Annotated in this window: 47 protein-coding genes and 1 pseudogene; 30 read left to right on the top strand and 18 right to left on the bottom strand. The window is 37.4% G+C overall.

Annotated features, from left to right (window positions below; translation table 11 throughout):
• Nucleotides 1-25: 25 nt before the first annotated feature.
• The 4 genes from HMPREF9096_RS05110 to HMPREF9096_RS05125 all read right to left on the bottom strand — a co-directional run bounded on the left by HMPREF9096_RS05110 (nucleotide 26) and on the right by HMPREF9096_RS05125 (nucleotide 3,345).
• Nucleotides 26-412, bottom strand: a complete 387-nt coding sequence (locus HMPREF9096_RS05110; protein WP_009500318.1) for a tautomerase family protein — start codon at nucleotides 410-412, stop codon at nucleotides 26-28.
• A 48-nt stretch (nucleotides 413-460) separates the two neighbouring features.
• A complete protein-coding gene (locus HMPREF9096_RS05115; protein ID WP_009500317.1) occupies nucleotides 461-1,042 on the bottom strand; it encodes an aminodeoxychorismate/anthranilate synthase component II in 582 nt (193 codons plus the stop codon).
• 12 nt (nucleotides 1,043-1,054) lie between these two features.
• A complete protein-coding gene (gene trpE / locus HMPREF9096_RS05120) occupies nucleotides 1,055-2,605 on the bottom strand; it encodes an anthranilate synthase component I (protein ID WP_009500316.1) in 1,551 nt (516 codons plus the stop codon).
• Between the two features lie 257 nt (nucleotides 2,606-2,862).
• Nucleotides 2,863-3,345: a Dps family protein gene (locus HMPREF9096_RS05125; RefSeq protein WP_005638566.1), complete on the bottom strand. Its 483-nt coding sequence runs from the start codon at nucleotides 3,343-3,345 to the stop codon at nucleotides 2,863-2,865.
• A gap of 271 nt (nucleotides 3,346-3,616) precedes the next feature.
• Here HMPREF9096_RS05125 and cdd point away from each other — a divergent pair, with 271 nt between their 5' ends.
• Nucleotides 3,617-4,495 carry a cytidine deaminase gene (cdd, locus tag HMPREF9096_RS05130; protein ID WP_009500315.1) on the top strand — a complete coding sequence of 293 codons (879 nt, stop codon included), beginning with the start codon at nucleotides 3,617-3,619 and terminating at the stop codon, nucleotides 4,493-4,495.
• A 49-nt stretch (nucleotides 4,496-4,544) separates the two neighbouring features.
• On the opposite strand, the gene cmoB is transcribed toward cdd, so the two are convergent.
• The gene (gene cmoB, locus HMPREF9096_RS05135) at nucleotides 4,545-5,510 is read right to left on the bottom strand and encodes a tRNA 5-methoxyuridine(34)/uridine 5-oxyacetic acid(34) synthase CmoB (RefSeq protein WP_009500314.1); all 966 of its coding nucleotides are present in this window, start codon (nucleotides 5,508-5,510) and stop codon (nucleotides 4,545-4,547) included.
• The gene (putP, locus tag HMPREF9096_RS05140; RefSeq protein ID WP_009500313.1) at nucleotides 5,507-7,021 is read right to left on the bottom strand and encodes a sodium/proline symporter PutP; all 1,515 of its coding nucleotides are present in this window, start codon (nucleotides 7,019-7,021) and stop codon (nucleotides 5,507-5,509) included. Before putP ends, cmoB begins: the two co-directional genes overlap by 4 nt.
• 115 nt (nucleotides 7,022-7,136) lie before the next feature.
• On the opposite strand from putP, the gene rng reads away from it, so the two are divergent.
• The 3 genes from rng to HMPREF9096_RS09390 all read left to right on the top strand — a co-directional run bounded on the left by rng (nucleotide 7,137) and on the right by HMPREF9096_RS09390 (nucleotide 13,369).
• Nucleotides 7,137-8,612 carry a ribonuclease G gene (gene rng / locus HMPREF9096_RS05145; protein ID WP_009500312.1) on the top strand — a complete coding sequence of 492 codons (1,476 nt, stop codon included), beginning with the start codon at nucleotides 7,137-7,139 and terminating at the stop codon, nucleotides 8,610-8,612.
• A gap of 81 nt (nucleotides 8,613-8,693) precedes the next feature.
• Nucleotides 8,694-9,953 carry a glycine zipper domain-containing protein gene (locus HMPREF9096_RS05150; RefSeq protein WP_009500311.1) on the top strand — a complete coding sequence of 420 codons (1,260 nt, stop codon included), beginning with the start codon at nucleotides 8,694-8,696 and terminating at the stop codon, nucleotides 9,951-9,953.
• A gap of 20 nt (nucleotides 9,954-9,973) precedes the next feature.
• On the top strand, nucleotides 9,974-13,369 hold the full coding sequence (locus HMPREF9096_RS09390; RefSeq protein WP_009500310.1) for an AAA family ATPase: 3,396 nt from the start codon (nucleotides 9,974-9,976) through the stop codon (nucleotides 13,367-13,369).
• Between the two features lie 86 nt (nucleotides 13,370-13,455).
• Here the strand turns inward: HMPREF9096_RS09390 and HMPREF9096_RS05155 are convergent, their stop codons facing one another.
• A complete protein-coding gene (locus HMPREF9096_RS05155; RefSeq protein ID WP_032803353.1) occupies nucleotides 13,456-13,755 on the bottom strand; it encodes a hypothetical protein in 300 nt (99 codons plus the stop codon).
• Between the two features lie 111 nt (nucleotides 13,756-13,866).
• Between HMPREF9096_RS05155 and HMPREF9096_RS05160 the strand changes: the two genes are divergently transcribed.
• Nucleotides 13,867-14,412, top strand: coding sequence for a sigma-70 family RNA polymerase sigma factor (locus tag HMPREF9096_RS05160; RefSeq protein ID WP_009500308.1), 546 nt, complete (start codon nucleotides 13,867-13,869; stop codon nucleotides 14,410-14,412).
• A 9-nt stretch (nucleotides 14,413-14,421) separates the two neighbouring features.
• Entirely contained in the window at nucleotides 14,422-14,595 is a 174-nt protein-coding gene (locus tag HMPREF9096_RS05165) for a zf-HC2 domain-containing protein (RefSeq protein WP_009500307.1), read from the top strand.
• Nucleotides 14,596-14,691: 96 nt separating this feature from the next.
• On the opposite strand, the gene HMPREF9096_RS05170 is transcribed toward HMPREF9096_RS05165, so the two are convergent.
• Nucleotides 14,692-15,555: a DMT family transporter gene (locus tag HMPREF9096_RS05170; RefSeq protein WP_032803352.1), complete on the bottom strand. Its 864-nt coding sequence runs from the start codon at nucleotides 15,553-15,555 to the stop codon at nucleotides 14,692-14,694.
• Between the two features lie 177 nt (nucleotides 15,556-15,732).
• Here HMPREF9096_RS05170 and msrAB point away from each other — a divergent pair, with 177 nt between their 5' ends.
• The 4 genes from msrAB to HMPREF9096_RS09310 all read left to right on the top strand — a co-directional run bounded on the left by msrAB (nucleotide 15,733) and on the right by HMPREF9096_RS09310 (nucleotide 19,112).
• Nucleotides 15,733-16,791: a bifunctional peptide-methionine (S)-S-oxide reductase MsrA/peptide-methionine (R)-S-oxide reductase MsrB gene (msrAB, locus tag HMPREF9096_RS05175; RefSeq protein ID WP_009500305.1), complete on the top strand. Its 1,059-nt coding sequence runs from the start codon at nucleotides 15,733-15,735 to the stop codon at nucleotides 16,789-16,791.
• Nucleotides 16,792-16,802: 11 nt separating this feature from the next.
• Complete coding sequence (locus HMPREF9096_RS05180) at nucleotides 16,803-17,444, top strand: cytochrome c biogenesis protein CcdA (protein WP_005628783.1); 642 nt, start codon at nucleotides 16,803-16,805, stop codon at nucleotides 17,442-17,444.
• 42 nt (nucleotides 17,445-17,486) lie between these two features.
• The gene (locus HMPREF9096_RS05185) at nucleotides 17,487-17,957 is read left to right on the top strand and encodes a redoxin family protein (RefSeq protein ID WP_009500304.1); all 471 of its coding nucleotides are present in this window, start codon (nucleotides 17,487-17,489) and stop codon (nucleotides 17,955-17,957) included.
• 237 nt (nucleotides 17,958-18,194) lie between these two features.
• A complete protein-coding gene (locus HMPREF9096_RS09310; protein ID WP_009500303.1) occupies nucleotides 18,195-19,112 on the top strand; it encodes a lysine exporter LysO family protein in 918 nt (305 codons plus the stop codon).
• 67 nt (nucleotides 19,113-19,179) lie between these two features.
• Here HMPREF9096_RS09310 and HMPREF9096_RS05195 read toward each other — a convergent pair whose 3' ends face one another.
• The 3 genes from HMPREF9096_RS05195 to moeA form a co-directional block, all read right to left on the bottom strand.
• Entirely contained in the window at nucleotides 19,180-19,503 is a 324-nt protein-coding gene (locus HMPREF9096_RS05195; protein WP_009500302.1) for an HI1450 family dsDNA-mimic protein, read from the bottom strand.
• Between the two features lie 65 nt (nucleotides 19,504-19,568).
• The gene (gene moeB / locus HMPREF9096_RS05200; protein ID WP_009500301.1) at nucleotides 19,569-20,300 is read right to left on the bottom strand and encodes a molybdopterin-synthase adenylyltransferase MoeB; all 732 of its coding nucleotides are present in this window, start codon (nucleotides 20,298-20,300) and stop codon (nucleotides 19,569-19,571) included.
• A 3-nt stretch (nucleotides 20,301-20,303) separates the two neighbouring features.
• Nucleotides 20,304-21,518: a molybdopterin molybdotransferase MoeA gene (moeA, locus tag HMPREF9096_RS05205; RefSeq protein ID WP_009500300.1), complete on the bottom strand. Its 1,215-nt coding sequence runs from the start codon at nucleotides 21,516-21,518 to the stop codon at nucleotides 20,304-20,306.
• A 137-nt stretch (nucleotides 21,519-21,655) separates the two neighbouring features.
• On the opposite strand from moeA, the gene folE reads away from it, so the two are divergent.
• Nucleotides 21,656-22,312: a GTP cyclohydrolase I FolE gene (folE, locus tag HMPREF9096_RS05210; protein ID WP_005636037.1), complete on the top strand. Its 657-nt coding sequence runs from the start codon at nucleotides 21,656-21,658 to the stop codon at nucleotides 22,310-22,312.
• Between the two features lie 106 nt (nucleotides 22,313-22,418).
• Here folE and HMPREF9096_RS05215 read toward each other — a convergent pair whose 3' ends face one another.
• From HMPREF9096_RS05215 to potA, 4 genes are all read right to left on the bottom strand, one after another.
• Nucleotides 22,419-23,501: an extracellular solute-binding protein gene (locus HMPREF9096_RS05215; RefSeq protein ID WP_009500299.1), complete on the bottom strand. Its 1,083-nt coding sequence runs from the start codon at nucleotides 23,499-23,501 to the stop codon at nucleotides 22,419-22,421.
• A 128-nt stretch (nucleotides 23,502-23,629) separates the two neighbouring features.
• Nucleotides 23,630-24,400, bottom strand: coding sequence for a spermidine/putrescine ABC transporter permease PotC (potC, locus tag HMPREF9096_RS05220; RefSeq protein WP_005628794.1), 771 nt, complete (start codon nucleotides 24,398-24,400; stop codon nucleotides 23,630-23,632).
• Nucleotides 24,400-25,260 carry a spermidine/putrescine ABC transporter permease PotB gene (gene potB, locus HMPREF9096_RS05225; RefSeq protein ID WP_005638601.1) on the bottom strand — a complete coding sequence of 287 codons (861 nt, stop codon included), beginning with the start codon at nucleotides 25,258-25,260 and terminating at the stop codon, nucleotides 24,400-24,402. The genes potC and potB overlap by 1 nt, the downstream gene beginning before the upstream one ends.
• The gene (gene potA / locus HMPREF9096_RS05230; RefSeq protein ID WP_005645368.1) at nucleotides 25,244-26,362 is read right to left on the bottom strand and encodes a spermidine/putrescine ABC transporter ATP-binding protein PotA; all 1,119 of its coding nucleotides are present in this window, start codon (nucleotides 26,360-26,362) and stop codon (nucleotides 25,244-25,246) included. The genes potB and potA overlap by 17 nt, the downstream gene beginning before the upstream one ends.
• Before the next feature lie 296 nt (nucleotides 26,363-26,658).
• On the opposite strand from potA, the gene pepT reads away from it, so the two are divergent.
• Nucleotides 26,659-27,897 (top strand): peptidase T, encoded by a 1,239-nt coding sequence (gene pepT, locus HMPREF9096_RS05235; protein WP_009500298.1) that lies wholly within the window; start codon nucleotides 26,659-26,661, stop codon nucleotides 27,895-27,897.
• A gap of 159 nt (nucleotides 27,898-28,056) precedes the next feature.
• Here pepT and HMPREF9096_RS05240 read toward each other — a convergent pair whose 3' ends face one another.
• Nucleotides 28,057-28,686, bottom strand: coding sequence for a histidine phosphatase family protein (locus HMPREF9096_RS05240; RefSeq protein ID WP_009500296.1), 630 nt, complete (start codon nucleotides 28,684-28,686; stop codon nucleotides 28,057-28,059).
• A gap of 89 nt (nucleotides 28,687-28,775) precedes the next feature.
• Complete coding sequence (locus HMPREF9096_RS05245; protein ID WP_009500295.1) at nucleotides 28,776-30,143, bottom strand: efflux transporter outer membrane subunit; 1,368 nt, start codon at nucleotides 30,141-30,143, stop codon at nucleotides 28,776-28,778.
• A gap of 303 nt (nucleotides 30,144-30,446) precedes the next feature.
• On the opposite strand from HMPREF9096_RS05245, the gene glnS reads away from it, so the two are divergent.
• The 18 genes from glnS to HMPREF9096_RS09345 all read left to right on the top strand — a co-directional run bounded on the left by glnS (nucleotide 30,447) and on the right by HMPREF9096_RS09345 (nucleotide 57,140).
• A complete protein-coding gene (gene glnS / locus HMPREF9096_RS05250) occupies nucleotides 30,447-32,117 on the top strand; it encodes a glutamine--tRNA ligase (RefSeq protein WP_009500294.1) in 1,671 nt (556 codons plus the stop codon).
• A gap of 78 nt (nucleotides 32,118-32,195) precedes the next feature.
• A complete protein-coding gene (locus HMPREF9096_RS05255) occupies nucleotides 32,196-32,648 on the top strand; it encodes a YcgN family cysteine cluster protein (protein ID WP_032803351.1) in 453 nt (150 codons plus the stop codon).
• Nucleotides 32,649-32,718: 70 nt separating this feature from the next.
• A complete protein-coding gene (gene malQ / locus HMPREF9096_RS05260; protein WP_009500292.1) occupies nucleotides 32,719-34,809 on the top strand; it encodes a 4-alpha-glucanotransferase in 2,091 nt (696 codons plus the stop codon).
• A gap of 9 nt (nucleotides 34,810-34,818) precedes the next feature.
• Nucleotides 34,819-37,008: a 1,4-alpha-glucan branching protein GlgB gene (gene glgB / locus HMPREF9096_RS05265; RefSeq protein ID WP_009500291.1), complete on the top strand. Its 2,190-nt coding sequence runs from the start codon at nucleotides 34,819-34,821 to the stop codon at nucleotides 37,006-37,008.
• Nucleotides 37,009-37,011: 3 nt separating this feature from the next.
• Entirely contained in the window at nucleotides 37,012-38,988 is a 1,977-nt protein-coding gene (gene glgX / locus HMPREF9096_RS05270) for a glycogen debranching protein GlgX (protein WP_009500290.1), read from the top strand.
• Nucleotides 38,989-39,010: 22 nt separating this feature from the next.
• Entirely contained in the window at nucleotides 39,011-40,312 is a 1,302-nt protein-coding gene (gene glgC, locus HMPREF9096_RS05275; RefSeq protein WP_032803350.1) for a glucose-1-phosphate adenylyltransferase, read from the top strand.
• A gap of 197 nt (nucleotides 40,313-40,509) precedes the next feature.
• Nucleotides 40,510-41,940, top strand: a complete 1,431-nt coding sequence (glgA, locus tag HMPREF9096_RS05280; protein WP_009500288.1) for a glycogen synthase GlgA — start codon at nucleotides 40,510-40,512, stop codon at nucleotides 41,938-41,940.
• A gap of 239 nt (nucleotides 41,941-42,179) precedes the next feature.
• Complete coding sequence (locus HMPREF9096_RS05285; protein ID WP_009500287.1) at nucleotides 42,180-44,645, top strand: glycogen/starch/alpha-glucan phosphorylase; 2,466 nt, start codon at nucleotides 42,180-42,182, stop codon at nucleotides 44,643-44,645.
• Between the two features lie 181 nt (nucleotides 44,646-44,826).
• On the top strand, nucleotides 44,827-46,599 hold the full coding sequence (locus HMPREF9096_RS05290; RefSeq protein WP_009500286.1) for a ShlB/FhaC/HecB family hemolysin secretion/activation protein: 1,773 nt from the start codon (nucleotides 44,827-44,829) through the stop codon (nucleotides 46,597-46,599).
• A gap of 70 nt (nucleotides 46,600-46,669) precedes the next feature.
• Nucleotides 46,670-53,851, top strand: a complete 7,182-nt coding sequence (locus tag HMPREF9096_RS05295; protein WP_009500285.1) for a hemagglutinin repeat-containing protein — start codon at nucleotides 46,670-46,672, stop codon at nucleotides 53,849-53,851.
• Nucleotides 53,851-54,234, top strand: coding sequence for a hypothetical protein (locus HMPREF9096_RS05300; protein ID WP_009500284.1), 384 nt, complete (start codon nucleotides 53,851-53,853; stop codon nucleotides 54,232-54,234). The genes HMPREF9096_RS05295 and HMPREF9096_RS05300 overlap by 1 nt, the downstream gene beginning before the upstream one ends.
• A gap of 175 nt (nucleotides 54,235-54,409) precedes the next feature.
• Complete coding sequence (locus HMPREF9096_RS05305) at nucleotides 54,410-54,640, top strand: hypothetical protein (protein ID WP_009500283.1); 231 nt, start codon at nucleotides 54,410-54,412, stop codon at nucleotides 54,638-54,640.
• Between the two features lie 14 nt (nucleotides 54,641-54,654).
• Nucleotides 54,655-55,005, top strand: a complete 351-nt coding sequence (locus HMPREF9096_RS09305) for a hypothetical protein (RefSeq protein WP_009500282.1) — start codon at nucleotides 54,655-54,657, stop codon at nucleotides 55,003-55,005.
• A 116-nt stretch (nucleotides 55,006-55,121) separates the two neighbouring features.
• Nucleotides 55,122-55,367 (top strand): hypothetical protein, encoded by a 246-nt coding sequence (locus HMPREF9096_RS05315; protein ID WP_009500281.1) that lies wholly within the window; start codon nucleotides 55,122-55,124, stop codon nucleotides 55,365-55,367.
• Between the two features lie 374 nt (nucleotides 55,368-55,741).
• Nucleotides 55,742-55,969, top strand: a complete 228-nt coding sequence (locus HMPREF9096_RS05320; protein WP_009500279.1) for a hypothetical protein — start codon at nucleotides 55,742-55,744, stop codon at nucleotides 55,967-55,969.
• Between the two features lies 1 nt (nucleotide 55,970).
• Nucleotides 55,971-56,333 carry a hypothetical protein gene (locus HMPREF9096_RS09385; protein ID WP_009500278.1) on the top strand — a complete coding sequence of 121 codons (363 nt, stop codon included), beginning with the start codon at nucleotides 55,971-55,973 and terminating at the stop codon, nucleotides 56,331-56,333.
• A 28-nt stretch (nucleotides 56,334-56,361) separates the two neighbouring features.
• Complete coding sequence (locus HMPREF9096_RS05330; protein WP_009500277.1) at nucleotides 56,362-56,832, top strand: hypothetical protein; 471 nt, start codon at nucleotides 56,362-56,364, stop codon at nucleotides 56,830-56,832.
• Between the two features lie 131 nt (nucleotides 56,833-56,963).
• Entirely contained in the window at nucleotides 56,964-57,140 is a 177-nt protein-coding gene (locus HMPREF9096_RS09345) for a hypothetical protein (RefSeq protein WP_009500276.1), read from the top strand.
• 207 nt (nucleotides 57,141-57,347) lie between these two features.
• On the opposite strand, the pseudogene purT reads toward HMPREF9096_RS09345, so the two are convergent.
• A pseudogene (gene purT / locus HMPREF9096_RS05335) lies at nucleotides 57,348-57,473 on the bottom strand (phosphoribosylglycinamide formyltransferase 2); the annotation flags it as partial.
• Nucleotides 57,474-57,671 lie beyond the last annotated feature (198 nt).

Genomic DNA, 57,671 nt, shown 5'->3' with positions numbered 1-57,671 from the left:
GGATTTGTTAATTTTCTATATTTTATTAAACATAAATATCGTAATCTAAATCGCGCGCTTCATCGCCTGTCATTCCTCGGAAACCCCAGCAATGCGCAGGTTGTTCTTTAATCGTAATTTCCACATCGTGAGCACGGATGCCGAGCTTATACTCCAATTCGCTAAATAGCATTTTTATCAAGCGTTTTTTTGTGCCTTCCATACGACCAGCCATCAGGTTAATTTCGATGACCGTGTAATCATCGCTACGATCAAAAGGGTAGTAAAAATCGTCTTTTTCTAAACATAAAAAGCGAATTGCGTGTTTACCTTTTGGAATATCTAAGCCAAGATATAGGCTGTTATAAATGACTTCTGCCAGTTGTTCACGACGTGGTTCGAGTTTGGATTTAAGTCCGAATACGGTGATCATTTTTTCTCCTTTAAAGTGCGGTTAAAAATCACCGCACTTTTTGATGTCTTATCTATTTAACAACCATTCAATTGATTGTTGTAATAATTGCGAACCTTGCACAGTTAAAATACTTTCAGGGTGAAATTGGAATGCGCAAATGGGTAAATCGCGATGACGAATTGCCATGATAATGCCATTATATTCCGCATTGACGATAAATTCTTTTGGTAAATCTTGTCCCATTAAAGAATGATAACGCGCCACAGGCATTGGATTAGCAAGATATTTAAACATGGCTTCGTTATCATGGGTGATACGAGAAACTTTACCATGCAACACTTCGCCAGCGTGAACAACCTTACCACCAAAGGCTTGAATTAATGCTTGATGACCTAAACAAATTCCAATAATCGGAACATGATTTTTTAAGCGTTCGATCAATGGTAGTAGAATCCCTGCTTCTGATGGTGTTCCTGGTCCTGGAGAAAGTGCAAGAATGGTATCTGGTGTATTAAGTGCCGTTTCTACTAGTTTTTCTAAATCGCAATCATTGCGGTAAATTGTCACGTTGTGACCCAATACACGGAATTGATCCACAAGATTGTAAGTAAAGGAATCGAAGTTATCTAAAAATAAAATATTAGCCATAATAATTCTTCCTTATTTTGCTTGTGTATTAACTTGACGAATTGCTTTTAAGACAGCCGCGGCTTTGTGGCGTGTTTCATCGGCTTCCATTTGTGGATCTGAATCCAATACTTCACCGCAACCTGCCTGTACATGAGCTATCCCATTTTGTACGAAAGCAGAACGGATCACGATACAGGTATCAAAATGTCCATCGGACGTGAGATAACCCACCGCACCACCGTAACTATGGCGTTTTTGTTGCTCAAATTGATAAATAAGCTGCATCGCTTTAATTTTTGGCGCACCAGTTAATGTGCCCATATTCATACAGGCTTGATAGGCGTGAAGCGCATCTAACTCAGGGCGTAATTTACCCACTACACGAGATACCAAATGCATGATGTGAGAATAGCGATCCACTTGCATTAATTCTGCCACTTTACGGGTGCCGCTTTGGCAAACTCGAGCAATATCGTTACGCGCTAAATCAACCAACATTAAATGTTCCGCTTGTTCTTTGTGATCAAGGCGAAGTTCTAGTTCTAAACGAGCATCCAATTCAGGATCAATGTTGCCGTGAGCATCAAAACCACGAGGGCGTGAACCTGCGATTGGGTAAATTTCTAACTGACGATTTTCTGGCTCATATTTCAGCGCACTTTCTGGCGATGCACCAAATAAAATAAAGTCTTCATCATTCATATAGAACATATAAGGGCTTGGATTATTTTGTTTGAGTTGGGCGTAACTGGCTAATGTATTTGGGCAAGCCAAGGAGAAACGGCGAGAAGGCACAATTTGGAATACATCACCAATGTTAATATGGTGTTTTAAGGCTTTCACAATGCCAGTAAATTCAGGATCGTCAAAGTTTGTTTTAACTTCATCACTTGCCGCTTTAATAGAAAGAACGTTATCAATATTTTTTAGTTTTTGCGCAATAGAAAGCGAGGTCTTCGCAATATTGACTTGTTCTTCTTGAGCAAAACAGAAACTTTTGAGTGTCGCTTGTTGATTTTGATGATCGATAGTAATGAGGTGTTCGGCAAGATAGAAACTGTAATCAGGGCAGTTGATACCATCATGTTTTAATGTAATGCCATCCATTGGAATGAAATTTGCGACGAGATCGTAAGCAAATAATCCGCCTAAGAAAATAGGTGTTTGGCTATGTTGATAAAGAGTAGAAATAACACGCAGTCCGTCAAAAATAGTGGAAGATTGTAATTTACTATCTTCATCGAGTTGATTATCAAGTGGCGAAAATTGTACAGAAAATTCATCATCAAAATTGACCGCACTTATTTTTCCAAGTGCGGTTAATTTTGGATGAATTTCTTTTAAAACTTGTTTTCCATTCTCATTTAATGCTTTAAATGTGACGTCGTGACCTAAGCACGTTATTTTAACCGCAGAATTGACTAAGATAAGGCTTTGTAAACTGTTTTTACTCCCGATTTCGGCTGAGTCGAGTAGGAGAGAATTTGAATTAGGTTGGCAAAGTGTATTAAAAATAGCGGTGGTGTCAGCATAATAAGGAACGGGTTGAGCTGTCACCGCAATAAAGGCTTGAGTTTGCATATTGATATCCTTTTGGAAACTTTTGTACTATTAAACTAGTACATGAGAAATAAGTCAAGCCTAATTAATATTTTTTTAAGTGTTTTAAGAAAAATAACTAATTTATGTTAAAAATAGAGAGGAAATTTGGTTAAGTCTACTTAATTAAAAGGACCAAATTCTAGAACATAGAACTTAGTCCTTGTATTAATTTAGCCTAACTTTTTTAGAGTTAGATAGATTACAGGTTAGTTTTCGTTAGAGTTGAAATTTACCCATTAAGCATGGCAAGTTTGGCAAGCTGCTTGGAACATCCATACCAATTTTTCTTGTTCTTTAATGTAGTCACTCATTTGTGATGCGGTACCTTCGTCATCAGCATCGCCTGCAAGAGCAAGAATTTCACGTTGTTGTTCAAGTAATGTTTTTAAACCTTGTAATGTACCTGATAAACATTCTTGTGCGCCACTTACTGCGATATCTTCTTTAATACGAGATACTTTTAAGTATTGACTATATGCATTATTTGGTGTGTAACCTAAAGTTAAAATACGTTCAGCCACTTCATCAACTTTGGTGATTAAATCTGTGTAGATTTCTTCAAATTTTGCGTGTAATGCAAAGAAATTTACACCTTTAATGTTCCAGTGGTAACCACGAACGTTAGTATAGAATACTTGGTAGGTTGCAAGTAATTCGTTAAGTTTATTGGCTAATTCTGCTGATTGAACTTTGTCTAATCCGATAGATGTTTTTGACATAATAATTTCCTTTTTCTAGTTGAAAATAATAGAGCTAATGCCCTGCCTTTGATACGGGTATTATACGTTTCTAGAATTTGCTGTGAAATTGTTCTATTCAATAAAATTGATAGTTTATGACTATATGTTAATAAATTGTAATAAATTTAAGCTATCAAAATAAGTGATCAGGATCACAGTTATAAGGAATACTTTAGTAAAGGGTCGCGGCTAACAGTAAATTTTGCTTTAATAAGTGCAGTTATAATTTTTAATATTTTAAGGATGTCTTATGCAAGAACTTATTAAGCACGCATTGCCACAAGATGATGCACTCAATCAAGCTATTGTTGATGAAATTCGTTTGCAAAATTGGGCTGGTTTTTTAAATTGTTCCCAAGTGGAGCAGCTTTGTCGTGATTTTGAACTTACGCCATTAAAATTAGCTATGCATTTGTTGCCGATTGCGGCGAGTTATAGCCATACAGCTATTTCTCATTTTAATGTGGGGGCAATTGCTATTGGTGAACAAGGTAATTTTTATTTTGGTGCGAATCAAGAATTTTCTAATTCAGCCATTCAGCAAACGATTCATGCAGAGCAAAGTGCAATTTCTCACGCATGGTTGCGTAATGAACGTCGTATTTCAGACATGGTTGTTAATTACACGCCGTGCGGGCATTGTCGTCAATTTATGAATGAATTGCATGGCGCTGAAAAAATTTCAATTCATTTACCACATAGCCAAAATAATCCGTTACATTCTTATTTACCTGATGCTTTTGGACCGAATGATCTCGATATTGCGACTCATCTTTTAGCGGAAGAAAATCATGATTTAATTGCTGATCACCAAGATGATTTGGTTAATCAAGCTATTTTGGCGGCAAATCAATCTCATTGTCCTTATTCAAATAGCCCGCATGGCATTGCGATTTTATTTAAAAATGGTGATGTGGTGACAGGACGCTATGCAGAAAATGCCGCATTTAATCCGAGTTTGCCAGCGTTGCAAACTGCACTTAATTTTGCGTATTTAAATGATAAAAAATTGAGTGATATCGAGCGAATTGTGATGGTTGAAAAAGCATTAAAACTAAGTCATAAAATGATGGCTGAAGCGCTACTCTCTACATTAACATCGGTGAAATTAGAGTATCATTCATTGTAAGTATGAAAGAGTCTTGATTAAAAATAAAAAAGGGAATGATTTCCCTTTTTTATTTGTTCGCTAAAATGACCGCTCTTTTCGGTGCTTGATAACCTTCAATGGTTTTACTGTGGTTATTTGGATCTAAAAAATCAATCAGGCTTTCATTTTCTAACCAATCAGTTTTACGCTGTTCTTCGAATGTAGTTGTCGCCACATCCACACAACGTACGTTGGTAAAGCCAACTTTTTCTAGCCAGTTAATTAGTGCGGCGACAGAGGGGATAAAATAAACATTTTTCATTTTCGCATAGCGATCTGTCGGTACGAGTACAGTATTTACATCGCCATCCACCACTAACGTTTCTAATACCAATTCACCACCTTTTACCAATTGATTTTTCAACTGGCTTAAGTGATCTAATGGGGATTTACGATGATAGAGTACGCCCATGGAAAATACAGTGTCAAATGCCGCTAATGGTTGCATTTGCTCAATACCAAGCGGGATAAGATTTGCTCGACGATCATTATTAAGCAGCTTGCGTACGGCTTCAAATTGGCAAAGGAAAAGCTCGGTAGGATCAATCCCGACGACCATTTTTGCGCCTTCGCCTATCATTCTCCACATATGATAACCGCTGCCACAACCTACATCTAAAATAGTGCGACCTTGCAGCGGTGCTAAATGAGGAAGAACACGATCCCATTTAAAATCTGAACGCCATTCACAATCTACATGAATACCGAAAAGATGATAAGGCCCCTTTCGCCATGGCATTAATTGTTTTAAATGATGGATAATTCGTTGTTTTTCACCTTCTGAAAGGGGAGAAGTGCGGTCAGATTTCACCGCACTTTTGAGATCGATTTCATCAGCATGTAAATCAGGTAGGAAATCAACAATTTTGCTCCATTTTGTATAATCGCTATGAGTTTGAGTTTCCCATTCTTTTAATTGGAGTGGTAAGGTCTCTAACCAGTCTGATAAATTTGTAGTCGCAATTTGTTGATAAAAAGGGCGAAAGTCGATCATTTTGCTTCCTTATAGGCCTTTTCTGCTTTGTCAAAGGTATCTAGAACATTTTGTTCAGGTTTGCTGGAAAGCAATGAGACAACAATAATTGCAAGGCTACCGAAAGCAAAACCTGGGATCATTTCATATACTTTAAACCAATCGGTATCAGCTGGAACAACTTCTTTCCAAGTAAATACAGTCACTGCGCCTACAAGCATACCTGCCATCGCGCCCGATGATGTCATTCGTTTCCAGAAAAGAGAGAAAAGTACAACGGGGCCAAATGCACTACCAAAACCAGCCCAAGCAAATTCGACAAGTTTTAATACTTTGCTGTTTTCATCTTGTGCGATCCAGATAGCAAGTGCGGCAATAACTAACACCATAATTCTTCCAAGCCATACGAGCTCTTTTTCAGATGCGTTAGGGCGAATAAAACCTTTGTAGAAATCTTCTGTGATTGAGCTAGAAGAAATTAACAATTGCGCACTTAATGTACTCATTACTGCAGCTAAAATAGCTGAAAGTAATATACCCGCGATCCAAGGATTAAACAAAAGTTTAGCGAGTTCAATAAATACTTGTTCCGGTTCATTATTGACTGTGCCTGCAATGTTTGGATTGGCAAAGAAATAAGGAATCGCGAAGAAGCCAATACCGATTGCTCCACCTAAGCAAAGCACCATCCATGTCATGCTAATGCGACGAGCTTTGATAAGTGATTTGACAGAATAAGCCGCCATAAAACGCGCTAAAATATGTGGTTGCCCAAAATATCCCAATCCCCAAGCAGCAAGGCTTAATAGACCAAGTGGCGTAGTGGCAGTAAATAAATCTGTAAAATCTTTATTGGCAGCCGCTTCAGCTTGCGCTAATACCGCGGAAAATTGAGCGGTATCACCAATGCTTAATAACACAAATATAGGCGTTAAAAGTAGCGCAAAAATCATAAGAGTTGCTTGAATGGTATCTGTCCAACTTACTGCTAAAAAACCACCGATAAAAGTGTAAAGAATGGTGGCTAATGCTCCGTACCAAAGTGCGGTGGAATATTCGACTGAAAATAAATTTTGGAATAATTTTGCACCTGCCACGACACCCGAAGCACAATAAATAGTAAAAAACACTAAAATAATGGTGGCAGAAACAAGTTTTAATAATTTGTGTGATGAACCAAAACGATTGTGAAAATATTCTGGAAGAGTGAGGGCATTATTATTTAATTCAGTATAAACACGTAAACGACCAGCCACCAGAAGCCAGTTAAAATAAGCGCCAAGCGTTAAGCCGATAGCAATCCAGCCTTCAACTAAGCCTGATAAATATACCGCACCAGGTAAGCCCATTAAAAGCCAACCAGACATATCTGAAGCACCAGCAGACATTGCCGTGACAAAGCTGCCTAAACGACGTCCACCGAGAATGTAATCTGATAAATTATTCGTGTAATAATAGGCGAGTACGCCAATCAGCAACATCCCGAAAATATAAATAGTAAAAGTAACAAGAGTTGGGTCGAATCCAAACATTTAATAAGTCCAAAATGGGTTGAAAATTTCAGAAAGGGTGCATTTTACCTTATTTCGGGCTATTATTCTATTTAGACTAAATATTTGATGAAATTTAAGAAATTAGGAATATAAAATGGATGCTGTAGAGTTATTGATGAACGTAACGCCTAACGAAACACGCATTGCGCTAGTAGAAACAGGAATGTTGCGCGAAGTGCATATTGAACGCCAAGCTAAACGAGGAATTGTCGGAAATATTTATAAAGGTCGTGTAACTCGAGTGCTACCTGGAATGCAGTCTGCTTTTGTTGATATTGGTTTGGAAAAAGCGGCTTTTTTACACGCTGCTGACATTGTATCCCACACAGAATGTGTAGATGAAAATGAACAAAAGCAATTTAAAGTTAAGAGCATTTCAGAACTAGTACGCGAAGGGCAGGATATTGTTGTACAAGTGGTAAAAGATCCCCTAGGTACAAAAGGCGCACGTCTAACAACAGACATCACATTGCCATCGCGTCATCTTGTTTTTATGCCAGAAAATAGCCACGTAGGCGTTTCACAACGCATTGAAAGCGAAGAGGAACGTGCCCGTTTAAAAGCATTAGTTGAACCTTTTTGTGATGCCCTCGGCGGTTTCATTATTCGCACCGCAACAGAAGGGGCAAGCGAAGAAGAATTACGTCAAGATGCTGAATTTTTAAAACGCTTATGGCGTAAAGTCTTAGAGCGTAAATCTAAATATCCAACCAAATCAAAAATTTACGGCGAGCCAGCGCTTCCACAACGTATTTTGCGTGATTTTATCGGCGCGAACTTAGAGAGAATTCGTATCGACTCTAAACTTTGCTTTGGCGAAGTGAAAGAATTTACCGATGAATTTATGCCTGAACTAAGCGATAAACTTGTTCTTTATTCTGGCAATCAACCTATCTTTGATGTGTATGGGGTTGAAAATGCGATCCAAACAGCGCTAGATAAACGTGTTAATCTAAAATCGGGTGGCTATTTGATTATCGAGCAAACAGAAGCGATGACCACTATTGATATTAATACTGGCGCATTTGTGGGGCATCGTAATCTAGAAGAAACCATCTTCAATACTAATATTGAAGCTACTAAAGCCATTGCTCAGCAACTCCAACTACGTAATCTTGGTGGCATTATCATTATTGATTTTATTGATATGCAAACAGATGAACACCGCAATCGAGTACTAGAATCTTTATGTGATGCGCTTTCTAAAGATCGCGTGAAAACCAATGTGAATGGCTTTACGCAATTAGGCCTTGTAGAAATGACCCGTAAGAGAACTCGTGAAAGCCTTGAGCATGTGCTATGTGATGAATGCCCAACTTGCCATGGACGCGGTCGGGTGAAAACTGTTGAGACAGTTTGCTACGAAATTATGCGTGAAATTATTCGGGTTTATCACTTATTCAGTAGTGAACAATTTGTTGTTTATGCCTCTCCAGCAGTTTCCGAATATCTTATTAATGAAGAATCTCACGGTTTGCTGCCAGAAGTGGAAATGTTTATTGGAAAACGAGTAAAAGTAAAAACAGAACAGTTTTATAACCAAGAACAGTTTGATGTGGTGGTGATGTAAACTCTGTTTCAATAAAGTGCGGTGAAAAATTTTTGAGATTTTCACCGCACTTTTATATAACTAAGAATTGAGGAAATAATTATGCAAGATCAACAAATCGATCAGCTTTTCAATAATCTTAAACAAGATAAAACACAAATGGCGTTGGCAGAACAAGCCGAAAATGCACTTTTTACGAATGATGAAGCGAAGAAAAATACCTTTCAAACTATTAATGCGTTCTTAGATGATTATCTGCTTAATGGTCGTCATCAGCCGATTGAACAATGGCTTACATTCCGTTTTGATCAATATCCAGATATTTGGGAAAGCGAGCAAGAAAAAATAGAGACAGCTAACACTATTATCAATACGATTGAACGTTTAACTGTAAATCAGGTGGAGTTAGAGAAACATCTCAATAAACGTAAAACTATTGAAAATTTTTATCAAAAGAAAATTGATACTTTAGCTGAAGAATATCAACTTAATTCAACTGAACTTGCTCAAGAAGTAGATAATGCATTATCTGATGCAAATCGTAATTACTTTGGCTTTTTGACTGGGCAAGAAATATCCTTACCTATGGAGGATGAAGCACTCAATCAGAAAACGATTAAACGAGCTAAATTAAATGCTCAATTAAATTTGATGGGCTGGGGATTAAAAAGTGTAGGTTCACGTTTAGTAAATTCTTTTTTAGGCAAGAAAAATTTGTCTCACGGAGAAGAATTACAAAAAATTATTAGTAGTGCTGTGGATACTGCTGAAAATAAAGGTGTACAAATTGCTGTTTCGGGCGGCGTGGTGGTTTCTGCTAAAAAAGGTTGGATTAAAGATGCTTTTGCAGGCTTAGATAAACTAGAAAAAGTTGTAGGCAAAGCAGGGAGTGTATTAAGTCGCGTGCAAGATTTAACTTTGAGTGTTGCTAATGGTTGGGATGACGTTCGCTTATTTGATCGGGTTGAGCGAGGTGTACTAAAGGCGACTGATGTGGCAGCAGAGAAAGCAAAATTTGTTGTTGCTCAAACGATTACTAATTTAGAACAGAAAGCCGACCTTTTCTTGCGTAAAAATGGAGCAAAATTAGGTGCTAAGATAGGAGCTACAGTCGGTTCATTAGCTGGTCCTGTTGGTACGGCTATCGGTAGCGTAGTTGGCGGTTTTCTTGGTGAAAAAGTTGGCGGTTGGGTCAGTGATAAAGTTGTTAAACCTGTGGCAGAAACAGCCAAGAAAGTAGCGGATAAAGTGATTGATACAGTGAAAGATACAGCAAAATCATTTGTTTCTTCGGTTTCTAGTGCAGCCGAAAGCGTAGTTAGTTCTATCGTAAGTGGAATCAGCAGTTTATTCAGTTGGTAATTTTCTTTAGAGTGAAAAATATGACAAAACAAAATTTAACACAACAAATTATTGATTATATACAAGCAGGATACACTGCCTTTTATTTAAAAACGACTGAATTAGCTCGTGTCGATAAATTAACGAGTGAAGTTGCTGAACAGCTTAATTTTAATGTTATCGAATATAATTTAGCTTATGGAAGAGTAAAGTTTGAAAACAAAGAAATTATTGATGACAGTCTAACGAGTTTTGAGAAGATTTTTAATCATCTTCGCCATGAAGATTTAGAAAATAACTTAATTTTAATTAAAGATGCCAAACTTGGTTTGGAAAATAACTCTGTGGCATTAGCTCGTTTAAAATACCTACTAGATCAGCTAAATTTTTATAAAGGCGAATGTGCGGTAATTTTACAATCTGCCGATGTGTATTTGCCTAATGAAATTGAACCTCTTGTGACCCTTTTAGAATTGCCATTACCAGACCAAAACCAAATACAAGCAGTGTTAAAACAAGAAAAAATTGCTAATGAATTAACAGATCGATTAACTACCGCACTTTCTGGTTTAAATGAATTAGATATTCAGCAATTATTAAATTTACTCAAAAATAAATATGGTGAATTAACCGTAGAAAATGAAAAAGTCATTCTTGCTGAAATTCAACAGCAAAAAGAGCAAATTATTGCGAAAAGTGGTGTGTTGGAAATGGTGAAAGTGAATGAAGAAATTGAGGATATCGGTGGTTTAGAAAAGCTCAAAGCGTGGTTGCAAGATCAAAGCTATATTGTCAAAAATCTTCAAGCTGCAAAAGAGTTTGGTGTGAAAGCTCCAAAAGGGACATTAATTGCAGGGATGCCAGGTTGCGGCAAATCATTGACCGCAAAAGCGGCTGCAGCATTATTCCAACAACCTTTGTTGCGTTTAGATATTGGCTCGTTGCTTGGTAAATATGTGGGTGAAAGTGAAACCAATATGCGAAAAGCGTTAGTAATGGCGGAGAGTATTAGCCCGTGCGTGTTATGGGTAGATGAACTCGAAAAAGCTTTTGTGGGAATGAGTGGCAACAACGCCTCCGAAGTCAGCTCTCGTCTATTGGGTTATTTCTTAACTTGGCTACAAGAGAAAACTGCACCAGTATTTATTATCGCCACTGCCAATGATATTACTGCACTTCCGCCAGAATTATTACGCAAAGGGCGTTTTGATGAAATTTTCTATGTTGGCTTTCCAACCAAAAAAGAGCGGAAGAAAATTATTGAAATTCATCTTGTCAAAGCAAAACAAGATGCAAGCCAATTTGATATTGAGGACTTAGCCAAAGAATGTCGAGACTATGCGGGTGCTGATATTGAAAATGCGATTTTTGAAGCGGTAAAAAAAGCCTTTATTCAGCAAGGGGAACTTACTCAAGAGTTATTATTAGAGGCGATTCGTAATACCACACCATTACGTAAAACATTAAAAGATAAAGTTGGTGAATATGAGAAAAAATTTGATGAATTGTATTTATCGCCAGCGTCTGAGAATGATGGGCTAAATATTGCTCAAATGGTAAAAATGGCAAAAGATCCGAATTATATGATTAGATTGAAAGTAGCCAATGATGAAAATGTAACGGAAGAAATTCTTGAAGAACTATCAACTGATGAAGTTTTTGAGGTTCGTGAAGCTGTTTTCAAAAATATAAATTGTTCAAAACAAGTATTAGATGCTCAATTATCTTCAAATTTAACTGATAATAAATTATTAAATGCTATATATTCTAATAAAAATGTATCGATTGCTTTAGCATTAGATAAATTGACCGAATATGATTCTACATTGTCTCGAGTTGATGATTTATTTAAAAATAATGATATGGATTTATTAGAAAATCAGCAAGCAGTGTTAAAACACGGTGGAGATTATGCAAGTCAATTATTAGCAGAGTACAAAAATATTTTACCAGAAATCTCTGAAAAATTAGCTGAGCATAATAATCTTAAAGTGAGAAGAGTTTTAGCTGATAATCAAAATATTTCAGGAAAAACAACAGAAATACTTTCTAAATACGATGATTGGGAAATTAAAAAGAGTGTAGCACAACACTTAAATATCTCCCCTAAAGCCTCTGAAAATTTGGCAAATGATGAATATTGGTATATTCGTTACTTATTAACTCAAAATTCTAATCTTGCGCAAGATGTTGCAATAAAATTAGCTAAAGATCAGACCATAGAGGTTAGAAAAGGATTAGCTCAAATTAAGCATATTTCAAATGATGTAGCTAATATTCTTGCTATAGATAGTGATGACAATGTTAGAATGATTTTAGCAGCTAATATAAGTATTTCGGAAACATGTAAAGTAACCTTGGCTAAAGATCCTAATTCGTCAGTAAAAGAAGAATTAATATTGAAACAATATCTTTTAAAGAATATTGAGGGACCTTTATCAGAAGATAGCAATTATCATGTAAGAATGAAGTTAGCTGCTAGTCCAAATGTTTCAACAGAAATTATGAATATTTTATCATCGGATGATGATAATGTTAGAGCAGGTTTAGCCTCAAACCCAAGTATTACAGAAGAAGTTTCTAAAATATTAGTTTCTGATAATGCTTGGCGTGTTAGAAGTAATTTAGCCTCAAACTCAAGTATTACAGAAGAAGTTTCTAAAATATTAGCTTCTGATAATGATAGTAATGTTAGAAGTAATTTAGCCTCAAACCCAAGTATTACAGAAGAAATTTCTAAAATATTAGTTTCTGATAATGCTTGGCATGTCAGAAGTAATTTAGCCTCAAACCTAAGTATTACAGAAGAAGTTTCTAAAATATTAGCTTCTGATAATGATAGTGATGTTAGAAGGAATTTAGCCTCAAACCCAAAAATTTCTAAGGAAATTATGGAGTATCTTATGAAAGAGGATTATAGCTATAAAACAGATGATAATTCATATTCGGAGAGAATAGTTTTACCAGTGAAAAACGGTTTGGCTGAGAATCTTAATCTTCCTGAAGAATTTTCTAATATTTTAGCAAAGAAATACAATGTTAGAATCAGTATACGATTAGCAAAACGTGAAAATATTTCTGATAAAGTAGCTGAAATATTAATTGGAAGTGAACGTTTTCTGGGGTATAGAGATTATAAGGATACACTAATGGCATTGGTACGAAATCAAGGTATTTCAGAAAAGACGATGAAATTATTGATTGAACAAGGAGATTACAACGTTCGAGCTCAGTTAGCTAAACGAGAAGATTTGTCGAATGAAATAGTAGATATTCTATCTAGAGATTCTGATTATGCTGTTAAAAAAGAATTGACTCTAAACCCAATTATTTCAGAATCGGTTGTTAAACGATTACAAGAGGATTCTTATTTAGTTAACAATAATCTTGAGAAGAATATAGTCTATAAAAGAATGCAAAAACAGTGGATTGACTAATTTATTTTTATATATGTAGTTTTAATTTGAATAAAGTGCGGTGAAAAAATTTTGAGATTTTTTACCGCACTTTTACATACTGTTCTTTACATTTTTTCTTTTGTCATTTTCATTTTTTTATTTGATTTCATCTTTTTATCAGATTTCATTTTCATATCAGATTTCATGTCCATTTCATCGGACTTCATCATATTGTCAGATTTCATCATGTGGTCAGAGTGCATTTGCATGTCATTTGATTTCATCATTTTTTTCATTGGGGTATTCATCATGGGTTCTGATTTCATTGGCATAGCATCAGATTTCATTTCTTCTGCATAAACGGTTGTCGCACCAAATAACATAGTCATACCTAAGATTGTGCTTTTTAATGTAATATTTTTCATTTTAAATTTCCTTGTTTGAGTGGTAAAAATAGTAGTGAAAGAAATTGTTTCTTTCATGCAATTAGACGAAACAGTCTTCCATTTCTTACAAAAAATTTTAAAGGAATTAAAATGAATGCCATTTCTGATACGGAACTACAACAAATTCGTACGCAGATGTTGAAATTTGCAACGTTACAGTTGCACCATGCTGATCTTGCTGAGGATTTAGTACAAGAAGCATTTTTAAGTGCATTTAACAATCTAGCGAATTTTAAACATCAAGCCGCTTTTAAAACTTGGGTTTTTGCCATTCTAAAAAATAAAATTATTGATTATCTTCGCCAGAAAGGACGCTTTGTATTAGAAAGTGAAATTGAAGATGAACAGTCAACCAATACATTTTTTGATGATACAGGTCATTGGAAAATAGAATATTATCCGAGCGAATTACAGGGTGAAGAGGAAACGGTGTATTCTGATGAGTTTTGGTTGATTTTCGAAACTTGCCTGACTTGTTTACCAGCTAAACATGCCAAAATTTTTATGATGAGAGAGTTTTTAGAGCTGTCATCGGATGAAATTTGTCAAGAAACTCAGCTTACCACCTCCAACTTGCATACCACACTTTATCGAGCTCGTTTGCAGTTGCAAAATTGTCTATCAAAAAAACTTTAGGAGAACATTATGCGTTGTATTCAAGCCACTCGAATAATTTCTGATTCTCATGAGAGACCATTAGAACTGCAAGAAAAAATGGGTTTAAAAATGCATTTATTAGCTTGTCCTCATTGCCGTCGTTTTCAAAGAAATTGCAAAACCTTAAGTATGATGACGAAGAAATTTAAAGATTCACATTAAGAGTGATGAAAGTGTTAAAAAAACACCGCTATTTTGACCGCACTTTATAGCGGTATTTCTAACTTATACGTACGGCATTTTATAATCTCAAAGGTTTTATTTCTTCAGTTTCGCCAATAAACTCACTGCGCCCACAATTATAACTGCGCCGAACCAAAAATAGAGATTAGGCGTATGATGCCAAAAGAGCCAGTCGAAAACGCTAGAGAAAATCACGCCAGTGAAAGCAAAAGGGGTAATGATATTGGCTGGCGCATATCTGAAAGCGCGAGTGAGCAATAATTGGAAAATCAATCCAAATCCGCCCACTAATAGCAATAAACCAAGCTCGTATAAATTAGGGATTTTCCATTGATGAATAAAGAAGATTGGTAGCATGAGTGTGCCAATCAGATGAAAATAAAATACGATATTTTTCGGTGTGTTGTATTTGTTTAATTCTTGTAAGCCAATAAATGCCATTCCTGCCAATATGGCACCAGATAATCCAATCAGCACATAAATAGGATCAATATTGCCATTGTGATTGGTGAGTAAAATAATGGAAACGCCAAGAAAGCCGATTAAGCTACACAAAAGCACGTTAAGCGGTGTTTTTTGATGGAAAAAGAGCAATAAAATCGGGATAAATAGGGCGGAGGTATTCATCAATAAGGCCGCGATGGAAAGCGGTAAGAACTTCACGACATAAAAGTTAATCAACATACTCGATACACCTGCGGCATTTCGTAGGATTAAAAACTTCCATTGGCGGGTATCTACTTTAAAGTCGCGATCTTTAATCACAAAAGGCAGTAAGAAAAGCAAGCCGATTAAAAAGCGTGAAAATAAGGTTTCACTTGCAGGGATTGTTTGAGAGGCGGTTTTGACAAATACATTCATCAAGGTAATGGAAAAGTACGCTGATACCATAAAACTAATCGCTTTGTGATAAAACGAAGGAGTGGAATGTGATTGCATATATATCTTTTTTACCTTAAAAAATAGGGAGAAAATTAGCGTTTTAACGCTTTATTATTGGTTATAACAATGAATTTTAGTCAATTTCTTTAAAAATTTTACAAAAATCTGTAAGAAATCCAATTCTTCGCCGTCTAACCTTATGTAACGTTAATTTTTACATCATAAGGAAAAGCAATGAAACTATCAAAAACATTTCTATTTATTACCGCACTTTGCTGTGCAACACCAACTTTAGCAATACAAAATTCAACATCATCTGGAGAACAAAAAATGGCAATGGAAAATACGCAAAACATTCGTGAAATTTATCTTGCTGGTGGCTGTTTTTGGGGTATGGAAGCATATATGGAGCGTATTCACGGCGTGAAAGATGCGATTTCTGGCTATGCCAATGGTAATACGGAGAAAACCAGTTATCAGATGATTGGGGTAACCGATCATGCAGAAACCGTAAAAGTCACTTACGATGCAAATCAAATTTCACTCGATAAATTATTACAATATTATTTTAAAGTGATTGATCCAACCAGCGTAAATAAACAAGGCAACGATCGTGGCAGACAATATCGCACAGGGATTTATTATCAAGATGGGGCAGATAAAGCGGTGATTGAACAAGCTCTCGCCCAGCTTCAAACCAAATATAAAAAACCAGTGCAAATTGAGGTGCAACCGCTTAAAAATTACATCGTAGCAGAAGAATATCATCAGGATTATTTGAAGAAAAATCCAAATGGTTATTGCCATATTGATATTACCAAAGCAGATGAACCTATGATTGACGAGAAAGATTATCCGAAACCGAGTGATGCAGAACTCAAAGCGAAATTGACACCGTTGCAATATTCCGTTACTCAAAATAAACATACTGAACGGTCTTTTAGTAACGAATATTGGGATAATTTCCAACCAGGTATTTATGTAGATATTACAACAGGCGAACCAGTATTTTCTTCTAATGATAAATTTGAATCGGGTTGTGGCTGGCCGAGTTTTACGAAACCAATAGCAAAAGAGGTAGTGCATTATCAAACAGATAATAGTTTTAATATGCAACGTACCGAAGTGCTAAGCCGTGCGGGCAATGCTCATTTAGGTCACGTATTTGATGACGGCCCGAAAGATAAAGGCGGTTTGCGCTATTGCATTAACAGCGCATCAATTAAATTTATTCCGTTAGCTGAAATGGAAAAAGCAGGATACGGATATTTGATTCAATCAATTAAAAAATAAGGAGATGCAGGATGTTAGATCAACAACTCCTTATTGGAACTGTATTTTTAGCTGGGCTTGCTTCTTTTCTTTCGCCTTGTATTTTCCCGATTATTCCAATTTATTTTGGTATTTTGAGTAAAGGCGGTAAAAAAGTCCTAAATACTTTTTTATTTATTTTAGGGCTTTCCCTTACATTTGTCAGTTTAGGCTTTAGTTTTGGTTTTTTAGGGAATATTTTATTTAGTAACACTACCCGCATTATCGCTGGCGTTATCGTGATTATTTTGGGTATTCATCAACTTGGCATTTTCAAAATTGGTTTGTTGGAACGCACGAAATTAGTGGAAATCAAAACATCAGGAAAATCGACCGCACTTGAGGCATTTGTGCTTGGTTTAACGTTTAGTCTTGGTTGGACACCTTGTATTGGCCCGATTTTGGCTTCCGTGTTAGCTTTATCAGGCGATGAAGGCTCTGCACTTTACGGTGCATCAATGATGTTTGTTTATGTACTTGGTTTAGCAACGCCTTTTGTGCTGTTTTCGTTTTTCTCTGATAGCTTGCTAAAACGTGCCAAAGGGTTAAATAAACACTTAGACAAATTTAAAATCGGTGGCGGAATTTTAATTATCGTGATGGGCATTTTATTGATTACGAATAATTTTTCGTAAGACATAACCTCAACAAAAGAAATCTATAAAAGGAAAAAAACAATGAAAAAACTACTATCAATATTTTTAATGGCATTCAGCCTAAACACTTTTGCACAAACTAATTTGGCGGATGTTCAACTCAAAGACTTAAACAATCAGCCAGTTACTTTAAGCCAATATAAAGGCAAACCTGTGTATGTAAAAATGTGGGCATCTTGGTGTCCAATTTGCTTGGCTGGCTTAGCTGAAATTGATGATTTAAGTGCGGAAAAAGATCGTGGATTTGAAGTCATAACCATTGTTTCGCCAGGTCATAAAGGTGAAAAATCACCTGCTGATTTTATTGAATGGTACAAAGGGCTAGAATATAAAAATATTAAAGTCTTGCTAGATGAAAATGGTGATATTATTGATCGTGTTCATGTTCGAGGTTATCCGTTTAATCTATTTTTAGATGCTGATTTAAATGTGAAGAAAACTGTGCCAGGGCATTTAGGGGCAGAGCAAATTCGAGTGTTTGCTGAAAAATAACGATGACAAGCGGCTTATTTTTAAGCCGCTTTTTATATTCCATTTTTACAGAGTAAAGATACAAAGTATCTAAGATTGGCGTTTGTACATTGAGCATTTGGTAGATTGATAAAAAATATATATTATAAGCAGTATGATTTTATTGCTTGTATAAGTAATTTTTATTTTTACTGTAATATTTATTCAAATTATCTTTGAAAATTAAATAAAGTGCAGTGATCTACAAAAAGGAAAACAATGGAAGAAATTATTAACGGATTGCTTATCGTGCTTGTGCCGATGATGTTGGGTTATTTAGTCAAAATACAGAATCAAAATGCGTTGGCGTTCATTAATAAAATTGTGATGTTATTGCTTTACATCATTTTATTTATGATGGGATTTATGCTTGGGCAACTCGAGCATTTAGAACAAAAATTGCCAATTATTGGTATGACCGCTTTAGGACTATCGGCTATTATTTTGACTTGTAATATCGTAGGTTTGGCTATTTATGACTGCACTTTGCCTAAGCCTGTTAATTATTTACAGGGAGAATTGCCATCTCGTTGGCATTCGTTAATGGACTCAATTAAATTATTAAGTGCGGTAATTATTGGCATCGTTTTAGGTTGGCTGTGCAATGATTGGTTGCATTTCCCAAATGGCTCTAATCTTTACGTGCTTATTGCGTTGATCTTTTTTGTCGGGATTCAGCTTCGCAATAACGGCATTTCCTTGAAAGAAGTCTTATTAAATAAGCAAGGTTTAATGATGGGGGCAATTTTTACCCTAAGTTCTTTAGTCGGTGGTGTTATTTCGTCATTTTTTCTAAGTATGCCGATTACTCAAGGTTTAGCCTTTTCATCGGGATTTGGTTGGTATTCTTTATCAAGCGTCGTGCTGACAAATGCTTGGGGACCAATGCAGGGGAGTATTGCCTTTTTCAATGATTTATCGCGTGAAATATTGAGCTTATTTTTAATTCCATTGTTTATGCAACATTATCGTTCTACAGCTATTGGAATTACAGGCGCAACGGCATTAGATTGTACATTGCCGATTATTCAAAAATCAGGCGGAATTGAAGTAACGCCTATCGCCATTTCTTTTGGTATGGTGACAAATTTATTACCGCCGTTGTTGTTAGTTTTTTTCTCGAGTTTTCCAATTTAATAGTGCGTTAATTTTAATAGAAAAGAAAAAGGGAAATCAGATGATTTCCCCTATTTTTACGTTATCGTTACTTTTTCCAAATAACGTGAAATTCGCGATCTTCTTCTCGGTGAGAAATTAAGAATTTAGCAAATACATCATCCATTTCATCTTGCTCATTGACTAAGCCCACCCATACTTCAGCGTATTCTTCAGGATCAATCAGTACACCAATTTCTTCTTCCCAATCATTAGCGGTTTCAACAAATTCCACACCACCGCGTTCTTCAAATTGTAGGTTGAATAAAAGAATATCAGCAGGATCTAAGTTTTCTCCAGCCATTTCTAAGAAAATATCGTAAGCAATATCAATGGCTGTATCTGGATCAAGTTTTTTAATTTCTGTTGTCATAGTGTTTTGTCGTAAAGGTTATGGTTAATAAAAGTGCGGTTAAATTTTTTCTCTTTTTAAGCGTTTTATTCCATATTGGTTGGAAGCTTAATTTCTCGGATATTCATCGAAAAACCATCAATCATCAATAAGCGTCCACATAAATTCTTACCGATTTTTAACCGCACTTTAATAGCTTCTAAGGCTTGAATCGTGCCCACAATGCCAACGATTGGTGCAAGCACGCCAGCTTCCACACAGCTTAATATATTTTGTCCAAATAATTTGCTGAGATCACGATAAGTAGGCGTATTCGGTTCATAAGTGAAAACGGAAACCTGACCTTCCATCCGAATTGCTGCGCCAGAAATAAGAGGAATTTTTGCATTACAACATTGACGATCCAACTGATTACGGATTTCTACATTGTCTGTACAATCTAAAACAATATCAAAGTGCGGAATGATTTCAGCCAGTTTTTCTTCGTCTAGCTTCGCATTAATTGTCTCGATGTTTATATGTGGATTGATTTGCTTGAGTGCAATTTTAGCTGATTCCACTTTGGGCATATTCAAGCGAGCATCGCAGTGCAAGACTTGGCGTTGAAGATTCGAAAGCGAAACTGTGTCGAAGTCCAACAGTGTTAAATTTCCAACGCCTGCTGCTGCGAGATATTGGCTGGCCGAGCAGCCTAAGCCACCAAGTCCAACGATCAGCATTTTGCTTGCTTTGAGTTTTTCTTGCCCGTCAAAATCTACGCTTTTAAGAATAATTTGACGGTTATAACGCAATTCTTCTTCGTGACTAAGTTCGATCATTTTTTATCCTAATAAATGATTGAAAGGCTCGATTATCACGGTTTCACCTGCAGTGACATTGCCACGTTCTTGTTCTAACACGATAAAACAATTGCTTTTTACAAAAGCACTAAAGAGATGAGAACCTTGGAAACCTACTGATTGCACTTCAATTTGGCCTTGTTCATTGATGTGATAAAAGCCCCGTTGGAAATCTAAACGTCCAGGTGCTTTTTTCAAATTCATTGTAGCAATGGCTGAAAAGTGCGGTGGTTTTTTCCATTGTTTTTGGCCTTGAAGTTTAGCAATGAGTGGCTGTACAAGTTGATAAAATGTCACTAATGCGGAAACAGGATTGCCAGGTAAACCGCAGAACCAGGCATTTTCTAATTTACCAAAAGCGAATGGTTTGCCCGGTTTGATTGCAATTTTCCAGAAATTTACTTGACCTACTTTTTCCAATACCGCTTTAGTGAAATCCGCTTCACCAACGGAAACACCGCCACTGGTAATCACTAAATCAGCTTGACTTTGTGCAGCAATAAATGCTTTTTCAAATTCAGCTTCGTTATCAGGTAATAGTCCTAAATCAATGACTTCACAGTTTAGTTTTTCGAGTAATAATTTTACGGTGAAACGGTTAGTGTCATAGATTTGTCCGCTTTGCAATGGCTTGCCCACTTCGACAAGTTCATCGCCAGTTGAGAGTACGCCGACTTTTAATTGGCGATAGCATTTTACTTCTGCAATGCCTAGAGAGGCTAATAATGGCAAGGAAACAGGGGTGAGCTGTGCGCCTTGTTCTAGTACCACATCGCCTTTCTTTACATCTTCACCAATACGACGGATGTTTTGATTTGGTTTAGGCAATTCACTAAAAGTGACGGTTCCGTCTTCATTGAGTGTCATTTGCTCTTGCATTATCACTGCGTCTGCGCCTTCTGGAATCATCGCGCCAGTCATAATTCTGACCGCACTTTTTGATGGCCATTCCCCTTGGAATGGATTACCTGCAAAAGATTTTCCTGCTACCGAAAGCGTTAAAGATTGTTGTAAATCCGATAAACGGACAGCATAGCCATCCATTGCTGAATTGTCGAAAGAGGGAACATTAATAGGTGAAATAATATCTTCTGCACAAATTCGATTGGCGGCTTCTTGTAAATTTAGGTATTCAGTTTGAGTCGGGAAGGGAATCTGTTCGAGCATTTTCGAGCGAGCTTGATCCAATGTAAGCATAGAAAATCCTTATTTGATAAAATTTGTCAGCTATTCTATATCTAAAGCCTAATTCATTCAAATTTGCAATTTTTCTCATTTTACCATCCTATTATCCTTTGCTAGAATAGCCGATTATTTTTTTAGGAAAGACTATTATGAGCAAAATTTCACTGGATGCACTGAATGTAAGAAATGCCTTGATTGAAAAAGGTATTGAAACACCTATGATTGATCCCACACAGGCTAAAGATGAACGTCGAGAAAGCATTGCAAAACACATGCATGAAGTGATGAAGCTGATTGGATTAGATTTGCGAGATGATAGTTTGGAAGAAACGCCAAATCGTTTAGCTAAAATGTTTATTGATGAGATTTTTAGCGGAATGGATTATGCAAATTTTCCTAAAATGACAAAAATCAAAAATCAGATGAAAGTCAGCGAAATGGTGCAAGTGAATGACATCACGCTAACAAGCACTTGTGAACATCATTTTGTTACGATTGATGGTAAAGTTTGTGTGGCGTACTATCCAAAAGATTGGGTGATTGGTCTTTCTAAAATTAATCGAATCGTTTCATTTTTTGCTCAACGTCCACAGGTTCAAGAGCGCTTAACAGAGCAACTTTTGACAGCATTTCAGACAATTCTTGAGACAGATGATGTTGCGGTATATGTGAAAGCGACCCATTTCTGTGTGAAAGCACGTGGTATTAGAGATACAAATAGTTATACTGTCACATCGGCTTACGGTGGTGTATTCTTAGAAGATAGAGATACACGTAAAGAATTTTTAGCAACAGTTCAGAAATAAAAAATAGCTAATAAAATAGCCGCACTTTAATATCAGTGCGGCTATTTTTATATTTATCTCGAATAGAAAAGTGCGGGGAAATTTATCCGCACTTTGGGATTGTAGATTATTTAGCTGCTTTTAATTCTTGATAATATTGCTCATAGAATTGAATTGCATCGCCAACGTCATCTTGCCAGTGGCTATTTTTTAATACATCAGCTGGTGGATAAATCGCTGGATCTTCAGTGATTTCTTTTGGTAATGCTTTTTTCGCTTCTAAGTTAGCTGTTGGATAGCCAATTGCTAAGGTTAATTTTTCTGCAGCTTTAGCACCTAACATATAGTTAATAAGTTTATGTGCACCATCTGGGTTTTTAGCGGTTTTAGGAATTGCTAGAGTATCAACCCAAAGTACAGGGCCTTCTTTCGGGAATACCATGTCTAAAGGTGCTTTTTCTTTTTTAGCAATACGTACAGAACCATTCCATAATTGACCCACTTCAACTTCACCCGAGATGAAAGAGTTAGCTGGGTTATCGGAATTGAAAGAAAGTACGTTTGGACGTAGTTTCAACAATTCTTCATAGGCTTGTTTGATAATTGCAGGATCTTGAGTATTTGGATCTTGACCAATTTTCAATAAAGCGATGTTGAATACTTCGCGCGCATCGTCTAATAACTGAACTTTGTTTGCAAATTCAGGTTTCCACAAGTCAGCCCAAGAAGTGAATTGAGTTCCTTTATAAGTGTTGGTATTGAATGCAATACCTGGTGCACCTAATAATTGTGGAAGAGAGTATTTGTTACCTTTATCATAAGGTTTATTGAGCCAATCAGGGTCTAATTCTTTAATAACAGGCAATTTGCTGTGATCTAGCTCCATTAACATGCCTTCTCTAGCCATCTTAGAAACAAAGTAGTTAGATGGTGCAATCACATCATAGCCACCAGCAGCACCTTGAGTTTTGAGTTTTGCATACATTGTTTCGTTTGATTCTAGGCTTGAAACGATAACTTTGATGCCAGTTTCTTTAGTAAACTCATCTAAAAGACCATCTGGTACGTATTCAGTCCATGTGTAGAGGTACACAGTGTCATTGGCAGTAGCCGGAGATTTTGCAGCTTCAGCTTTGCTATCTTTATCATTACAAGCAGTTAAAGTTGCAGCTACTAAGCCTGCAGTAATTAAACCTGCGAATTTTTTCATTTTTGTTTGTTCTCCGTAAAGAGTCGTAAAAAAACCACCTGCCGAACGACAGGCATAAAAAAACGCCTTGATTGTGCGTCAAGGCGTATTCTATTTTAAATTCAAAGGTTTGTGAAACCTTTTGTTTATTAATGGTTATTTTTTCGTGTAATTAGCTGGCTTAAAACTACAAGAGCCAGTGAAAGCACGATCATAATTGTTGCTAAAGCATTAACTTCAGGTGTTACACCGGTTTTCACTAGGGAGAATATTCTCAATGGTAAGATTTCATAACTTACACCACTGACGAATGATGAAACCACAACATCATCTAATGAAATAGTGAAACTTAATAACCAACCAGATACAACTGCAGGTAATGCTAAAGGAAGGATAATTTTACGTAAAATGGTCACTTCGCTTGCACCTAAGTCTTTCGCTGCTTCTAACATTCTAGAATCAAAGCCATTTAAGCGAGAGAAGATGGTTACGGTCACATACGGTAAACAGAAAGTCACATGAGCCAGTAATAAAGACCAGAAACCTAATGAAATACCGACAACCATAAATAATGCAAGTAAAGATACTGCCATTACAATATCTGGTGACATCATAACGATAAATAACATGCCGCTTACCGCTTGTTTTCCACGGAAACGATAGCGATAAAGTGCGATTGCAGTTAATCCACCTACAATAGTAGCTAGGGTAGCCGCAAAAAATGCAATAGTTACCGAATGAATCGCTGCTTGTATTAAGGTGTCGTTATTAAATAAACGCTCGTACCAGTTCCAGCTAAAGCCTTTCCAGCTTAAACCATAACGATCTTCATTAAAGGAATTAGTGACTAAAATAATAATTGGGATATACAAATAAGCGTATACCACAAACATAAATGCATTACGTAGTAAACGACTCATTATTCTAACTCCACTTTCTTATTCAATAGTTTGTTCGCGCGGTAGTACACGAAAATCAACAATGCCATTAGAACAGTTAAACCAATACTGATTGCAGAACCAAATGGCCAGTTACGAGAAATTAAGAATTCGCTCTTAATTACGTTACCAACTAGCAATACTTTTGCTCCGCCAAGTAAGTCTGCAACGTAGAACATACCCATTGCCGGTAATAATACTAATAAACACCCTGCGATGATGCCAGGCATGGTTAATGGTAAAATGACACGGAAGAAACGTTGGAATGCATTTGCGCCTAAATCTCTTGCAGCCTCTAATAAGCGACCGTCTAATTTTTCAATCGCAGAGTAGAGCGGCAAAATCATAAATGGCAATAGCAAATAAACTAAGCCAATGATTACCGCAATTTCTGTATTCAAAATGCGAATTGGTTCACTCAAAATTCCCATGTCCATCAACATAGTGTTAAGTACACCTTTCACACCGAGAAACACTTTCATTCCATAAATACGGATCAACGAGTTTGTCCAGAATGGTAAAACCACAAGGAACAATAAGAGCGGTCGATATTTAGGATTAATTTTGCTCATCATGAAAGCAAATGGATAGCCAACTAATAAGCAAATAATGGTAGCTATGCCCGACATATACAATGAATTCCACACAACTTGTGCATAAAGCGGATTAAACAAGTTTGTGTAGTTTTCAATGGTGATTGGGAAAGCGTAAAAGTCGCTACCGTCTCTAGTCAGAAAACTTACGGCGAATACCAATAAGTTTGGAATCAACACAAAGAAGATGAGCCAACTGAAGATAATCGCAACAGTAATTTTCTGGAATTTATTATTGATTATCTTCATCGTTGAGAACAACCTCCCAGCCTTCATGCCATGTGATGCCTACGCGTTGACCTACGCTATGATCCATATGTGGATCGTCTTCATTAAAGAATTCACTTACAAGTACACGCATGCCATTATGATCAAATTCTACTGTTGATTCTAATGTCATTCCTTTGTAAGTGCGGTCAACAATGTGGCCGATAATTGCTTTAGAATGTTCATTTTCATCTAATTCTTCAATCACAATATCCTCAGGACGAAGGAGTACCTGAAGTTTTTGATCTTTCTCAACAGGCATGTCTGTGTAAATATCACAAACGCGACCTTCAACATTCGCGAGTACAACTTGTTCAGACTTACGTTCAATCACAGTCGCTTCAAATACGTTAATTTCACCAATGAAACGAGCAACGAATAAGTTCGCTGGATCTTCATAGATTTCACGTGGAGAACCATCTTGTGCGATTTTACCTTTACGTAATAACACAATACGATCAGACATTGTAATTGCTTCTTCTTGATCGTGGGTGACGAAAATAAAGGTAATGCCAAGCTGACGTTGTAACATTTTGAGTTCATTTTGCATTTGTTTACGCAATTTGTAATCCAATGCAGATAAAGACTCATCAAGTAACAACACTTTTGGTTTATTTACTACGGCGCGAGCGATGGCAATACGTTGTTGTTGTCCGCCAGAAAGTTGGGTTGGCTTACGATCTGCCATCTCTTCTAGCTGTACCATACGCAAGGCTTCTAAAACACGCGGTTTAATTTCGTCGTTTGGTACTTTTTGCATACGCAAACCAAAAGCCACGTTCTCAAAAATTGTCATATGTGGAAATAGCGCATAGCTTTGGAATACCGTATTAATATGACGTTTTTCCGCAGGCACATTGGTGATATCTTCACCATCTAAAATAATGCTACCTGAATCCAATTCTTCTAAGCCTGCAAGTAAGCGCAAAACTGTGGTCTTACCACAGCCTGAAGGGCCGAGAATAGTGACAAATTCACCGTTATTAATTGTAAGATTGAAATCGTTAATAATGGTGTTAGAACCATAGGATTTTTTGATTGAACGAAGCTCAATAATAGGCTTGTTTTGAAGCTGATTTTCCACTAGCTTTGGTTTTCTCCCTAATTTCACCAATGATTTGGTACTGAGTAGAAATAAAACCTGCAAGACTGCAGGGGCGACATATAAAAATAGACGCCTATGATATAGTGAATTATTAATAATTAAAAGGACTTAATGTCTTAGAAAGTAAAAAAACTGCCGTTCATAAAAATAACGAGAAATTTACCCGCACTTTCGATAAATTTTACCTCATTAATTTTATAAATATTGTTATATATCAAGATGTTTTCTATTTTTCTCGTTAAACTAAAAAAGATATTTTTAAAAGGAGCGAGAATATGATTTCTCAAACAGATAAAACAGAACTTTTAGAACGATTTTTACATTATGTGTCTTTTGACACCCAATCAAAACCTAATGCTAAGCATTCCCCCAGCTCTGTCGGGCAAATGAAGTTAGCCATGCAGTTGCAAAAAGAGCTCATCCAACTTGGTTTAGAGAATGTTGAAGTAAGTAAATACGCGGTTGTGACAGCATTTTTACCCGCTAATGATCCTAACTTGACGAAAACCATTGGTTTAATTGCGCATCTTGATACATCTCCGCAATGTAGTGGTAAAAATGTACGCCCTGAAGTGATAGAGCAATATCGTGGCGGAGATATTGCATTAGGTATTGGCGAGGAGTTTATTAGTCCTGTTTACTATTCTTTTATGCAAAAATTGGTCGGGCAGACTCTAATTGTTGCCGATGGAACCACTTTGCTTGGGGCGGATAATAAAGCGGGAATTGCAGAAATTATGACCGCACTTTCCATTCTTCAGAAAGAGAATATTCCTCATTGCAATATTCGTGTTGCTTTTACGCCTGATGAAGAAATTGGCTTGGGAATCCATTATTTCCCAGTGGAAAAGTTTTCCTGTGATTGGGCATATACCATTGATGGAGGAGAAGTAGGGGAATTAGAATACGAAAACTTTAATGCTGCAACGGCAAAAGTGCGGTTTTTCGGGCGGAGTATTCATCCTGGTTATGCAAAGGGAAAAATGGTGAATGCACTGACTTTAGCTTGCGAGTTCCAGCAAGTTTTTCCAGTTGATGAAGTACCAGAAAAAACGGATGGGAAAGCGGGCTTTTATCATTTAGAAGATTTTTCTGGCGATATTGAGCAAGTAGAGCTCACTTATTTGATTCGTGATTTTGATGAGCAGAATTTCGCACAAAGAAAAGCTTTTATTAAAAGTCAGGTGGAAAAATTTAATGCTAAAAAAGGTTTGAAAAAGCCTATAGAGTTAGAAATTCAAGATAGCTACCAAAATATGTATGATGTGGTAAAAAATGTTCCTCAATCAATTGAACTTGCTGATCGAGCAATGAAAGCGGTAGGGGTTAAAACAAGTCATAAGCCGATTCGAGGTGGTACAGATGGGGCATTTTTAGCATCTAAAGGTTTAGCATGCCCGAATATTTTTACTGGCGGCTATAATTTCCATAGTAAACACGAGTTAGTTTCTTTACAAAGCATGGAAAAGACTGTCCAAGTAATTATCGAAATGTTGAAATGTAAAGATCTGTAAAGAAACGTAAAGAAATGTAAAGATTTTTCTTGCTATTCTTTAGATTAGTCAATATAATGACCTTGTTTTATCGAGATTCCTTTGATAAAGCTAAACTTTAGAGATTTTATTCATAAATTCCTTTTTGATGCCCCTAATGATTTAGGGGCTTTTTTTTACCTATTGTAAATGCGTTGTGCCATTTAGTTTTTCAAGGCTAAAGCCTTTTTCACTGTCATAATGAATGATGCTAATAGCAGTATTTAATAAAGATACTGATTTGTCTTTGTCTCGGTGATTTTTCCAAGTTGCGCCATTAAGTAAAGCAATCAATAGACGCAAGGTATGGCCATGGGATACTACTAAAATATTCCCTTCTTGATGAACCTTAATAATATCTTGTAAAGCTGCGATAGCTCGTTTGGCTAGTTGTTCATAGGTTTCTCCACCATTAGATTCAGCTTTATAGTTCGCAGGATCATTAATCATTTGTTGGAATTCGGGTAAAGGTCGAATCAGTTCGACATTTGTTCCTTCCCAATTACCAAAATAATGTTCATTTAATCCACGATGTTGGAATAAGGGAATGTCTCGATCTCCAATAATATAATTGGCTGTGTCAATGGTACGTTGTAAACAGCTCGAATAGGCCGCAATAAAATCGACATTTTGTAAAGCTTGCCCAGTTTTTACCGCACTTTTAATGCCTTCTTCTGTTAATGGAGAATCGCCACTGCCTTGCATTAATCCTTGTTCGTTCCAAACCGTGCGGCCGTGACGAATAAAATAAAAAGTAAGTTGTTTTTTCATTTTTAGGAATATTTATTGGTAAGGTTATACCTTAAGTGAGGAATCAAATATTAAAAAGGGCGCTTAAAAACGCCCTATGTTTGGTTTTATTAACGAGAGTAATATCCCGCCATTGAGCTATATACCGCATTTTCACTTTGCAACACTTGATATTTTGCATTCAAAATTGCAAGTTGTGATGATTTTTCCGTATTGGCTGCAACTAACCATTCGCGCAATTCGGACACGCCCGCATTATAGCGATTTCGATAATATTGCGTGATACGCTGATTGTAACTATGGGTTTGTTGTAAATTATTTAATGTGCTTTGCGCTTGGGTGAATGCAAAGTAGTTGGTATCCACATTATTGAGAGCCGTGGTAATACGTTGTTCGTAATTTAAACGTGCAGTTTCATAGTCAGCTTCAGAAATTTTAACGTTCCATTTTACGGTGTTCCAATTTAAGAACGGTAGGCTAATTCCTACTGTGCCAGCAGCCACAGGATTGTGTAACGCCGTGCCAACAGTACTTGCTGTTGACGATAGGCTTCCACCTAAATTTACTTCAGGGAACCAACTTTTTTGAGTTGCTTTGGCATTTTTGAATGCACTACTTAAACGGAATTGTGCTGCTTTTACATCAGGACGATTTGCAATCACAGATACAGGAACATTCAAATTCACCCCAGCAGTTTTCACATTCATAATATGAGGGAATGTGATATTTAACGTATCGTTTGGTTTTAAGTTCAGCAGATTGCGTAAGGTTTGTTCTGCCGTTTTGCGTTGGGTTTCAAAATTTAATTTGTTATTACGCGCCGTTAATACTGCTTGTTGCGCTTGATCAACACTGACCCCATCAGCCACACCTTGGGCTAAACGCGTTTGCATAATATTACCAATGTCAGTGTAATATTTGATTGTTTCGTTGGTTGTGCTAATTGCATCATTTAAATAAGCAATTTGATAATAAGTTGTTACTACAGAATTGATTAATGATAAACGAGCAGATTCCATGTCTTCTGCGCTTGCTTTATGCGACCATTCCGCAGCATCAGCGGCATTGGCTAAACGTTGCCAAAGATCTAATGTATAGCTCACATTTAAAGAACCTTTGTGTGAAATGGCAGAGTTTGCACTTGTGTCAACTCGGCGTTGTGCCGCAGATGAGGTTGAACCATTAAATGCAGGCACTAAATTTGCGCCCACTAAATTTGCACTATAAAGTGCACGATTTACTGCGACGGCTGCTTTAGCTAAATCTTTGTTGTTAACTAATGCTTGTTCTACCACACGATTTAATTGTGAATCGTTATACAATGACCACCAATTTTCTTTTACATTATATTGCTTGGTAATTTCTTCATATTGCTTGTAATCTTCAAGGCTTGCTTGATAAGAATCGCCAATATTGGCACATCCTACCAATGCACCAGACATCAACAAAGCAAGCGTCATATTTTTCATTTTAAACATTGAGTTTTCCTTCTTACGAAAATGAGTGGAAAGTGCGGATGATTTTAACCGCACTTTTGTGTTTTACAAAATTATTCCCTTGCGAACCCAATTATAAAACAAACCACTGAACGATTGTTCATGAAAGGCGGCATTGTGATGATTTATTCTATTTTTTGCACGAAAAATCTTTCTGTTAAACAAAAATGCTGAAAAAGTCATAAGTTATTAAATAGAAAGTGCGGTTAGTTTGGTGATCAAATTCACAAAGCCTTGCTTTTCGTATAGAATGGTAAAATTATTTTTTCTATTTATGAGAAAGTTATGAGCAATACAGAAATTCTAGAAAGTGCAGAAAATACTCGCACTCACAATTTTATTACCCAAATTATTGATGAAGATTTAGCTTCGGGTAAACATAAAAGCGTTCATACCCGTTTCCCACCAGAGCCGAACGGCTATTTGCATATTGGTCACGCAAAATCGATTTGTTTAAACTTTGGCTTAGCTAAAGAATATCAAGGTTTATGTAACCTACGTTTTGATGATACCAATCCTGTAAAAGAAGACGTGGAATATGTAGATTCCATCAAAGCTGACGTGGAGTGGTTAGGTTTTAAATGGGAAGGCGAACCCCGTTATGCATCTGATTACTTCGATGCGCTTTATGGTTATGCGATTGAATTAATTAAAAAAGGCTTGGCCTATGTGGATGAGCTTTCTCCTGAAGAAATGCGTGAATATCGCGGTACATTAACTGAGCCAGGTAAAAACAGCCCATATCGTGACCGCACTATTGAAGAAAACTTAGCTTTATTTGAAAAAATGAAGAACGGCGAGTTTGCAGAGGGTAAAGCAAGTTTACGTGCAAAAATTGATATGGCATCGCCATTTATGGTGATGCGTGATCCAGTGATTTATCGTATTAAATTTGCGAGCCATCACCAAACCGGTGATAAATGGTGCATTTACCCAATGTACGATTTCACGCACTGCATCTCTGATGCGATTGAGCGTATTACTCATTCAATTTGTACATTAGAATTCCAAGATAACCGTCGTTTATATGACTGGGTGTTGGAAAATATCAGTATTGAGCGCCCATTACCGCATCAATATGAATTCTCACGTTTAAATTTAGAAGGCACGTTAACGTCTAAACGTAAATTATTGAAATTAGTGAATGACGGCATTGTGGATGGTTGGAATGATCCGCGTATGCCAACGATTTCAGGTTTACGCCGTCGCGGTTATACACCTGCTTCGTTACGTGAATTCTGTCGTCGTATCGGGGTAACGAAACAAGATAACGTGGTGGAATATTCTGCACTTGAAGCCTGCATTCGTGAAGATTTAAATGAAAATGCACCACGCGCAATGGCGGTGATTGATCCTGTTCGTGTTGTGATTGAAAACTTTGAAGGCGAAGAGACCTTAACGGCGCCAAATCACCCAAATCGCCCTGACTTAGGGGAGCGTCAATTACCATTTACGAAAGAGCTTTATATTGATCGTGCTGACTTCCGTGAGGAAACGAACAAACAATATAAACGCTTAGTATTAGGTAAAGAGGTACGTTTACGTAATGCTTACGTGATTAAAGCTGAACGTGTAGAAAAAGATGCAAATGGTGAAATCACCACGATCTTCTGTACTTACGATCCTGAAACTTTAGGTAAAAATCCAGCAGATGGTCGTAAAGTGAAAGGGGTAATCCACTGGGTTTCTGCTGCACATAATCACCCAGCTGAATTCCGTTTGTATGATCGCTTATTTACCGTGCCAAATCCAGGTGCTGAAGATGATATTGAAAGCGTGTTAAATCCACATTCTCTCGTGGTAAAACATGGTTTTGTTGAACAAAGCTTGGCTGCTGCAGAAGCTGAGAAAGGTTATCAATTTGAACGTGAAGGTTATTTCTGTGCGGATAGTAAAGATAGCCGTCCTGAACATTTGGTATTTAACTTAACAGTAAGCTTAAAAGAAGGCTTCTAATTTTAATCAACCAAGTGCGGTCAAAAACAAATGTGATTTTGACCGCACTTTTTATTTGTATCTACCATGCAATCCAGTATGCAACTTGAACCTAATTTTTGGCAAACAAAATCCCTGCTTGAAATGACCGAATCTGAATGGGAATCCTTATGTGATGGCTGCGGCAAATGCTGTTATCGCAAATATATTCAAGGGCGAGGTAAACGCCAAAAACTCTATTACACCAGAATTGCTTGCAACCTTTTAGATGTTGAAACAGGAAAGTGCGGTAATTATTCAGAGCGTTTTAAAATTGAAACCGACTGCACCAAACTCACTAAAAAGAATTTACCTGATTTTCATTGGTTGCCTGATACTTGTGCCTATCGTTTGCTTTATGAAGGAAAAACACTTCCTGAATGGCATCCACTCATTTCTGGCCATGCAGACTCCTTGAAAAATGCTGATGTTTTAATCAAAAATGGAGTGCATGAACGCGATGTGATTGATTGGTTTGAATTTATTATTGACGAAGATCACACTTTTAAATAAAGCCGGTTGTCATCACTTTCAGCTTGGTTATAATCCCTAACAAGAGTTATACAGTTGTCATGTGGTATCTATGCAAATCTCGGATTCTCTCAAACAAAAAGCAGAAAAATGCGGTATCGCGCTTTCTCATTATGATATTGATGGACATCTTATTTTCGCAGATGAAAAGACGGTTTCAACTTTTGTTGAGCTTTTGCAGCCTCCGCCAAAAGCGAAAGGACAGTTTGACGATGTACTGGCTGCATTTGAAAATGAACCGATTGATTATCAACTCAATCGTCTAGATTTTCCACTATCTGTGGAATATCGTTATCAGCTGATTGATGAATCTAATGTCATTCTGTTAGAAAAAACACTTTCAAATTTATCCGCACTTTCCTTGCCTCGACTTCCTTTTGGCTATTATCAATTATCTATTTTTTCCGATACTGAACAGTACCGCGTTCGTTTACTTATTTCTCCTAAAACAGCGTTTCAACCACCCGTATTAAAAAATAAAAAAGTGTGGGGCGTGAATGTGCAACTTTACAGTTTACGCTCAGAACAAAACTGGGGCATTGGCGATTTTGGTGATTTAGTTTATTTGATCGAACAAAGTGCAAAACAAGGTGCAGATTATGTAGGAATTAATCCATTACATTTGCCGTATCCTGCTGTACCAAACTGGGCCAGTCCATATAGTTCATCTTCTCGTCGTTGGTTGAATTTCTTATATTTGGCAATTCCTGATTTACCAGAATTTAAGCGTTGCCGTTCAGTGCAAAATTGGTTTAAGCGTGAGGATATTCAAGCAAAAATTGCTACTTTACGTGAAAGTGATTGCGTCGATTATTCTTCAATTTTGGCTTTAAAATTAACCGCACTTGAGTCCCTGTTTGATTTCTTTCAACGTAGTCAATCTGCTGGAATTGCGACACGTCGAAAAATCTTTGCTGATTATTTAAAAAGCAAAGGGGAACCATTGTTGTTACAGGGCTTATTTAATGTATTAGATTTACAAGAACACGCTGACCATCAAGCAGAAGAAAATACCATCGGTTGGCTTGGCTGGCGTAAGGAATGGCAACATTTAAGTGTGGCAAAAAGAAAAGCCCTATTAAAAACACACCATGAGCAAATCCAATTTTTTGCTTGGTTGCAATGGCTCACAGAAGAACAGCTTTCCGCATTACAAAATATTTGTAAACAGTCTGGTATGAAGTTGGGGATTTATGGCGATTTAGCGGTGAATAGTTCTCGTGGCAGTGCTGATGTATGGAGCGATCCTGATTTATATTGTGTAAATGCCTCTATTGGTGCGCCACCTGATCCGTTAGGCCCTGTCGGACAAAATTGGAATTTGCCACCTTATAATCCAACCGTGCTAAAAGCACGTGGCTTTGCACCATTTATCGATATGCTACGTGCCAATATGCAATATTTCGGTGTGCTACGCATCGATCATGTTATGGGCTTATTTCGTTTGTGGTGGATTTCAGAAGGAAAAACTGCGGCTGATGGCGCTTATGTGCATTATCCTTTTGATGAGTTAATGGCGATTCTTGCTATTGAAAGTGTACGCAATGAATGTTTGATTATTGGTGAAGATCTCGGCACCGTGCCTGATGAAGTGCGGTGGAAATTAAACGAGTTTCAAATTTTCTCTTATTTTGTATTGTATTTCGCCCAACGAAATGGCGAATTTCCTCGTATATCTGATTATCCTCGAAATGCTTATGCCACTATTGGTACGCATGATGTTCCCTCGTTACAAAGTTTTTGGCATTGCCGTGATTTAGAATTATTTAATCAACTTGGTATTCTGAATGGGGAAGTGCTCAAGCAAAAATATGATCAACGCGTCATGGATAAACAAGCCTTATTAAATAGTTTACATCGTGATAATTATTTACCGCCACATTATGAAGGCGATGCACTTTCTATGGCGATGCACGATCATTTAAACAGAATGATCCATCATTATTTAGCAGAAAGTAACAGCCGATTGATTGGTGTGCAATTAGAAAATTTACTTAGCCAAGAAATCAGTTTTAATTTGCCGGGCACCTCAAATGAATACCCAAATTGGTGCAAGAAACTTGCTCAACCGTTAGAGTTTATTTTTAGCAATGAAGCTTTAAAAACGTTCTTTGTGCAAATTAACCAAGGGCGAAATGTATAAGGAGTAAATATGACAACTGCAGTAACACAAGCAATTATTGATGGTTTTTTTGATGCGAGCAATGGCGATCCTTTTGCTACGCTTGGTATGCACGAAACCGAGCGAGGAATTGAAATTCGTACGTTATTGCCAGATGCCAATCGAGTGGTGGTGATTGAGCGTGAAAGTGGTAAAGAAATAACGGAACTAGATTGTGTCGATGAGCGTGGCTTTTTTGTTGGTGTTATTCCAAATTGTCGTCAATTTTTTGCTTATCAATTACAGGTTTTTTGGGGCAATGAAGCACAAATTATCGAAGATCCTTATCGTTTTCATCCTATGATTGATGATTTAGAACAATGGCTACTTTCTGAAGGTTCTATGCTTCGCCCCTATGAAGTACTTGGTGCGCATTTTATCGAATGTGATGGTGTGAGCGGGGTAAATTTCCGTTTGTGGGCACCCAATGCTAGACGTGTTTCTATTGTGGGTGATTTCAATTATTGGGATGGTCGCCGTCATCCTATGCGTTTTCATCTAAAAAGTGGTGTGTGGGAGCTCTTTTTACCAAAATCCAGTTTAGGACAACTCTATAAGTTTGAATTAATTGATTGCTATGGCAATCTTCGTTTGAAAGCCGATCCATTTGCCTTTAGTTCGCAACTTCGCCCTGATACAGCATCGCAAGTCAGTGCATTACCAAATGTAGTGGAAATGACGGAACAACGTCGTCAAGCAAATCAAGCAAATCAACCGATTTCCATTTATGAAGTGCATTTAGGATCTTGGCGTCGTAATTTAGAAAACAATTTTTGGCTAGATTACGATCAAATTGCTGATGAATTAATTCCTTATGTAAAAGATATGGGCTTCACCCATATAGAATTTTTACCGCTTTCTGAATTTCCATTTGATGGTTCTTGGGGCTATCAACCACTAGGGCTTTATTCGCCCACCAGTCGCTTTGGTTCACCCGAGGCATTCCGTCGTTTAGTAAAACGTGCACATGATGCGGGAATTAATGTGATTTTAGATTGGGTGCCTGGTCATTTCCCAAGTGATACGCATGGTTTAGTTGCATTTGATGGCACAGCCTTGTATGAGCATGAAGATCCTCGCGAAGGTTATCATCAAGATTGGAATACCTTGATTTATAACTATGGGCGTAATGAGGTCAAAAATTTCTTATCCAGTAATGTACTGTATTGGCTTGAACGTTTTGGTGTAGATGGTATTCGTGTGGATGCCGTGGCTTCCATGATTTACCGCGATTACAGCCGTGCAGAAGGCGAGTGGATTCCAAACCAATATGGCGGACGTGAAAACTTAGAAGCCATTGAATTTTTAAAACATACTAACTGGAAAATTCATAGCGAAATGGCGGGTGCGATTTCTATTGCGGAGGAATCTACTTCTTTTGCTGGTGTGACTCACCCGAGTGAAAAAGGTGGGTTGGGATTTAATTTTAAATGGAATATGGGCTGGATGAACGATACGCTCGCCTATATGCAGCTTGACCCAATTTACCGCCAATATCATCACAATAAAATGACTTTTGGGATGATGTATCAATACAGTGAAAATTTTGTACTACCGCTTTCGCATGATGAAGTGGTGCATGGCAAATATTCGCTTCTCGATAAAATGCCGGGAGACGCATGGCAAAAATTTGCTAACTTACGTGCTTACTACGGCTATATGTGGGGGCATCCGGGTAAAAAATTGCTCTTTATGGGCAATGAATTTGCTCAAGGTCGTGAGTGGAATTACGAAGAAAGTTTAGACTGGTTCTTGCTTGATGAAAATATCGGTGGTGGCTGGCATAAAGGTGTTTTGAAATTAGTAAAAGATTTGAATCATATTTACCGAGAAAACTCTCCGCTCTTTGAACTGGATTATTCACCTGAAGGCTTTGATTGGCTTGTCGTTGATGATGCGGCAAATTCTGTCTTTGCTTTTGAGCGTCGAAGCTCAAATGGTGAGCGCATTATTGTCATCAGTAACTTCACACCTGTGCCACGCCATGATTACCGTATTGGGGTAAATGTTGCAGGCACTTATGAAGAAATTCTGAATACTGACTCTATGTATTATCAAGGCTCTAACGTGGGTAATTTTGGCTATGTAACAAGTGAAGAAATTGAAAGCCATGGACGAGAAAATTCTATTTCGATTTCTATTCCACCATTGGCGACAGTTTATTTGAAATACAATTTGTAAGATATGTTTACGATTTATAATAACGGCAAACCAGCACCAATGGGCTATTCAATATTCACCGAGAATGGTGTGAAGGTGACTAATTTTGCACTGTTCTCTGCTGCGGCGAGTGGTGTGGAACTTTGTCTGTTTGATGGCGATAAGGAAACTCGCTTTCCTATGGCTCGCACAAATAATGTATGGCATTTAGCTGTAGCAGGTGCTGAGGTCGGGGCAGAATATGGATTCCGCATTCACGGTGAACATGCCAATCCAAATAAATTAATGCTCGATCCTTATGCAAAAGCGGTGAATGGTAAACCAGATTTAACTACTGAAGAAAGTCGTTCTTGGTTTTTAATGAATGATAATCGCGATAATGCTCATATTGCGCCAAGAGCGGTGATTATTTCTGAAGATTTTGATTGGGAAAATGAAACAGCACCCAATACGCCTTGGGCGGAAACCATTGTGTATGAATTGCACGTTAAAGGTTTTAGTCAACTTAATGACAAGATTCCCGCTGAATTACGGGGCACCTATGCGGGCTTAAGTCATCCTACTAATTTAGCTTATTTAAAAGAACTAGGTGTGACAGCAGTGGAATTGCTACCTGTAAATTTCCATATAAATGAACCGCACTTACAGGTACGAGGTTTACAAAATTATTGGGGATACAATCCCTTAGCTATGTTTGCGGTGGAACCTAAATATGCGGCAACAAATAATCCATTAGCTGAATTTAAAGCGATGGTGAAGGCGTTTCACAAAGCGGGTATTGAAGTTATTTTAGACGTGGTATTTAATCATTCCGCAGAATCAGAGCAAACTTACCCCACATTCTGCCAGCGTGGTATTGATGATCAAACTTACTATTGGCGCAACGATCAAGGGCGTTATATCAATTGGACAGGCTGCGGCAATATGCTCAATTTATCCTCTGATGTTGGGCGAAAGTGGGTCGTAGATTGTTTACGTTATTGGGCTGAGCAATGTCATGTTGATGGTTTTCGGTTTGATTTAGCCTCCGTGCTTGGGCGTGATACACCCGATTTTAATGCACAAGCTCAGCTTTTTACTGACATAAAAAATGAGCCAAGTTTACAAAATATTAAATTGATTGCCGAGCCGTGGGATATCGGACATTACGGCTATCAAGTCGGGAATTTCCCGAGTTACTTTGCTGAATGGAATGATCGTTTTCGTGATGATCTTTGCCGTTTTTGGTTATGGAAAAGTGGTGAAATTGGCGCATTTGCAGAACGCTTTGCAGGTTCTAGTGATTTATTTAAGAAAAATGATCGCTTGCCACACACAACGCTTAATTTTATTACCGCCCATGATGGTTTCGTCATGCAAGATTTGGTGAGTTATAACCAAAAACATAACGAAGCGAATGGCGAAGAAAATCGTGATGGTCGCAACGAAAATTACAGTTATAACCATGGGGTAGAAGGTTCTGTTGAATCCCTTTCTGAACCGCAAAAAAGTGCGGTGAAAAATAACCGCACTTTTGCACAAAGTGGATTATTAATGAGTTTATTGCTTGCGAATGGCACACCTATGCTTTTGGCGGGGGATGAGTTCGGCAACACTCAATATGGTAACAATAATGCCTATTGCCAAGATAACGAGATTACTTGGCTGAAATGGGCAAATTTTAACAAGGAATTATTTGAACTTACCAAGCAAACGATTGCAGCGCGTAAGCAAATTGGTAGTTTAAATCGGAATCAATGGTGGTCAGGTGACAATGTGCAATGGCTTAACATTCACAGTAACCAGATGACAGTTGACGATTGGCAAAATCAACAAACCAAAGCATTACAAGTAGTTTTAGATAAGCATTGTCTTTTATTGATTAATGCCAAAGCCGAAGGACAGGTCTTTCACTTACCTGATGGAAAATGGACACCTAAAATCGGCACAGATAATTTAACCCTCGATGCACAACAAGCAGAGCTTAGCTCAATGGGCTTTTGTATGCTGAGTGACGAATAACTATAAGACTATGGAGATCCTTATGAAAGCTGGCGACCTTAACAAATATGATTTAGTTAAAAATACTTTGGTGCTTATTCTTGCGGGTGGACGCGGTTCACGCTTGCATGAACTTACGGATAAACGTGCAAAACCTGCCCTTTATTTTGGTGGTAACCGCCGTATTATTGATTTTGCACTTTCTAATTGTATTAACTCTGGTTTGAACCGAATTGGGGTAGTGACTCAATACGCTGCACATTCTTTACTTCGTCATTTGCAAACAGGTTGGTCTTTCTTACCACAAGAAAAAGGGGAGTTTGTTGATATGCTTCCTGCTCGTCAACAAATTGATGATTCAACTTGGTATCGTGGTACGGCGGATGCGGTTTATCAAAATATGGCGATTATTCGTGATCACTATCGCCCTAAATATGTTTTGATCTTGGCGGGTGACCATATTTACAAACAAGACTATAGCGTCATGTTGATGGACCATGTGAACAGCGGTGCAAAATGTACGGTGGGTTGTATTGAAGTCCCACGCTCTGAAGCACATGAATTTGGTGTCATGGCAGTAAACGAAAATTTAAAAGTCAAAGCCTTTGTTGAAAAACCAAAAGATCCGCCAGCCATGGTAGGTAAATCTGATATCTCACTCGCATCAATGGGGATTTATGTGTTTGATGCGGATTATCTTTACAAAATGTTGGAGAGAGAAGTCAATACACCACAAACTAGCCACGATTTTGGTAAAGATGTATTACCAAAATGTTTAGCAGAAGAAACCCTTTATGCGCATCCTTTCAGCCGTTCTTGCATGGGACGTAATACTGAAGGTGAAATTTATTGGCGTGATGTGGGTACATTAGATAGCTTCTGGCAATCTAATATTGATTTAGTATCTGAAAATCCACAGCTTGATATTTATGATCAAAGTTGGCCAATTCGCGGTAATCCAATTCAAGCTTACCCGTCAAAATTCTTCTACAAAAATTCAAATGTTCATCCAGTCGATAATTCTTTAATTGGCGGTGGTTGTGTGATTACTGATGCCTCTATCAGTAATTCCGTGCTATTCGATCGCGTTAAAATTGATGCTTTCTCAAAAGTGGATCATTGCGTGGTATTGCCACAAGTTAAAATCGGTAAGAATTGTATATTGAAAAACTGTATTCTCGACCGTGAATGTATTATTCCAGATGGCATGGAAATTGGTGTGAATATGGAAGAAGATAAAAAACGATTCCGTATCAGTTCAACTGGTAAAGTGATTCTAGTTACCCCGAAAATGCTGAAAAAATTAGAAGGGGAAGAAGTCGTCTCTGAAGAGCATTTAGATTAATGATGAAAAAAAGTGCGGTTAATTTTGGCCGCACTTTATAGCCACTCTTTAGCAAAGAGGAAGAGAGGAGATTTGGTAGAAGTGAAATCAACCTCATTAGAATTTCAAGCCTCGTAATCAAATCTCCCCCAGCCCCTCTTTTCTAAAGAGGGGGGGATCGAGTATTACTTATGTTTTATAGGGAAAATAAAAATTAAATGAAAGTTTTGCACGTTTGCTCAGAATTTTATCCGCTCCTCAAAACAGGCGGTTTAGCCGATGTTCTAGGAGCTTTGCCACAAGCGCAAAATCAAATAGGGCTTGATGCACGCGTTTTATTGCCTGCGTATCCAGCGATTTCTGCAGGTATTTCTAATACACAAGTTGTTGCTGAATTTGATAATTTTGCGGGACATGTTGTGTTGCGCTACGGCGAATATAATGGCGTGGGTGTTTATTTAATCGATGCGCCACATTTATATGCGCGTGAGGGGAATCCATATCACGATTGTTACTATAATGATTATGGTGATAACTATAAACGCTTTGCCTTACTTGGTTGGGTTGGCGCTGAATTATCTACTGGTTTAGATAGTTGGTGGCGTGCAGATGTCGTTCATGCTCATGATTGGCATGCTGGTTTATGTGCCGCTTATTTATTTAATAAAGGTTGTCCAGCAAAATCTGTATTTACAATCCATAATTTAGCGTATCAAGGGCAATTCCATTATCAGCATTTATTTGAAATTGGATTGCCAGCAGGCATGTTTAATGTTGATGGTTTAGAGTTATTTGGGCAGATTTCCTATTTAAAAGCAGGCTTATTTTACTCCGATGCTAGCACTGCAGTGAGCCCGACGTATGCCAAAGAGATTACAACACCTGAATTTGCCTATGGCTTAGAAGGTTTACTTTCTGGTTTAAAATCTCAAGGGCGTTTAGTGGGGATTCTTAATGGGGTAGATGAAAATATTTGGCATCCAAATGCCGATCAATATATTCAGCATCGTTACAAATTGAAACATATGGCAGGTAAAAAACAGAATAAAGCTGAACTGCAAGCTTATTTTAATTTACCGCAAGATGAAAATGCATTGGCATTTGTGATGGTAACCCGCTTAACCGAGCAAAAAGGCGTGGATTTATTGATTGAAAGTGCGGATGAAATTGTAAAACAAGGCGGACAGTTGATGATTTTAGGGTCTGGCGCACCGCACTTTGAACAAGGGATTCGTGAGCTTGCTGAACGTTATCCACAAAATGTTGCAGTCAAAATTGGTTACGATGAAACACTGTCACATTTGTTAGTGGCTGGTGGTGATGTGATTTTAGTGCCAAGTCGTTTTGAGCCTTGTGGCTTAACACAACTTTATGGTTTGCAATATGGCACCCTTCCTCTTGTTCGTAAAACGGGTGGTTTAGCCGATACGGTGGTGGATAGTACACCGGAAAATATTAAAGATCGTACGGCAACTGGTTTTGTGTTTGAGCAAGCGACAGCTGAAGATTTACGCAGAAGTATTCAACAAGCGTTTGATATTTGGCAAAAACCGAGAGTCTGGTCAACATTGCGAGCGAATGCGATGGCACAAGATTTCAGCTGGCGTAAAGCAGCAGAACAATATCGTGCGCTTTATGAACGTTTGTAGTTTTATTTATAAACGTTAAGAGTAACAGTCTGTTTGTAGATTATTGTTGCAAGCTCTGTGATTATGCTTGTTTTTCGACAAGATAAGCATAAAATTTGAACGAATTTATTAGAGGTATAAAGGTTCTCGGATACAAAGAGCGGTCTATTTCGATTGATTTTTGAAATGTGCGTGAATTTTTAAATCAACATCTCTTTTATTATAGATAATTTTTTAACATTCAAACCGAGGTTTTACTTATGATAATGGATAATTTTGATTCTCCATTCCTATACAATCGCCCACAAATGACTGTTGAGGCAATCAAAAAATCAATTGTTTATAAGCTTATTTTTTTAATTGGTCGATCACCGCGTGAAGCGAGCCAACGCGATTGGCTTAACGCAACACTCCATGCCGTGCGTGATTTAGTCACCGAAGGCTGGATCACCACCGCTCGCCAAACTCGAGCGGAAGATGCTCGCCGTGTTTACTACCTTTCAATGGAATTCTTAATTGGACGTACCCTTTCTAATGCCATGATCGCAGAAGGTATTTATGGATTAGCACAAGAAGCCTTATCTGAATTAAATGTGGATTTAGAAGAAGTTTTAGAAAAAGAAGTTGATCCTGGCTTGGGTAATGGTGGTTTAGGTCGTTTAGCCGCTTGTTTTATGGATTCTATTGCGACCCTTGGTTTACCTGGTATGGGCTACGGTATTCGTTATGAATATGGTATGTTCCGCCAAAAAATCGAAAATGGTCAGCAAGTCGAGTGCCCAGATGCATGGCTTGAAAAAGGTGCACCTTGGGAGTTCATTCGCCCATCTAAACGCTTTACCGTAGAATTTGGTGGAAATATTCATTTCGAAGGCAAAAAATGCATTTGGCAAGATACCGAAAAAGTGACCGCACTTGCTTACGACCAAATGATTCCAGGTTATCAAAACAATTCTGCAGCAACATTACGCTTATGGTCTGCTCATGCAGGTGAAGTATTTAATCTTGCAGATTTTAACCGCGGTGAACACTTAGCGGCATTAGAAGAACATTCAGCAAATAAAAACTTATCACGTGTACTTTATCCGGATGATTCTACTTGGAATGGTCGCGAATTGCGTTTACGTCAAGAGTATTTCTTAGTATCAGCATCACTTCAAGATATTTTACGCCGTCACAAACGCACCCACGATAGCCTTGAAAACTTGGCAGATAAAGTGGCGATCCACTTAAACGATACCCACCCAGCGTTAGCAATTCCTGAATTAATGCGTATTTTAGTGGATGATGAAGGTTTTGAATGGAAAAAAGCGTGGGAGATGACGCGTAACATTTTCTCTTACACCTGCCATACTTTGATGTCGGAAGCGTTAGAAACTTGGCCAGTAGAAATGATGGCGAAAATCTTACCACGTCACTTACAGATGATTTTTGAAATCAATGATCATTTCTTAGAGTATGTTCGTTCTTACGTCACCACGGATAACGATTTTATTCGTCGAGTTTCATTGATTGAAGAAGGTTATCAACGTAAAGTGCGTATGGGCTGGCTATCCGTTGTGGGTTCACACAAAATTAACGGGGTTGCCGAAATTCATTCTGATTTAATGGTGACTTCAACCTTTGCAGATTTTGCTCGTATTTTCCCAGAACGCTTTACCAATGTAACAAACGGTATTACCCCTCGTCGTTGGTTAGCCGTTGCGAATCCACAATTGGCAGACTTATTCGATAAATACATTGGTTCAGAATGGCGTTGTGATTTAAGTCAAATCGAAAAACTTAAACCATTTACGCAAGAAAAAGCATTTAAAGAAGCGATTGCGGATATTAAATTTGCGAATAAAGTGAAATTGGCGGAATACGTGAAATCTGAATTAGGTGTTGAACTTGATCCACATGCGTTATTTGATGTTCAAGTCAAACGTATTCACGAATATAAACGTCAAATGTTGAACGTATTGCATATTATTGCTCGCTACAATGAAATGCTTGCTCATCCTGAAAAAGATTGGCAACCACGTGTATTTATTTTAGCTGGTAAAGCCGCTTCGGCTTATTATGCAGCGAAACAAACAATCCATTTAATTAATGATGTGGCGAATGTAATCAACAACGATGATCATTTGAAAGGCCGTTTAAAAGTTGTATTTATTCCAAATTACAGCGTAAGCCTTGCCCAGTTGATTATTCCAGCAGCGGATATTTCAGAGCAAATTTCACTTGCAGGTACAGAGGCTTCTGGCACTAGTAATATGAAGTTTGCCTTAAATGGCGCATTGACACTCGGTACACTTGACGGTGCGAACGTGGAGATTTTGGAAAACGTGAGTGAAGATAACATCTTTATTTTCGGTAACACCGTGGAACAAGTTGAGCAACTTCGTCGAGAAGGGTATCGATCATTTGAATACTATCAAAATGATGCTCAATTACGCACAGTCGTGGATCAAATCATTGAAGGTAAATTCTCACCAGAAGAGCCTCAACGTTATCATCAACTATTACAAGGCTTGCAATATCACGATTATTATCAAGCTTTCGCTGATTTCCGTAGTTATGTAGAAACTCAAAAAGCCGTAGATGAAAAATACAAACAACGTGACCAATGGATTGAAAGCACCATTCAAAATATCGTGAATATGGGCTTCTTCTCATCTGACCGCACGATTAAAGAGTACGCAGAGAGAATTTGGAAAGTTGAGCCAGTTCAATTAGGTGATTAATTTTATATTCATAGCCAATAAGTAAATTATCTGCATCAAGCACAAGTTTGATGTAGATTTTTTTATATTTAAACTAATGAAAAATAACAGAAATTACCGATGTAAACTTTATAGTCTTTTTAAATAGATTTTGATATCTTATCAACCATAATTTATTAATCACTTTATCTTTAGGGTAACAATGAAAAAATCCTCACACTTTTTTCTTTATAGTTTATTATTTATTTCACCTTTTGGTTTTTCAGCGCCAAGCTCGCCAAATGCCAATTTAGAAAAACAAATCGATGCTAAACAAAAGAGGCAACAAGCCGAACAAGATGCGGCTATTTTAGCGCAGCAAACGCAATCCGCGAATGTGCGTTTAGAGGGTGAAAAAGAAGCCTCTCGTGGTTTTCCAAAAAATGAAGCGCAATGTTTTCCTATCAATCAATTGGTGCTGACCGATTATCAAGCTGAAGAAAATCCATCAGCCTCTTCCCTTAAATTAATCCAACCAAGCCAATTTTCTTGGACATTAAAGTCTGCTTATGCTGGGCGTGATTTTGCGCTGCCTGCTTGTATTGGCTCTGAGGGGATTAATGTATTACTTCGTCGTATTCAAAATCGCTTAATTGATTTGGGTTATGTCACTACACGCGTGGTGGTCGAGCCGCAGGATTTACGTTCAGGCATGCTCGTGTTAACCGTGATTCCAGGTAAAGTAGGCCGTATTCAATTACAAGACCAAAGTGCAATTCCATTTGCTACTCGTGGTACCTTGTGGTTTGCCATGCCAATGGCGCAGGGGGATATATTAAATATTCGCAATATTGAACAAGGTTTAGAAAACTTAAAACGTGTACCGAGCGCTGATGCGAATATGGAGCTAGTACCAACGGATGCGGTAGGTGAAACCGATGTGGTGATTGCTTATAAGCAAAGCTTACCTTTTCATTTGACTTTGGGCTTAGATGATTCAAGCAGTAAAGCTACGGGGCGTTTACAGGGTTCAGCCACGTTTTCTTGGGATAACGTGCTAACACTTAATGATATGTTCTATATCAGCGGTACGCGCAGCTTTAAACGTGATAGCGATGATGCGGAAGGGGATTATGGCAGCAAAAACATCAGTCTTTATTATTCTATTCCTTGGAAGAATTACCTCTTAACCCTTTCGGGTTCAAAATATTCTTATCACCAAACGGTGGCGGGTGCATTTGAGTCTTATACCTATTCGGGCGAAAGCCAGCAAATGAAAGCGAATTTAAGCCGTTTATTATCGCGTGGAAGTCTTTATAAAACCTATGTGAATGCCGCGTTATGGACGAAAAAATCCCATAACTATATCAATGACACCGAAATTGAAGTGCAACGTCGTCGAACTGCTGGTTGGGAAGTGGGACTTAATCATACTCAGTATATTGGTAATGCAACGTTACAACTTAGTACGAATTACAAACGTGGTACGGGTGGGAATAAATCCTTACCTGCACCGGAAGAGGCGTTTGGTGAAGGCACTTCCCGCATGCAGATTTTTACTGCAGGCATTGATTTTACCTACCCTTTCACTATCGGCAATCAGCCTTTTCGCTTTAACACTAGCTGGAATGGACAATGGAACGGCACACCTTTAACACAACAAGATAAATTTAGTATTGGTGGTCGTTATACCGTACGCGGATTTGATGGCGAGCTATCACTTTCCGGTGAAAAAGGTTGGTTATGGCGAAATGAGCTAGGTTGGAATATCGCCAATAAGGGACATGAGCTTTATTTAGGGATTGACCGAGGTAAAGTGCATTCCAGCCAAGAAGAGCTTCAAATTGGTGATAGCTTAATGGGTGGTGCAATTGGACTTCGCGGCAAACTATGGGGCATTAACTATGATTATTTTGTGGGTGTTCCAATTAAAAAACCGGAAGGATTTAGAACCAGTCATGTGACAACCGGATTTAATGTGAGCTACCGTTTTTAATGCTCACGCTTTTAGATGAATAAATTGATTAAAATCAAACAGAATTTAAAACTTTAAAGGAAATTAAAAAATGAATAAACGTCATTATAAAGTGATTTTTAGCCGTGTATTAAACCAGCTTGTGGTGGTCTCAGAGCTGGCAAAATCTCAAGGTAAAGCGCAAAGTGAAAATGTGAGTCCAGAACAAGAAAAAACAGGATTATTTTCAACCGCACTTTCACTTAATCCTATTCATTTTAGCTTAATGTTGGCATTAGGTTTTGTTTTCTTATCGCCTTCTATTCATGCAGAAGATATGGCCATTCGTGCAGATAAATCTGCACCAGGTAATCAACAACCCACTGTACTTCAAACAGCGAATGGTTTACCGCAAGTGAATATTCAAACACCAAGTGCAGGTGGGGTATCACGTAACCAATATTCGCAATTTGATGTAGCAGAGAAAGGCGCCGTATTAAACAATGCCCGTAAAGCAGCACAAACTCAAATGGCGGGCTGGGTGCAAGGTAACCCGAATCTTGCTCGTGGTGAAGCGAAAGTCATTCTTAACGAGGTAAATTCCGCTAATCCAAGCCGTTTAAAAGGCTATGTGGAAGTGGCAGGTAAAAAAGCGGATGTGGTGATTGCCAACCCAAGTGGTATCCAATGTGATGGCTGTGGTGTGATTAATGCGGGGCGAACAACCCTGACAACCGGTAAAGCAGAAGTAGAAAATGGTGAGTTAAAAAGCTATCGCGTAAAAGGCGGTAAAGTGACGGTTGGTCAAAAAGGGATGGATAACAGCCAATCTGATTACACTGATATTATCGCGGAGAAAGCGGAAATCAAAGGTGGGGTTTGGTCGAAGAAAGGCATTAAAGTCACCACGGGTAAAAATAATGTTGACCGCACCAACGATTCGGTTGTGTACGTGGGTGATAAAAACACCGATAACACTGACCGCACTTTTGATACCCAAGGCGACAACCAAAGCTACAGTGTAGATGTGAGCCAATTAGGTGGGATGTATGCGGAGAAAATCCATTTAGTGGATAACGGTCAAGGCCTTGGTGTACGCAATGCGGGGCACATTGGTGCATCTGCGGGAAGCGTAAAAATCGATAGCCAAGGTAAGATTGTGAATGAAGGCTTTATTGGGGGGAGCGAAAATGCTCAACTCAATGCGAAAAAGAATATTGAGAACCGTGGCACCGTTTATGCTAAAGCTCAGACACAACTTAATGGTCAAAACATTGATAATAAACAGGGTGTTATTGCAGGTAAACAGGTTCAGATTAATACGAACAACGTGGATAACCGCAAGCAATCGGATAAAGGCTCTTTAATTGTTGCTTCTGAAAAAGTATTAATTAAAGCAAAAAACTTAGATAACAGTGGTACTAAATCGAATGGTCAAAATGAGCAGGGAATAAAAGCAACAGCTCTTGAGTTACAAGCTGATAATGTAACGAATCAGCAAGGCGGTATTTATGTCTCCCAAAAAGCGGATATTTCTCTGAAAGATAAATTAGTTAACCTCCAAGGTGAAATTTTATCTGATGGTGAGTTTCACATTAAAGGGGATAAAAATACAGCAAGCATTGATAACAATGAAGGGCGTGTACATGCTGGAGAAAAACTCTCCATAACCGCGAAAAAACTAGAGAATGAAGGTCAAATTAGTTCTACTGGCGATGCTGATATTGCGCTGAAAGATAGCTTTACCTTAAATAAAGCGTTCCAAGTAGATGGCCATTTACAATTTTCTACCGACGGTAAGTTTACCAATAAAACCCAGTTACGCACAGGACAAGGTGTGATGGTTAAAGCGGCAGAAATTGATAATCTGGATGGTAGCGAAATCGCCTCTCAAGTTACCCATATTGTTACTAGTCAATTAACCAACCGTGGTTTAATTGATGGGATTAAAAACCGTATTGACGCAGAGTCTCTCAACAACCTTGGTACTGGACGACTCTACGGTAATCATTTGTCCATTGCTAGTAAAAATCTGACTAACGATAAAGAAGGTGACGCTTCTGCCACTATTGCTGCACGTGAACGCCTAGATTTAGGTGTGGAGAAGATGAAAAACTTAGATCATGGTTTGGTTTTAAGTTTAGGAGATCTTGCGATTGGCGGTCAGCTTGATGAACAAGGTAAAGCGGTAGGTAAAGCTGGTGAAGTCTTTAATGGTAGTGCGACGATTGAAGCGTTAGGTGATGGAAAAATTAACACGGCGAAATTGTTGAATACAGATTTACATCTGACTCTTGGTGTAGACACTTCTTATGAAGGCTTTACTGAATATGCTCTACATAAGGATAGTACTCGCTATCGCACTGGACCTAAAGGTGTGGGCGAAATTGATTGGAATCGAAAAAGCCGTAATGCCTGGTTTAATTTTAATGATGGACGCCCTCGCCTTAATCAAGATGATTGGCATAAATGGGAATATACACGTACCACAAAAACTGACCGTATCGATAGTCAAGACCCAGGTAAAATCTTAATTGGTGGCAATCTTTCCCTTTCTGGCGATGATTTAAAAAACCAATATAGCAAATTATTAGTGGGTAAAACCCTTTATTTGGGGGACAGTGCTGTATCTGCTAATCCAAACCATAAAGATTTAGTTGCAGGTGCGACCAAGCTTATCAATGAAGATAAGATTGGGGAAATTCATCGAGTAGATGACGGGAAGTATGGTCAATTACTTTCTTATAGAGATAAAAACCCAGTTAGACGACGTTATGGTCATAAAACCGAATGGAAAGATAATTACCATCGTGAGCATGCTACCGAGTATTTTAATTTCAATGTGGTGAAAAATAACATTGGTGATTTAGCTGCGGTGAAAGAGGCGAGCTCTCAATCTACTATTGGGGCGCGTAATGAGGCAGAGGCAGTAGGCGCAGTGAATAATGCAGTCCGTTTGCCTAATGCGAGCTTATATAAAATTAATCAAGATCCACAAAGTCATTATGTGGTCGAAACCGATCCACAGTTTGCAGATAAACGCACTTGGTTAAGTAGCGATTATATGTTTAATGCATTGAGAAATGATGCACAAAATCTCTTAAAACGCTTAGGGGATGGATATTACGAACAACGTTTGATTAACGAACAGATTAACCAATTAACGGGTAAACGTTTCTTAGATGGTTATGATAACGATTATGCTCAATATAAAACCTTGATGGATAATGGGGTACTTTATGCGAAAAAATGGCAGTTGGTACCGGGAGTTGCTTTAACTGAAGCTCAGATGAAAGAGCTGACCTCTGATTTGGTGTGGTTTGAGAAACAGGAAACCGTTTTACCAAATGGTCAGAAGGTTTCAGTATTGGCACCAAAAGTTTATTTAGCACCACGCAATGTTAAAGTGAATGGTGAAGGGGCGATTATTTCGGCGAATAAGGTTGTTATTAATGGTATTCAACAAGTTGAGAATAGCGGCACTATTTTAGGGAACAAAGGCGTTAGCATTAATGCAGATAACATCACGAATGACAAAGGACGTGTCCAGGGTGATGCAGTGCTCTTAGTGGCAGAAAATACCCTTAAAAATATTGGTGGTGTGATTGAAGGAAAAGATGTGATTCTTGCTCAAGCGAAAAAAGTTCAAATTGAGGGAAGCGTTTCTGAAACCCAAGATGATGGTAAATTCCACCAAAAAACAATTGGTAAAGTAGCAGAGATTAATCTCACCAATAAAGAGGGAGAGGTACAAATTTATACTGATGAAGATATTACGGTAAAAGGCGCGAAAGCCAATATTGCTGGTGATGCAGTATTTAATGCGAAGAGTAAATTAGAGCTAGGCGTGTTAGATACCCATAATAAAGAGCATTATGGTTCTGGTGACAACTATTATCGTTTAGAGCAAGACATGCAGGTAGGAAATCGGCTGAATGTTGGCGGAGATGTGAAGTATATTGGTGGTGAGAAGGTGAGTATTATTGGCAATGATTTACATGTTGATGGTAATGCACTGATTGCTTCAAAAGGCGATATTGAAATTAAAGAAGGTCGTAATAAAGAACTGCTAAGCAGTGGTGTGAAAACTGTAGATAAGGGCTTAAGTAAAGTAACAAGAGTAATTAAACATGAGCATGATTATGATCTTGCTCAAGGTTCGACCCTGGATGCGAATAAAATTCGTATACAATCTGATAGCAATGTGACTGTACAAGGTTCGAATGTAGTAGCAGAAAATGGATTAACAGTTGCAGGAAAAAATATTGATATAAAAGAAGCTGAAAACCGGGTGTATTCAGAAGATTTTTCAATGACTAAAAAATCCGGTTTATTGGGTGGAGGGATTGGTTTTACGATCGGCAAGCAAAAACAAACCTTAGAAAATGATCAAACTCGCCTTTATGCTAGCGGCAGCCAAGTTGGAAGTCTTAATAACAATACCACAATGGTTGCAGAGAATGCATATACTCAGACAGCAAGTATAGTGAGTGCCATTAAAGGTGATGTAAATATTCTGGCAAAAAAAGTCGATATTAAAGCGGCAGAGGATAAATATGAAACCAATACCAAACAAACCTTTGAACAAAAAGGTTTAACGATTGCTATTACCTCTCCTGTTATTTCTGCTATTCAAGCAGCACAAGGCGTGGTGCAATCAACTCGACAAGTAGGTGAGAGTAAGCATGATCGTGTGAATGCGATGGCGGCAGCTAATGCTGGTTTTGATGCTTATCGTACCTATCAATCTGGAACTAAAGCTGTAACGGATGTCAAAGATTTTATGAATGGTGAAGGGGATGTCGACTCCTTGATCGGTGTTCAAATCACTTATGGCCAACAAAAAAATGAATCTCGCACGCATACTGAAGGAAAAACCGCAGCCAAATCTCAAGTTAATGCAGGCGGCAAAGTGAATATTGTGGCAACGGGTGCAGGAAAGGATTCCAACATTAATATTGAAGGTTCAGACATCTCTGGCAAGCAAGGCACAACATTGATTGCAGATAACCAAGTCGATATTAAAGCCACAGAACAAAACCACCAAGAACGTAGCACTAATAAATCGAGTGGTTTTAATGCAGGGGTAGCCATTAAAGTGAGTAATGGTGCGGTTGCCGGGGCTACTTTAGGCGGTAATTACGGAAAAGGTTACGGCAATGGTGATGAAACCACTTATGTTGCAAGCCATGTAGGTGATAGCCAGAGTAAAACCGTGATTCAAGCCAGTGGTGATGCCAATATTATTGGCAGCCAAGTAAAAGGCAAACGAGTAGAACTTAATGCTGAAAACTTGAATATCGAAAGTTTACAAGATAAATCTCGCTACCATGGTAAACAAATGAATGTAAATGGTAGTGTGACAGTGGGGTATGGCGCATCCGTTGGAGGCAGTTTCAATAAATCGAAAATCAATGCTGATCATGCAAGCGTGAATGAACAGGCAGGAATTTATGCCGGAGATGAAGGTTATGATATTAATGTTAATAAACATACCGATCTTAAAGGTGCATTGATTACCTCTACCCAAAAGGCAGAAGCAGATGGCAAAAACCATTTTAATACTGCCAGTACTACCCATTCAGATATTGAAAATCACTCAAATTATAGTGGCAGCAGTTTTGGTGTGAGTGGCAGTGTGTCAGCTAACTTTGAAACACCATTTGGTAAAGATGGTCAAGCACAAAGTGGCGTTCAGGCGAAAAATGCGGAAGGCCAGCCTTTGTATAGAGATGCGAACGGTAAAGAAACTACAGTAAAAACGGATAATCCAATTTTAGCAGCTGGATGGGATTCTGTAGAAACAACACATAGCGTTGGATTTGGTTATGACAAGGATAGCCAATCAAGCACAACAAAAAGTGGTATTAATACTAAGAATATTGAAATTCGTGATACAAGTACACAAGAGTCTCTAACGGGGAAAACGGTCAATGAAACAATTTCTGCTATAAAAACAGATATCACTCTCGATAGTGCTCAAAGTCAAAGTGGTAAATTAGAGAACCGTTTTAATAAAGATGATGTTCAAAAAGAACTCGATATTCAACGTTCGGTCACAGAAAAATTTGACCAGACTCGTCAAGGAATTAAAGATGAACTTCTCAAAATTGCAGATGCAAAACGTGCGGAGGCAGTAGAAATTCGCCGAAACAATAGAGGTGAGGATGGCAAAACAGGTTACAACACTGATGAGTCTCTTAAGTTAGAGGAACAAGCTGATACATGGGAGAGAGCGTCTCTTGTAACAGATCTTGTTTTAGGTGGGGTATATGGTTGGGGTAATTCTACAGCGCTCAAATATACCAGTTCAGCAGCTGTGGGTACTCCCATGACTCGCACAGCGTTCTCACCAGAGCAAATTTGGTTAGAGAAGTGTAAGCAGGATTCGTTATATTGTGCAGACCATAATATGGATGGAGCATTGAGACCTAAAGAAAATGATAAAAAGGCTCAGATTGGTTATAAAAGACAAATTTTCGATATTTCTGAACTAAAACCTAGTGATTTAAATAATGTAATCACTATTTCTAATAATGGCATTTTTAATCCGTTTGATGATGCTTTAAAAAATGCGATTAAGCAAAATAAATGGGATACAAACAAAGAGGGTGTCGTTGTTGTCTATAATCGACCAACAGGTAATATTATTTCAGAAATGCTTTATGCTGCGTATGATAAAACGAATGATTTATTAGGTGGTAGATTACCATTAACCACTGCAGAGAAAGCAAATGTTAAGTTGTACGATTATGCAAAACAAAATGGTTACCAAATTGATCTTAGTAATCATAGTCGAGGTGGTTTAACCGCAAGTGTGGCGCTTCAATATGCAAATAGAAATGGCTTAACGAATATTCCAATTAGAGAGTCCCGTTTTTTTGGTACAGCAACGAATGTACAAAGTTACAAGAATAATCTAGTTGAAAATAATGGTGGTTATATTTATAAAGATAAAAATGGAAATTGGCAATCGAGTGATGGAGCAGAAGTTAAGTCTGCCGTTCATAAAGCTGACTTTGTAGGTAATAAATGGAATTTAGGTTTGACAGGTTTTAATGATACGACCGGTGGATCATGTTTATGGTGTTACTCTCATAGTAGTTATTATGCTGAGATTCCTAGTGACCATTTGATTAATGAAAATGGAGACTTTATAGATAATAAAGGAAATATTGTAGAGACAAAAGTTCTCAATAAATATTCAGATGACTTTATAAAAATATGGGATCCCAAGGATAAAAATGCTAATCCATCTTTACCAAAAATTATAAAATATAGCGGAGATAAATAATGGCTAATATCATAAAATTAATACCTTTCATAATGATTTTGCAATCTTGTTGCTTAAGTAGTAGTAATTCCTGCTTTATTTATAGGTTTTGGAATGGAGATTATTCTGTGATGAATAACGCAGCTGAATTTGATAAAGAAAGACGAGTCTTTTATGAAAACGAACCTCAAGAAACAAAGTTATTGAGGGTTAAAAATGAACAATACTGCAACAAGCTAACTAACTCATTGTTTTATGAGAAAAAACATAAATATGGCGATACTTATAGAGTTAATATGAGTGATATTTTTGTTCATTGTATGAGAGTAAATGGAACACCTTTATATAAAGACATACCTAAGGAGTATGAATGGCTTACTGATGAGGATGTAAGAATAAAATAACAAAGTGAGAAAAGTGGATTCATGTATTAATTTTTTTTATTCGTGCATGAATATTTGATTCACATACTACATAGACTATTAAAAATAAAGGAGAGATATATTTCTAAAGATAATGGAAATCCATAAAAGATAATCCCAATCTGTCTTTACCAATTAAAGCTAAATAGATAATAAAATGAATAAAAATATATTAATACCTTTATTTACATTACTGACTTCTTGTATTTCAGATGTCAATGATCCCATAGTTAGGTTTTGGAATGATGGTATTCGTCCTTCCGAATCTAAGATGAGTGAAATTAAAAAATGTCTTGATAAGGCTTATGAAATATATCCTAACGAAAGAGAAGGATACTATGATCGTATGGAATATGTAGATAGTTGCATGAAAGAAAAAAGGTATTAATAATAATTTCTTTTATGAAAAAATTTACACTCACGATCATAAATATTCTTACTTTATCTAGTTGTGGTATAGATCGAGATGATTATAACAATGCCACACAGCAAACGGATAACTACACGAAATGCATAAAATATTTTATTTTTATTTTACCTTTAATATTTTATTTATCTGGCTGTGGAGTGTTATTTGATGACCCCATTGAAAGATTTTGGAATAACGGAGTAATGCCATCTCAAAATGAAATGGAGGCATATAGTCTATGTATACGTAAATCTGAAGAAATGTATCCTCAATCAATAGATCCTGATGGATCGAAAAGAGTTCCATATACAAGAGCCTGCATGGAACAAGAAGGATACTGGTAGTATAGATGATGTTCCAAAAAATATGCAAACAAAATTAAATTCAAATTTACTCTTAGTAGAAGATTGATTATAAAAAATCTATATTACCTAAAATAGTAACACCGGAGTAATTAATTATGAAAAAAATCATATTAACTATTATATATATTCTTACTTTATCCGGTTGCGGCTTAGAGCAAGGTTCTTATCTTGTCGGATGGTGGAATGGTGATATTCCAACTAAATTATCTGATAAAGAAGAAAAAATATGGGATATTTGTCGTGAAAAAACAAAATATTTACCCAAAAACACTGAAGAAGAAAAGGAAAAAGCGGACATGGAATTAAATAACTGCTTACACGAAAAGGGATTTTGGGATTAGATAGCAAAGTCGAGTGAGAGGAAAAAACACTTATGTTTTTGTTTGCGAATAGTGGGCAAAACATAAACGTTAAGTGTCGTCAAAGTGCGGTAAGATTCTGCAGTGTTTTATCAAACGCGTAAAATTGGACCGCACTTTTTATTATCCCTATGATTACGCGCACCGGCGCGGTGCTGGCCTTACAGGGTTATCAGGCAATTAACGACCTTAGCACCGGCACGATAAGCTCGAGTTGAGGTTGGCACCGGTATTAAACATGCTCACGCAGACTATCACGAGCAAGACATTCGTGGACTAGGTAACATAATTAACGGCGCGAAAGGCATAGAAATCACGGCTCGGGAAGGCTATATCGATTTAAGCCAGTAGGTAGTATGCCAATTTTATTGGGGGGAAATCCTGCAACGACATCTGAAAATAATCTGAATAAAAGCTGGTTACAGCGAATAGCAGATATATTTAGTAATGAACGTTCATCAGTACATAATTGCCATGGACTAGGGCAAAGACAATGCGTTATTGATGGATATCGAACAGAGAAAGAGCTAAAAATGGGAAATGAGCAAACCATTTTTAATTTAAATAAATCAAAAGGAGAATGATATGAAGATTCTATTTTTTATATTTGGTTTGCTAACAATCAATGCTTGTTCTTTTGGAGGATTTCAACCTCCACCACCACATGATCATTGGCAGCTACATAACGAGAAAGCATTATTTCCGAACTCAGATCCTGATGTTTTAACTAAATATCTTGCTAGAAGAAAAAAAGATATGAAGGATTGCGGTATGGATTTTGTCAGTGGTGAAAGTGATAACGAAGAAGTAAACCTTTGCTTGGAAAGTAAGGGGTGGTATCTGAAAGGAGGACCAATTTGTGAAGAAAGAACAATGTGGAATAGACCAATATGTATCCAATGGCGAAAAAAACACAGCAAACTTGATGCTAAGCCTTGGGGATTATAAATAGTAATAACAGTAAAAAAGAGGATAAATGATGGCTTATCATGTTTCTTTAGTTAATACGGATAAGAAAGATATTTCTTATAAACTAATCATGAATAAAGAAAAGTTTAGAGAGTTTTTATTTAAAGAATTCAACATGAAGGAAGAGATAAATAAAAATGGAACTTTAGAGTTTTATTATGATAAAGATGATCCTTCTTTTACTATTTTTTATACTGAAGGTATTGAAGGTGAATATTACATTAATACCACGAATGATAAGCATATAGAAAAGCTAATTTCTATTGCTGAAAAGTTAAATGATGGTACTAGAGTTAGAGGAGATGAAGGGGAGACATATAACTCTTTAGAGGATACATATATCCATTCTGATGATGAATATTTATTTAAAAATACAACAAAGGAAAAAGGTTTTTATTTTCTTAGAAATCCTTCTATAAAAATAGGTATTGTTATAGGGATTATTGTTTGTCTTATACAAATTTTATTTTTTAAATAGTAGCTCTTATAACTAGTTTAATTTAAATCTGCGCCACCTTATTTGGGTTGAAGTTTATATAATGAGAATATGCTATTTTTAAGCTCAGATCCTAAAGCCGCATATAAATATCTTAGTAAGAAAAAAAAGATATGGAAGATTGTGGTATGGATTTTGTCATTGGTGAAAGTGATGATCTGAAAGTAAATCTTTGCTTCGAAAAAAAAGAATGGTGCTTAGAGGGCAGACCTGTCTGTGGAAATACAATAATGTGGGATAAACCTCTTTGTGTTCAATGGCGAAAAAAAACACTGCAAACCGTATGCTAAGCCTTGGTAATAAGTTACAAGAGCATTGAAATATCTTCCCAAAATATATTGCTTTGGGGCGATAGATTTATATGCCTTTCAACATTTGAAAAGCATATAATTTAAAATCTTTAGATACAAAGTGCAGTCAATTTTCACAGAGTTTTAAAACCTCTCAAAAATTGACCGCACTTTTGTATTTTCAAAGATGCTTATATTAAGAAAACCTTATAATTTCACATCCAACTTCGCGTAAGCACGTTCTACTTTTTCTAATGCTTTTTCTACGGAAATATCACGAGCGAGTAAGACACCTAAACGGCGATGGCTATTGACTTCGCCTTTGCAGTACAAAAAATATCATGATTAAAGATGATGCGGAGTAATTAAAACATACAGGCAAAACGGTGCAAGAAGAGATTGCTGAGATTAAAACCGATATCACTACATAGAGTGCGCCAAGTCAAAGTGGTAAATTAGAGAAGCGTTTTAATAAAGATGATGTTCAAAAAGAACTTGATTTCCAACGTGAGGTGACAGAGAAATTTGGAC

This window comes from Haemophilus sp. oral taxon 851 str. F0397 (assembly GCF_000242295.1).
Lineage (GTDB): Bacteria > Pseudomonadota > Gammaproteobacteria > Enterobacterales > Pasteurellaceae > Haemophilus.
This window is presented reverse-complemented; position numbering and strand designations above follow the sequence as displayed.

Bases quoted from the DNA above. Each gene is read 5' to 3' on its own strand.
- HMPREF9096_RS05110 (WP_009500318.1), bottom strand. From the start codon at position 412: ATGATCACCGTATTCGGACTTAAATCCAAACTCGAACCACGTCGTGAA.
- HMPREF9096_RS05115 (WP_009500317.1), bottom strand. From the start codon at position 1,042: ATGGCTAATATTTTATTTTTAGATAACTTCGATTCCTTTACTTACAAT.
- trpE (WP_009500316.1), bottom strand. From the start codon at position 2,605: ATGCAAACTCAAGCCTTTATTGCGGTGACAGCTCAACCCGTTCCTTAT.
- HMPREF9096_RS05125 (WP_005638566.1), bottom strand. From the start codon at position 3,345: ATGTCAAAAACATCTATCGGATTAGACAAAGTTCAATCAGCAGAATTA.
- cdd (WP_009500315.1), top strand. From the start codon at position 3,617: ATGCAAGAACTTATTAAGCACGCATTGCCACAAGATGATGCACTCAAT.
- cmoB (WP_009500314.1), bottom strand. From the start codon at position 5,510: ATGATCGACTTTCGCCCTTTTTATCAACAAATTGCGACTACAAATTTA.
- putP (WP_009500313.1), bottom strand. From the start codon at position 7,021: ATGTTTGGATTCGACCCAACTCTTGTTACTTTTACTATTTATATTTTC.
- rng (WP_009500312.1), top strand. From the start codon at position 7,137: ATGGATGCTGTAGAGTTATTGATGAACGTAACGCCTAACGAAACACGC.
- HMPREF9096_RS05150 (WP_009500311.1), top strand. From the start codon at position 8,694: ATGCAAGATCAACAAATCGATCAGCTTTTCAATAATCTTAAACAAGAT.
- HMPREF9096_RS09390 (WP_009500310.1), top strand. From the start codon at position 9,974: ATGACAAAACAAAATTTAACACAACAAATTATTGATTATATACAAGCA.
- HMPREF9096_RS05155 (WP_032803353.1), bottom strand. From the start codon at position 13,755: ATGAAAAATATTACATTAAAAAGCACAATCTTAGGTATGACTATGTTA.
- HMPREF9096_RS05160 (WP_009500308.1), top strand. From the start codon at position 13,867: ATGAATGCCATTTCTGATACGGAACTACAACAAATTCGTACGCAGATG.
- HMPREF9096_RS05165 (WP_009500307.1), top strand. From the start codon at position 14,422: ATGCGTTGTATTCAAGCCACTCGAATAATTTCTGATTCTCATGAGAGA.
- HMPREF9096_RS05170 (WP_032803352.1), bottom strand. From the start codon at position 15,555: ATGCAATCACATTCCACTCCTTCGTTTTATCACAAAGCGATTAGTTTT.
- msrAB (WP_009500305.1), top strand. From the start codon at position 15,733: ATGAAACTATCAAAAACATTTCTATTTATTACCGCACTTTGCTGTGCA.
- HMPREF9096_RS05180 (WP_005628783.1), top strand. From the start codon at position 16,803: ATGTTAGATCAACAACTCCTTATTGGAACTGTATTTTTAGCTGGGCTT.
- HMPREF9096_RS05185 (WP_009500304.1), top strand. From the start codon at position 17,487: ATGAAAAAACTACTATCAATATTTTTAATGGCATTCAGCCTAAACACT.
- HMPREF9096_RS09310 (WP_009500303.1), top strand. From the start codon at position 18,195: ATGGAAGAAATTATTAACGGATTGCTTATCGTGCTTGTGCCGATGATG.
- HMPREF9096_RS05195 (WP_009500302.1), bottom strand. From the start codon at position 19,503: ATGACAACAGAAATTAAAAAACTTGATCCAGATACAGCCATTGATATT.
- moeB (WP_009500301.1), bottom strand. From the start codon at position 20,300: ATGATCGAACTTAGTCACGAAGAAGAATTGCGTTATAACCGTCAAATT.
- moeA (WP_009500300.1), bottom strand. From the start codon at position 21,518: ATGCTTACATTGGATCAAGCTCGCTCGAAAATGCTCGAACAGATTCCC.
- folE (WP_005636037.1), top strand. From the start codon at position 21,656: ATGAGCAAAATTTCACTGGATGCACTGAATGTAAGAAATGCCTTGATT.
- HMPREF9096_RS05215 (WP_009500299.1), bottom strand. From the start codon at position 23,501: ATGAAAAAATTCGCAGGTTTAATTACTGCAGGCTTAGTAGCTGCAACT.
- potC (WP_005628794.1), bottom strand. From the start codon at position 24,400: ATGAGTCGTTTACTACGTAATGCATTTATGTTTGTGGTATACGCTTAT.
- potB (WP_005638601.1), bottom strand. From the start codon at position 25,260: ATGAAGATAATCAATAATAAATTCCAGAAAATTACTGTTGCGATTATC.
- pepT (WP_009500298.1), top strand. From the start codon at position 26,659: ATGATTTCTCAAACAGATAAAACAGAACTTTTAGAACGATTTTTACAT.
- HMPREF9096_RS05240 (WP_009500296.1), bottom strand. From the start codon at position 28,686: ATGAAAAAACAACTTACTTTTTATTTTATTCGTCACGGCCGCACGGTT.
- HMPREF9096_RS05245 (WP_009500295.1), bottom strand. From the start codon at position 30,143: ATGTTTAAAATGAAAAATATGACGCTTGCTTTGTTGATGTCTGGTGCA.
- glnS (WP_009500294.1), top strand. From the start codon at position 30,447: ATGAGCAATACAGAAATTCTAGAAAGTGCAGAAAATACTCGCACTCAC.
- HMPREF9096_RS05255 (WP_032803351.1), top strand. From the start codon at position 32,196: ATGCAACTTGAACCTAATTTTTGGCAAACAAAATCCCTGCTTGAAATG.
- malQ (WP_009500292.1), top strand. From the start codon at position 32,719: ATGCAAATCTCGGATTCTCTCAAACAAAAAGCAGAAAAATGCGGTATC.
- glgB (WP_009500291.1), top strand. From the start codon at position 34,819: ATGACAACTGCAGTAACACAAGCAATTATTGATGGTTTTTTTGATGCG.
- glgX (WP_009500290.1), top strand. From the start codon at position 37,012: ATGTTTACGATTTATAATAACGGCAAACCAGCACCAATGGGCTATTCA.
- glgC (WP_032803350.1), top strand. From the start codon at position 39,011: ATGAAAGCTGGCGACCTTAACAAATATGATTTAGTTAAAAATACTTTG.
- glgA (WP_009500288.1), top strand. From the start codon at position 40,510: ATGAAAGTTTTGCACGTTTGCTCAGAATTTTATCCGCTCCTCAAAACA.
- HMPREF9096_RS05285 (WP_009500287.1), top strand. From the start codon at position 42,180: ATGATAATGGATAATTTTGATTCTCCATTCCTATACAATCGCCCACAA.
- HMPREF9096_RS05290 (WP_009500286.1), top strand. From the start codon at position 44,827: ATGAAAAAATCCTCACACTTTTTTCTTTATAGTTTATTATTTATTTCA.
- HMPREF9096_RS05295 (WP_009500285.1), top strand. From the start codon at position 46,670: ATGAATAAACGTCATTATAAAGTGATTTTTAGCCGTGTATTAAACCAG.
- HMPREF9096_RS05300 (WP_009500284.1), top strand. From the start codon at position 53,851: ATGGCTAATATCATAAAATTAATACCTTTCATAATGATTTTGCAATCT.
- HMPREF9096_RS05305 (WP_009500283.1), top strand. From the start codon at position 54,410: ATGAATAAAAATATATTAATACCTTTATTTACATTACTGACTTCTTGT.
- HMPREF9096_RS09305 (WP_009500282.1), top strand. From the start codon at position 54,655: ATGAAAAAATTTACACTCACGATCATAAATATTCTTACTTTATCTAGT.
- HMPREF9096_RS05315 (WP_009500281.1), top strand. From the start codon at position 55,122: ATGAAAAAAATCATATTAACTATTATATATATTCTTACTTTATCCGGT.
- HMPREF9096_RS05320 (WP_009500279.1), top strand. From the start codon at position 55,742: ATGCCAATTTTATTGGGGGGAAATCCTGCAACGACATCTGAAAATAAT.
- HMPREF9096_RS09385 (WP_009500278.1), top strand. From the start codon at position 55,971: ATGAAGATTCTATTTTTTATATTTGGTTTGCTAACAATCAATGCTTGT.
- HMPREF9096_RS05330 (WP_009500277.1), top strand. From the start codon at position 56,362: ATGATGGCTTATCATGTTTCTTTAGTTAATACGGATAAGAAAGATATT.
- HMPREF9096_RS09345 (WP_009500276.1), top strand. From the start codon at position 56,964: ATGGAAGATTGTGGTATGGATTTTGTCATTGGTGAAAGTGATGATCTG.